The 54958-nt window shown below is 64.5% G+C and carries 59 protein-coding genes and 1 tRNA gene (2 of these 60 cut by a window edge); 31 read left to right on the forward strand and 29 right to left on the reverse strand.

Annotation, left to right across the window (positions count from 1 at the left end; genetic code table 11):
• The 6 genes from gyrA to J0909_RS13825 form a co-directional block, all read left to right on the forward strand.
• Positions 1–709, forward strand: partial view of a DNA gyrase subunit A gene (gene gyrA / locus J0909_RS13800; RefSeq protein WP_207263712.1) — the 3' end only. 1751 nt of this gene lie to the left of the window's left edge; 709 of the gene's 2460 nt are visible here — the last part of the coding sequence; the start codon falls outside the window, past its left edge; the stop codon is at positions 707–709.
• Between the two features lie 7 nt (positions 710–716).
• A complete protein-coding gene (locus tag J0909_RS13805; RefSeq protein WP_207263713.1) occupies positions 717–1541 on the forward strand; it encodes a tetratricopeptide repeat protein in 825 nt (274 codons plus the stop codon).
• A gap of 72 nt (positions 1542–1613) precedes the next feature.
• Positions 1614–2723 carry a glycosyltransferase family 4 protein gene (locus J0909_RS13810; RefSeq protein WP_207263714.1) on the forward strand — a complete coding sequence of 370 codons (1110 nt, stop codon included), beginning with the start codon at positions 1614–1616 and terminating at the stop codon, positions 2721–2723.
• A 2-nt stretch (positions 2724–2725) separates the two neighbouring features.
• Complete coding sequence (locus J0909_RS13815) at positions 2726–3319, forward strand: histidine phosphatase family protein (RefSeq protein ID WP_207263716.1); 594 nt, start codon at positions 2726–2728, stop codon at positions 3317–3319.
• On the forward strand, positions 3319–4479 hold the full coding sequence (locus tag J0909_RS13820) for a glycosyltransferase family protein (protein WP_207263718.1): 1161 nt from the start codon (positions 3319–3321) through the stop codon (positions 4477–4479). Before J0909_RS13815 ends, J0909_RS13820 begins: the two co-directional genes overlap by 1 nt.
• A 75-nt stretch (positions 4480–4554) precedes the next feature.
• Entirely contained in the window at positions 4555–5319 is a 765-nt protein-coding gene (locus tag J0909_RS13825) for an enoyl-ACP reductase FabI (protein WP_207263720.1), read from the forward strand.
• A 434-nt stretch (positions 5320–5753) separates the two neighbouring features.
• Here J0909_RS13825 and J0909_RS13830 read toward each other — a convergent pair whose 3' ends face one another.
• Positions 5754–5930, reverse strand: a complete 177-nt coding sequence (locus tag J0909_RS13830) for a hypothetical protein (protein WP_207263721.1) — start codon at positions 5928–5930, stop codon at positions 5754–5756.
• A 236-nt stretch (positions 5931–6166) separates the two neighbouring features.
• Between J0909_RS13830 and J0909_RS13835 the strand changes: the two genes are divergently transcribed.
• The 4 genes from J0909_RS13835 to J0909_RS13850 all read left to right on the forward strand — a co-directional run bounded on the left by J0909_RS13835 (position 6167) and on the right by J0909_RS13850 (position 11248).
• Complete coding sequence (locus J0909_RS13835) at positions 6167–7048, forward strand: LysR family transcriptional regulator (RefSeq protein WP_207263723.1); 882 nt, start codon at positions 6167–6169, stop codon at positions 7046–7048.
• Positions 7048–7938, forward strand: coding sequence for a LysR family transcriptional regulator (locus tag J0909_RS13840; RefSeq protein ID WP_207263725.1), 891 nt, complete (start codon positions 7048–7050; stop codon positions 7936–7938). Before J0909_RS13835 ends, J0909_RS13840 begins: the two co-directional genes overlap by 1 nt.
• Before the next feature lie 122 nt (positions 7939–8060).
• Complete coding sequence (locus J0909_RS13845; protein ID WP_286182030.1) at positions 8061–10031, forward strand: methyl-accepting chemotaxis protein; 1971 nt, start codon at positions 8061–8063, stop codon at positions 10029–10031.
• 104 nt (positions 10032–10135) lie between these two features.
• On the forward strand, positions 10136–11248 hold the full coding sequence (locus J0909_RS13850; RefSeq protein ID WP_207263726.1) for a DUF362 domain-containing protein: 1113 nt from the start codon (positions 10136–10138) through the stop codon (positions 11246–11248).
• A gap of 78 nt (positions 11249–11326) precedes the next feature.
• Here the strand turns inward: J0909_RS13850 and J0909_RS13855 are convergent, their stop codons facing one another.
• The 4 genes from J0909_RS13855 to J0909_RS13870 all read right to left on the reverse strand — a co-directional run bounded on the left by J0909_RS13855 (position 11327) and on the right by J0909_RS13870 (position 16266).
• Positions 11327–12232, reverse strand: a complete 906-nt coding sequence (locus J0909_RS13855; protein WP_207263727.1) for a TIGR01777 family oxidoreductase — start codon at positions 12230–12232, stop codon at positions 11327–11329.
• 115 nt (positions 12233–12347) lie between these two features.
• Positions 12348–13355 (reverse strand): ABC transporter substrate-binding protein, encoded by a 1008-nt coding sequence (locus tag J0909_RS13860; RefSeq protein ID WP_207263728.1) that lies wholly within the window; start codon positions 13353–13355, stop codon positions 12348–12350.
• Between the two features lie 118 nt (positions 13356–13473).
• Positions 13474–15666 carry a sensor histidine kinase gene (locus J0909_RS13865; protein ID WP_207263729.1) on the reverse strand — a complete coding sequence of 731 codons (2193 nt, stop codon included), beginning with the start codon at positions 15664–15666 and terminating at the stop codon, positions 13474–13476.
• A gap of 12 nt (positions 15667–15678) precedes the next feature.
• A complete protein-coding gene (locus J0909_RS13870) occupies positions 15679–16266 on the reverse strand; it encodes a DUF4390 domain-containing protein (protein ID WP_207263730.1) in 588 nt (195 codons plus the stop codon).
• 116 nt (positions 16267–16382) lie between these two features.
• Here J0909_RS13870 and J0909_RS13875 point away from each other — a divergent pair, with 116 nt between their 5' ends.
• From J0909_RS13875 to J0909_RS13895, 5 genes are all read left to right on the forward strand, one after another.
• Positions 16383–17267, forward strand: coding sequence for a universal stress protein (locus J0909_RS13875; RefSeq protein WP_207263731.1), 885 nt, complete (start codon positions 16383–16385; stop codon positions 17265–17267).
• A gap of 333 nt (positions 17268–17600) precedes the next feature.
• Positions 17601–17894, forward strand: a complete 294-nt coding sequence (locus tag J0909_RS13880) for a hypothetical protein (protein ID WP_207263733.1) — start codon at positions 17601–17603, stop codon at positions 17892–17894.
• A 1-nt stretch (position 17895) separates the two neighbouring features.
• Entirely contained in the window at positions 17896–19632 is a 1737-nt protein-coding gene (locus J0909_RS13885) for a portal protein (RefSeq protein ID WP_207263735.1), read from the forward strand.
• Positions 19625–19855: a Bbp19 family protein gene (locus J0909_RS13890; RefSeq protein ID WP_207263737.1), complete on the forward strand. Its 231-nt coding sequence runs from the start codon at positions 19625–19627 to the stop codon at positions 19853–19855. Before J0909_RS13885 ends, J0909_RS13890 begins: the two co-directional genes overlap by 8 nt.
• On the forward strand, positions 19852–20688 hold the full coding sequence (locus J0909_RS13895) for a hypothetical protein (RefSeq protein WP_207263739.1): 837 nt from the start codon (positions 19852–19854) through the stop codon (positions 20686–20688). The genes J0909_RS13890 and J0909_RS13895 overlap by 4 nt, the downstream gene beginning before the upstream one ends.
• Positions 20689–20982: 294 nt before the next feature.
• Here J0909_RS13895 and J0909_RS13900 read toward each other — a convergent pair whose 3' ends face one another.
• From J0909_RS13900 to J0909_RS13930, 7 genes are all read right to left on the reverse strand, one after another.
• Positions 20983–21195 (reverse strand): hypothetical protein, encoded by a 213-nt coding sequence (locus tag J0909_RS13900; protein ID WP_353616778.1) that lies wholly within the window; start codon positions 21193–21195, stop codon positions 20983–20985.
• On the reverse strand, positions 21192–22055 hold the full coding sequence (locus J0909_RS13905) for an NAD(P)H-hydrate dehydratase (RefSeq protein WP_207263741.1): 864 nt from the start codon (positions 22053–22055) through the stop codon (positions 21192–21194). The genes J0909_RS13900 and J0909_RS13905 overlap by 4 nt, the downstream gene beginning before the upstream one ends.
• Positions 22043–22594, reverse strand: coding sequence for a putative Se/S carrier protein (locus tag J0909_RS13910; RefSeq protein ID WP_207263743.1), 552 nt, complete (start codon positions 22592–22594; stop codon positions 22043–22045). The genes J0909_RS13905 and J0909_RS13910 overlap by 13 nt, the downstream gene beginning before the upstream one ends.
• 1 nt (position 22595) lies before the next feature.
• The gene (locus J0909_RS13915; RefSeq protein ID WP_207263745.1) at positions 22596–22814 is read right to left on the reverse strand and encodes a sulfurtransferase TusA family protein; all 219 of its coding nucleotides are present in this window, start codon (positions 22812–22814) and stop codon (positions 22596–22598) included.
• A gap of 10 nt (positions 22815–22824) precedes the next feature.
• A complete protein-coding gene (gene yedE, locus J0909_RS13920; RefSeq protein ID WP_207263747.1) occupies positions 22825–23910 on the reverse strand; it encodes a YedE family putative selenium transporter in 1086 nt (361 codons plus the stop codon).
• 245 nt (positions 23911–24155) lie between these two features.
• The gene (locus J0909_RS13925) at positions 24156–25094 is read right to left on the reverse strand and encodes a PA2778 family cysteine peptidase (RefSeq protein ID WP_207263749.1); all 939 of its coding nucleotides are present in this window, start codon (positions 25092–25094) and stop codon (positions 24156–24158) included.
• Positions 25095–25104: 10 nt separating this feature from the next.
• The gene (locus J0909_RS13930; protein ID WP_207263751.1) at positions 25105–25506 is read right to left on the reverse strand and encodes a PA2779 family protein; all 402 of its coding nucleotides are present in this window, start codon (positions 25504–25506) and stop codon (positions 25105–25107) included.
• A 154-nt stretch (positions 25507–25660) separates the two neighbouring features.
• Here J0909_RS13930 and rlmN point away from each other — a divergent pair, with 154 nt between their 5' ends.
• On the forward strand, positions 25661–26719 hold the full coding sequence (gene rlmN, locus J0909_RS13935; protein WP_207263753.1) for a dual-specificity RNA methyltransferase RlmN: 1059 nt from the start codon (positions 25661–25663) through the stop codon (positions 26717–26719).
• A gap of 163 nt (positions 26720–26882) precedes the next feature.
• On the opposite strand, the gene J0909_RS13940 is transcribed toward rlmN, so the two are convergent.
• A complete protein-coding gene (locus tag J0909_RS13940) occupies positions 26883–27689 on the reverse strand; it encodes a substrate-binding periplasmic protein (protein WP_207263755.1) in 807 nt (268 codons plus the stop codon).
• Between the two features lie 194 nt (positions 27690–27883).
• Here J0909_RS13940 and J0909_RS13945 point away from each other — a divergent pair, with 194 nt between their 5' ends.
• From J0909_RS13945 to J0909_RS13955, 3 genes are read left to right on the forward strand one after another with little or no spacing between them, the layout of a single operon-like run.
• Positions 27884–28165, forward strand: coding sequence for a hypothetical protein (locus J0909_RS13945; protein WP_207263757.1), 282 nt, complete (start codon positions 27884–27886; stop codon positions 28163–28165).
• A 16-nt stretch (positions 28166–28181) separates the two neighbouring features.
• Positions 28182–29027: a deoxyribonuclease IV gene (locus J0909_RS13950; protein ID WP_207263760.1), complete on the forward strand. Its 846-nt coding sequence runs from the start codon at positions 28182–28184 to the stop codon at positions 29025–29027.
• A 52-nt stretch (positions 29028–29079) separates the two neighbouring features.
• Positions 29080–29745 carry an HAD family hydrolase gene (locus J0909_RS13955; RefSeq protein ID WP_207263762.1) on the forward strand — a complete coding sequence of 222 codons (666 nt, stop codon included), beginning with the start codon at positions 29080–29082 and terminating at the stop codon, positions 29743–29745.
• Here J0909_RS13955 and J0909_RS13960 read toward each other — a convergent pair.
• The gene (locus J0909_RS13960) at positions 29742–30623 is read right to left on the reverse strand and encodes a LysR family transcriptional regulator (protein ID WP_207263764.1); all 882 of its coding nucleotides are present in this window, start codon (positions 30621–30623) and stop codon (positions 29742–29744) included. The two genes, J0909_RS13955 and J0909_RS13960, sit on opposite strands and share 4 nt — an antisense overlap.
• A gap of 175 nt (positions 30624–30798) precedes the next feature.
• Between J0909_RS13960 and J0909_RS13965 the strand changes: the two genes are divergently transcribed.
• Positions 30799–30960 (forward strand): hypothetical protein, encoded by a 162-nt coding sequence (locus J0909_RS13965; RefSeq protein ID WP_207263766.1) that lies wholly within the window; start codon positions 30799–30801, stop codon positions 30958–30960.
• Positions 30961–31134: 174 nt separating this feature from the next.
• Here J0909_RS13965 and J0909_RS13970 read toward each other — a convergent pair whose 3' ends face one another.
• Positions 31135–32019 (reverse strand): DMT family transporter, encoded by an 885-nt coding sequence (locus J0909_RS13970; protein ID WP_207263768.1) that lies wholly within the window; start codon positions 32017–32019, stop codon positions 31135–31137.
• Between the two features lie 108 nt (positions 32020–32127).
• Between J0909_RS13970 and J0909_RS13975 the strand changes: the two genes are divergently transcribed.
• Positions 32128–32715 carry a TetR/AcrR family transcriptional regulator gene (locus tag J0909_RS13975; RefSeq protein WP_207263770.1) on the forward strand — a complete coding sequence of 196 codons (588 nt, stop codon included), beginning with the start codon at positions 32128–32130 and terminating at the stop codon, positions 32713–32715.
• A gap of 32 nt (positions 32716–32747) precedes the next feature.
• On the opposite strand, the gene J0909_RS13980 is transcribed toward J0909_RS13975, so the two are convergent.
• From J0909_RS13980 to J0909_RS14005, 6 genes are all read right to left on the reverse strand, one after another.
• The gene (locus tag J0909_RS13980) at positions 32748–33623 is read right to left on the reverse strand and encodes a cell division protein FtsX (protein ID WP_207263772.1); all 876 of its coding nucleotides are present in this window, start codon (positions 33621–33623) and stop codon (positions 32748–32750) included.
• Positions 33620–34354 carry a cell division ATP-binding protein FtsE gene (ftsE, locus tag J0909_RS13985; protein WP_207263846.1) on the reverse strand — a complete coding sequence of 245 codons (735 nt, stop codon included), beginning with the start codon at positions 34352–34354 and terminating at the stop codon, positions 33620–33622. The genes J0909_RS13980 and ftsE overlap by 4 nt, the downstream gene beginning before the upstream one ends.
• A gap of 281 nt (positions 34355–34635) precedes the next feature.
• The gene (locus J0909_RS13990; RefSeq protein ID WP_207263773.1) at positions 34636–35133 is read right to left on the reverse strand and encodes a rubrerythrin family protein; all 498 of its coding nucleotides are present in this window, start codon (positions 35131–35133) and stop codon (positions 34636–34638) included.
• 170 nt (positions 35134–35303) lie between these two features.
• Positions 35304–36074: an aminotransferase class IV gene (locus tag J0909_RS13995; RefSeq protein WP_207263774.1), complete on the reverse strand. Its 771-nt coding sequence runs from the start codon at positions 36072–36074 to the stop codon at positions 35304–35306.
• Between the two features lie 35 nt (positions 36075–36109).
• On the reverse strand, positions 36110–37105 hold the full coding sequence (locus J0909_RS14000; protein ID WP_207263775.1) for a MerR family transcriptional regulator: 996 nt from the start codon (positions 37103–37105) through the stop codon (positions 36110–36112).
• A gap of 363 nt (positions 37106–37468) precedes the next feature.
• A complete protein-coding gene (locus J0909_RS14005; RefSeq protein ID WP_207263776.1) occupies positions 37469–38014 on the reverse strand; it encodes a hypothetical protein in 546 nt (181 codons plus the stop codon).
• Positions 38015–38146: 132 nt separating this feature from the next.
• Here J0909_RS14005 and J0909_RS14010 point away from each other — a divergent pair, with 132 nt between their 5' ends.
• Positions 38147–39112 (forward strand): sensor histidine kinase, encoded by a 966-nt coding sequence (locus tag J0909_RS14010; protein ID WP_207263777.1) that lies wholly within the window; start codon positions 38147–38149, stop codon positions 39110–39112.
• Positions 39113–39194: 82 nt separating this feature from the next.
• On the opposite strand, the gene J0909_RS14015 is transcribed toward J0909_RS14010, so the two are convergent.
• Together J0909_RS14015 and J0909_RS14020 are read right to left on the reverse strand one after the other, a co-directional pair.
• Positions 39195–41117: a methyl-accepting chemotaxis protein gene (locus J0909_RS14015; RefSeq protein WP_207263778.1), complete on the reverse strand. Its 1923-nt coding sequence runs from the start codon at positions 41115–41117 to the stop codon at positions 39195–39197.
• Between the two features lie 145 nt (positions 41118–41262).
• On the reverse strand, positions 41263–42771 hold the full coding sequence (locus J0909_RS14020; RefSeq protein WP_207263779.1) for a GNAT family N-acetyltransferase: 1509 nt from the start codon (positions 42769–42771) through the stop codon (positions 41263–41265).
• 162 nt (positions 42772–42933) lie between these two features.
• Between J0909_RS14020 and J0909_RS14025 the strand changes: the two genes are divergently transcribed.
• A complete protein-coding gene (locus J0909_RS14025; RefSeq protein ID WP_207263780.1) occupies positions 42934–44469 on the forward strand; it encodes a YifB family Mg chelatase-like AAA ATPase in 1536 nt (511 codons plus the stop codon).
• 396 nt (positions 44470–44865) lie between these two features.
• Here the strand turns inward: J0909_RS14025 and J0909_RS14030 are convergent, their stop codons facing one another.
• Both J0909_RS14030 and J0909_RS14035 read right to left on the reverse strand, forming a co-directional pair.
• Positions 44866–45504, reverse strand: coding sequence for a LysE family translocator (locus J0909_RS14030; protein ID WP_207263781.1), 639 nt, complete (start codon positions 45502–45504; stop codon positions 44866–44868).
• A 2-nt stretch (positions 45505–45506) separates the two neighbouring features.
• A complete protein-coding gene (locus tag J0909_RS14035) occupies positions 45507–45938 on the reverse strand; it encodes a PACE efflux transporter (RefSeq protein WP_286182033.1) in 432 nt (143 codons plus the stop codon).
• 199 nt (positions 45939–46137) lie between these two features.
• On the opposite strand from J0909_RS14035, the gene J0909_RS18430 reads away from it, so the two are divergent.
• From J0909_RS18430 to J0909_RS14065, 5 genes are read left to right on the forward strand one after another with little or no spacing between them, the layout of a single operon-like run.
• Positions 46138–47067, forward strand: a complete 930-nt coding sequence (locus J0909_RS18430; RefSeq protein ID WP_286182034.1) for a DUF134 domain-containing protein — start codon at positions 46138–46140, stop codon at positions 47065–47067.
• On the forward strand, positions 47064–47930 hold the full coding sequence (locus tag J0909_RS14050; RefSeq protein ID WP_207263784.1) for an ATP-binding protein: 867 nt from the start codon (positions 47064–47066) through the stop codon (positions 47928–47930). Before J0909_RS18430 ends, J0909_RS14050 begins: the two co-directional genes overlap by 4 nt.
• The gene (locus J0909_RS14055) at positions 47918–48796 is read left to right on the forward strand and encodes an ATP-binding protein (protein ID WP_207263785.1); all 879 of its coding nucleotides are present in this window, start codon (positions 47918–47920) and stop codon (positions 48794–48796) included. The genes J0909_RS14050 and J0909_RS14055 overlap by 13 nt, the downstream gene beginning before the upstream one ends.
• A 23-nt stretch (positions 48797–48819) precedes the next feature.
• Entirely contained in the window at positions 48820–49194 is a 375-nt protein-coding gene (locus J0909_RS14060) for a NifB/NifX family molybdenum-iron cluster-binding protein (protein WP_207263786.1), read from the forward strand.
• Between the two features lies 1 nt (position 49195).
• Positions 49196–49555: a hypothetical protein gene (locus J0909_RS14065; RefSeq protein WP_207263787.1), complete on the forward strand. Its 360-nt coding sequence runs from the start codon at positions 49196–49198 to the stop codon at positions 49553–49555.
• A gap of 216 nt (positions 49556–49771) precedes the next feature.
• Here the strand turns inward: J0909_RS14065 and J0909_RS14070 are convergent, their stop codons facing one another.
• Entirely contained in the window at positions 49772–49942 is a 171-nt protein-coding gene (locus J0909_RS14070; RefSeq protein ID WP_207263788.1) for a helix-turn-helix domain-containing protein, read from the reverse strand.
• Positions 49932–50105, reverse strand: coding sequence for a hypothetical protein (locus tag J0909_RS14075; RefSeq protein WP_207263789.1), 174 nt, complete (start codon positions 50103–50105; stop codon positions 49932–49934). The genes J0909_RS14070 and J0909_RS14075 overlap by 11 nt, the downstream gene beginning before the upstream one ends.
• Between J0909_RS14075 and J0909_RS14080 the strand changes: the two genes are divergently transcribed.
• Positions 50104–51735: a SpoIIE family protein phosphatase gene (locus J0909_RS14080; protein ID WP_207263791.1), complete on the forward strand. Its 1632-nt coding sequence runs from the start codon at positions 50104–50106 to the stop codon at positions 51733–51735. The genes J0909_RS14075 and J0909_RS14080 overlap by 2 nt on opposite strands.
• The gene (locus tag J0909_RS14085; protein ID WP_207263792.1) at positions 51732–53141 is read left to right on the forward strand and encodes an MltF family protein; all 1410 of its coding nucleotides are present in this window, start codon (positions 51732–51734) and stop codon (positions 53139–53141) included. Before J0909_RS14080 ends, J0909_RS14085 begins: the two co-directional genes overlap by 4 nt.
• Positions 53142–53206: 65 nt before the next feature.
• Here the strand turns inward: J0909_RS14085 and rbp are convergent, their stop codons facing one another.
• Together rbp and J0909_RS14095 are read right to left on the reverse strand one after the other, a co-directional pair.
• On the reverse strand, positions 53207–53470 hold the full coding sequence (gene rbp / locus J0909_RS14090) for an RNA-binding regulator (RefSeq protein WP_207263793.1): 264 nt from the start codon (positions 53468–53470) through the stop codon (positions 53207–53209).
• Between the two features lie 29 nt (positions 53471–53499).
• Positions 53500–53576 (reverse strand) — tRNA-Met (locus tag J0909_RS14095).
• Positions 53577–53834: 258 nt separating this feature from the next.
• Here J0909_RS14095 and purD point away from each other — a divergent pair.
• Positions 53835–54958, forward strand: partial view of a phosphoribosylamine--glycine ligase gene (gene purD / locus J0909_RS14100; RefSeq protein ID WP_207263794.1) — the 5' portion only. Its footprint extends 154 nt past the window's final position; the window shows 1124 of its 1278 coding nt (coding positions 1–1124); its start codon is at positions 53835–53837; the stop codon falls past the right edge of the window.

Raw genomic sequence — 54958 nt, forward strand, 5'->3', positions numbered from 1 at the left:
GCCGCTGGACAAGGACGAACATATCGCCACCTGTCTGTCGCTCCGGGAGTTCACGGACGACCGCTTCTTCCTGTTCGTGACCAAGAAGGGCATGATCAAGCGTTCGTCCATCGGCCTGTACGGCAATTGCCGGACCACCGGCATCCGCGCCGTGAATCTGCGCGATCATGACGAACTCATGGATGTGCGCGAGATCGAGCCGGATGTGGATTGCATCCTGGTCAGCCGCGACGGCTCGGCCATCCGCTTCAACATCAATGATGCCCGACCCATGGGGCGCGCCACGGCGGGCGTCAAGGGCATGGCCCTGCGGCCCAATGACGAAGTCGTGTCCTGCGTGGTCACCGGTGATGCCGAGCGCGACCAGTTGCTGACCGTCAGCGAGGGCGGCTACGGCAAGCGCACGACCATCGACCAGTACCGGGTCCAGACGCGCGGCGGCAAGGGCATCCTGAACATGCGCCTGACCAACAAGACCGGCAAGGTCATCGGGGCGTGCATGGTCAACGAGTCCGACGACGTGATTCTGTTGACTTCCCAGAACAAGATCATCCGCATGTCCGTGTCCGAGGTCAGCCAGACGCGCGGCCGGGCCACTCAGGGCGTGCGGCTGGTGCGTATGGACGACGACAACAAGGTCATCGGCTTCGATCTCGTCATGGACGAGGACGAGGACCTGAACGAGGCCCTGATTGAGGCCCGGCCTTAAGGACACGATGCGACGCATACTCGTGCTGATATTGCTGGCCGCGACGGTATTGACCGTCGCGGCCTGCTCTTCACCCACTTCGCCCGGTCAGGAAGACATCGAGCGGGCGCGTGATTCCTATTCCAAGGGGTTCTACCTCGAAGCGGAAAAGGATTTCGAGCGCTATCTTCAGGTGGAGCCCCAGGGGAAATTCCGCAAAGAGGCCTGGGACCGGCTGGCCGAAATAGCGGTCTCCATCAAGGGAGACTATGACCGGGCCGTGGTCCTGCTCGAAGCCATGTATCTCGAATTGGGCGGCGATCAGGACACAGCCTGGAAGATCATGTTTCAACTGGGCGAGGTTTATTCAGATTTGGATAACAATTCAAAGGCTATAGAGGCATTTGAAAAATGTCTGGCCCATGCCCAGGGCAACCCGGAACACACCTATAAGACCCAATTGCGCATGGCCCGGCTCTACCGGAGCATGGGCAGTTACGACCTGGTTGCCGCCACCCTGGAAAATTGCGCCGATTCGGCCACGGACGACGAGGCGAAAGCACGTTGCCTGTACGAACTGGCCCAGAGTTACACCTTCATTTCCAGTTGGTCACAGGCGTCCAAGACACTGAATTCACTGCTCAAGCTCAAGCATATTTCGGATGAGACCCGCGCATTGGCCATCTTTCTGGAGGCGGACATAGCCGAGAATGATCGGGATTATATCCAGGCCCGTAAATTGCTTGAATCCATTTTGCGCACCTATCCGAATCCCAAGGTGGTGGAGACCCGGCTGGCCAATCTGCCCGAGGTTGTTCCCGAGCCGCTGCCCCTGGTGCCTCCCAAGCTGTGAGCCGGATTCGGCGGGTTCGCTGAATTGGTGTATGACGGCGACCCCGTCCCGATGACAACCCGAGAGTGACCCGTGAAGATCGCCCTGTGCACCCCGTTCAAACCGCTGGACAATCCGTCCGTGTCCGGCGATGTGACCATTGTTCGTGACCTGCGTGACGCGCTGGCGGACTTGGGTCACGAGGTGCTCCCCATGCCTTTTTTCCCGGCCAAGGAAATCTGGAAACACCCCGGCCGCTGGTCCGGCGCATATCGGGCCATTTCGCGCATGACCGAGGCGGCGCGCGGCTGCGAGGCCTGGCTGACCTACAACTCCTACTACAAGGCGCCGGACGTCTTCGGTTCGGCCTGCGCGGCCCGGCTGGCCATTCCCTACGCCATATTCCAGGCGAGTTATGCGGTGAACCGGGGTAATAAGCTCGCGACCTGGCCGGGGTACCGGCTGAACCGTCGGGCCATGCTCCGGGCGGACCACATCTTCTGCAACCGGGCCAACGACCTGCGCGGCTGCGCAAAGCTTTTGCCGCCGGACCGTTACTCCCCCGTTCGTCCCGGGTTGCCTGTTGGCCTGCTGGCGCGCGACCAGGAGGCCGGAACTAGGCTGCGCAAGGAGTGGGGCGCCATGAACGCGCGCGTGGTTCTCAGCGCGGCCATGATGCGCGCGGGGGTCAAGGCCGAGGGGTTGCGCTGGGTATTTCGGGCCTGTGCGGAACTCGTCGAGCGGGGCCGCGACATCGTCCTGGGCGTGGCCGGAGACGGCCCGTGCCGGGCGGAACTGGAATCCGAGGCCCGCAAGCTGCTGGGTGGGCGGGTCCACTTTCTCGGTCTGGTGGAGCGGGAACTGCTGGGCGGTTTTTTCGCGGCGGGCGACCTGTTCGCCTTTCCCGGCCTGAAGGAAAGCGTGGGCATGGTCTACCTGGAAGCCCAGCTTTGCGGGCTACCTGTGGTGGCCACGGATGACGAGGGCGCGCCCCAGGTGGTGGCCCACAACCGCACCGGGTTGATCACTGGTGCGACCATCGAGAATTTCACCCGGGGCGTGGACGAACTGGTCCGCGACCCGGAGCGGTGCGCGGCCCTGGCGGCCAACGCGCCGCATTACGTCACCGAAGAACACGACGCGCGGCGCAACTACGGCTATGTGGCCGCGACCCTGCGCCGACTGGCCGAAGCGAGGGCCTGAACATGACGACATATTTCTGCATGCGCCACGGATTGACCGAATGGAACCGCGCTTGCCGCATCCAGGGGAACACCGATGTCCCCCTCTGTGAGGAAGGGCGCGACATGGCCCGTAAATGGGGCCGATCCCTGGCCGGGGAGGGGTTCGACTGCATCCTGACCAGCACGCTCGACCGGGCCCGGGAGACCGGCGCGCTGGTCAACGAGATTCTGGGCCTGCCCACGTTCGAGGACGAACGGCTGGGCGAGCAGGATTGGGGCGACTGGACCGGTCTGACCAAGGATGAACTCAAGGCCCTGCGCAAGGAGGTCCGCCGCGAGGAGCACAAGGGCTTCGGCTTCCGGCCGGAGGGCGGGGAGAGCCGCGATGAAGTGCTTTTCCGGGCCTGTGACGCGCTTATTGAATTTGCCGCCGAGCACCCCGGCGAATCCGTGCTGGTGGTCACCCACAATGGGGTCCTGCGCTGTCTGGCCCACGCGCTGTCCGGCTCGGACTTCCTGCCCGGCGATCCGGTGGCCTATCTTCCGTACCGCCTGCACCGCATCGAATGCATCGACAATGAACTCGCCCTGGGCGAGCTGAACATGGAGCTATAATGCGCATCGTCTTCTATTGCCAGCACGTGCTCGGCGTGGGCCATATGTTCCGGTCCCTGGAAATCGTCAAGGCCTTGAAAAATCATGAGGTCATTTTGGTCACTGGCGGGGCGGAGGTGGATTTCGATCCGCCCGCCAACATGACCCGCGTGCAGTTGCCCGGCCTGATGATGGACGCCAAATTCACCCGCTTCATCCCGCTTGAGGACGGGGCCGAGGTGGACGAAGTCCTGGTTCGCCGCCTGCGCCTGTTCAAGGAGATCATGGCGAAATACCGGCCCGACATCTTCATGGTTGAACTCTTTCCCTTTGGACGGAAGAAATTCCGCTTCGAACTCCTGCCCATCCTCAAGAAGGTCCGCAAGGGCGAATACGGTCCCTGCCGATCAGTCTGCTCCGTGCGCGATATCCTGGTGGAAAAAAAAGACATGCAGCGCCAGGTGGAGCGGGTCCACGGTTATCTGAATCCCAATTTCGACCACGTCCTGGTCCACTCGGACCCCAACCTGGTCCGTCTGGACGAGACCTTTCCCGGCGTGGAGGGCATCGTCCCCGAAGTCCATTACACCGGCTACGTGGCCCGTAAGCCCGATCCGGCCGAAACCGCGCGGCTGGCCGATGAACTGCGTCTCGACGAGACCCCGCTGGTGGTCGTGTCCGTGGGCGGCGGGCATATCGGCCGCGACCTGCTGCGCGGGGCCCTGGCCGCCTCGCCCATCCTGCACCGGACCCATCCGCACCGGCTGGCCGTGTTCACAGGCCCCTATGTCGAGGAAGACGAGTTCGCCCATCTGCAAACCCTGGCCGAAGCGCATCCGCACATCACGGTCCGGCGTTTCACCAAGCGCTTTTTGGCCTACCTGGACCTGGCCCGTCTGTCGGTCTCGTTGGGCGGCTACAACACCACCATGAACCTGCTGGCCACCAACACCTTCGGGCTCATGTATCCATTCCTCCAGAACCGCGAGCAGAACATGCGCGCCCGGCGTATTGAGCAAAAGGGCGGCCTCAAGGTTATCACCCAGGATGATCTCGGCCCGGAACGGCTGGCCGGGTTGATGCGCGACGGCCTGGACCGCAAGGCCGCGCCGCTCGGCCTCAACCTGGACGGGGCCGCCAATTCGGCGCGTCTCCTTGAGAAAATCCACGCCGCCATGTAGTTCTCCGCCCGGGCCACTTTCCTGTCGTCACCGGCCGCTCCGCAGGGTATACTGCCTGCAAGCAAAGGAGTGTACATGCTGCTCAAGGACAAGAAAGCCCTCATCTTCGGCGTGGTCAACGACCGCTCCATAGCCTACGGCATCGCCCGACAACTCCGGGAGCACGGCGCGCGTCTGGCCTTCAGTTACGCCGCCGACCCCATCGAGCGCCGCCTGGCCCCCATCTGCGAGGAACTCGGCGGCGAGTTCCTGTACAAATGCGACGTCGCCAACGATGACGAAATAGCCGCGGGCGCCGACCTCGTGCGCGAAAAATGGGGCGATGTGGACATACTCGTCCACTCCATCGCCTACGCCAACCGCGAAGACCTCAAGGGACGGTTCATCGACACCAGCCGGGAAGGCTACAAGGTCGCCCTGGACGTGTCCTCCTACTCCCTGGTCGCCCTGTGTCGCGCCTTCGAGCCCCTGCTCAACCCCGGTGCGTCCGTGTTGACCATGAGCTATTACGGCTCGGGCAAGGTCGTGGCCAACTATAACGCCATGGGCGTGGCCAAGGCCGCCCTCGAAGCCTGCGTGCGGTATCTGGCCGTGGACCTGGGCGAAAAGGGCGTGCGCATCAACGCCATCTCCGCCGGGCCCGTCAAGACCATGGCCGCCTCCGGCATTTCCGGTTTCAAGACCATCCTCGGCCGTATTGAGGAAAAGGCGCCTCTGCGCCGGAACATCACCATCGACGATGTGGGCAAATGCGCCTTGTATCTCGCTTCGGATCTGTCCTCCGGCACGACCGGCGACGTGGTCTTCGTTGACTCGGGATACAACATCATGGGCGTGTAGGCGCAGTCGGCCTGAATGGGCGGGGGCCGTCGTTTTCGGCGAGTTCTTGAGTCTCTTCCGGAGGTTTATGAGGGCTTCGGCAGAGGCGAGATATGGGGGATGTCATCCACGGAGCGAAAGTGCGTGCCGTACGGCGGAAAGCCCGCTCTTCTTCATGCGGGAAATTTTCTCGGAACTCCCTGGCCCCGGCATCGCACGAAGCGACTCGAAAAATCCGGGACAGTTGGGATCACCTTGTTTTCAAAGGGCTTTTGATGATGCCAGAAACAATGATCCGGCCTTGCGCCGGGCTTTCATTCCTCTATCCGCAAAAAAAACCAAAGCCGGGCAGCAGTTTTTCCGTGGCTGACTGCCCGACCTTGGCCGGAGAGGACCTTGTGAGGTCTGGATGAAACGGACCCAAACCCGATTCGGGTCCGCTGAAAATCGTATGGTTAGACGAGTTGGCTGATGCCGACGCTCAGGACCATGGACACGCAGGTCCAGAAAAGCAGCTTGACCAGGCCGAGGGGGCCGTTGGCGGCACGGCACATTTCGTTGCTCCACGGTTCACCCGTGGAATCCTCGGGCTGGAACAGGTACGCGAGCACGTTCACGTTGGACTTCTTCATTTCCCCGACCTCCTTGCATGAACCGTTGAATTAGGGTCAATCTTGATCCTCTGGTATGCGCATATGGGTGACGGGGTCCAATAACTATACGTGACGGCAGTCATCATGATTTCTTATGGATTGCGGAGTGCATGACCATTGCATGCACCCGAAGGGAGGCGGGCCGATCACGGAAGGTAAACCGGGCGATACGGAATAGCGATTGCCCCTTGGAGCGCGTCCGGGTATGTAGGCGCATGGAATTGTATCAATTGAGGACGTTTGTGGCTGTGGCCGAGGAGGGCAACTTCACCCGTGCGGGCAAGCGGGTGCATGCCACCCAACCCGCTGTTTCCGCGCATATCAAGGCGCTGGAGGAGGAGTTGGGGGTCCGTCTGTTCGACCGGGTGCCGCGCGGCGTGGAATTGACCCAGGCCGGGGCCGAGCTGGTGCATGACGCCATCGAGGTGCTGGCTGCGGCCCAGACGCTGCAGGCCCGGGCCGTGACGCTCGGCGGCGAGGTGGCGGGCCAGGTGGCGCTCGGCCTGTGCACGGACCCGGGATTTCTCAAGGCAACCAGTCTCATCGACCTGATGAGCGAACAGTTCCCCAAGCTCAATCTCAAGCTGATCCAGTCGCCGTCCGGGGTTATCCTGAGCGAGATCCGGGCGCGCAATCTGGACGCGGGGTTCATTTTTTCGGGCAATCCGTACCGGGATCTGGAGGCCGTCAAGCTGGCCGAGCCCGAGTATTCGATCATGGGGGCGGCGAGCATCCGCGACGAGTTGGCCGCGGCCGACGCCGAAGGGCTGTCGGCCTTTGCCTGGGTCATGCCCGCCAGCCACAGCCCGTTCCGGGAATTGCAGTTGGACATATTCAACAAGTTCGGCATCGTTCCGGCGCGGACTATCGGCGCGGATTCCGAGGAGGTCATCCGGGCCCTGGTGCTGGAAGGCAAGGCGCTCGCCCTGGTGCGCGAGGACGAAGGGGCGGCCATGCTCGACAGCGGGCTGGCGGCCGAGTGTGCGCTGGTGGGGCGGCATTCGGTGGAAGTAAATTTCGTGTATCGCAAGGGTGAGGACGACCTGCCGTCCCTGGCGGCGATCATCGAGCTGGTGCGGCGTACCTGGGAGGTGTGATGGAACTGTATCAGCTCAGGACCTTTGTGGCCGTGGCCGAGGAGGGCAACCTGACCAAGGCCGCCGAGCGCATCTACGCCAGCCAGCCTGCGGTGAGCGGGCATATCAAAGCGCTGGAGGAGGAACTGGGGCTGCCGCTGTTCGTGCGCACCCCGCGCGGCATGCGTCTGACCGAAGCCGGGCAGGGTCTGAAGCTCAAGGCGGATTCCGTGCTCCTGGCTGCCGAGGACATGGCCAACCTGGCGGCCGGGTATCTGGAGGAGCTGACCGGCTCCGTGACCATCGCCCTGAATACGGACACCGGCTTCCTGCGTGTGGCCGAGCTGTCCGAGGCCATGGCCGAGGCTCATCCCAAGATCCGGCTCAAATTTCTGCAGGGTAATTCCGGGTCCATTCTCAAGGATGTGCGCGACCGCCGCCTGGACGCGGGCTTCTCCTTTTTCGACAACCGTTACGCCGAGGTCGCCCACATGCCCCTTCGGAAGATTCCGGTGCGAGTGGTGGCCCCGGCGGCCTGGGCGACCCGGGTGAAGGAATTGCCTCTGGACGAACTGGCGACCCTGCCTTGGGTGCGGCCCAACGACGAATGCCCGTTCATGAAGGTCCTGGAAGGGGTGTTCGAGGGCTCGGGGATCAGCCTCACCGACTATATCGAGGCGGACTCCGAGGATGTCATCCGTGAGCTGGTGGCCGCCGGAAAGGGCGTTTCTCTGCTCAAGGAGAGCGACGCGGACGCCATGGTCCGGGACGGTACGGCCGTGATCTGCGAGACCGGCCCGGTTTTGTCCCTGAACATCAACTTCGTCTATTCCAAGGGCCGGGCCAACGACCCGATCATTCGCGCCCTGACCGAGGCTGTCGGGACATTGTGGCCTGACGCTCTCCGTTGAGCCGAGGGTCGCTTCTTCGACCTAGCCCTGAGATTTACTAGAATATAATTCCTTCCCACAGTGGGTGCCAGTAGGCTGAGTTTCGGCAATTGAGCTTCTTCATCTTCATAGAGGGGTAAACCATGCGATTTAAGGATTGGGGCCTGCGCTTCAAAATACTCGTACCGACTTTTGCCATCGTATTCATTCTGATAGCTACCAGCACGGTTATCATGACCCTGAAAGCCAACGATATGGCTGTGAACCAAGCCGAGGATCTGTCCCGCGACCGGGCCCGGGGCTACGCCTTCGAGGTCAAGCAGACCATGGACATGGCCCTGACCGTGACCCGGGCCCTGGCAAACATGTTTGAGCAAGGCGCGGTCTATCCCCGCGTGCCGGATCGCGAATTCCTGGACTCCGTGCTGATCAGCACGCTCAAGCGCAATTCCGGCCTGGCCGGAGCGTGGTGCGCCTTTCCGCCCAACGCCTTCGACGGCCGCGAAGACTACTACAAGGACAAATACAAGGGCGCCTACCGCAACTGGTATTACCGTGACGGCGACAACATCGCCACCGTCCTCTCCGGGGACGGATTCGAATCCGAGGTCTGGTTTTCCGACGCCATGGCGGCCAGTACCGATACCTTGACCGAACCGTACAAGTGGGAAACCGACGGCAAGACTTTCTGGCTGGCCTCCACCGGGCATCCGGTGAAGAAGGACGGCCGGAATATCGGCGTGGTCGGCGTGGACTTCTATCTCAACGACCTGGAAAAGATCGTCCTGGCCATCAAGCCCTTCGGTGTGGGGTATGCCTTCCTGGTCACCGGGCAGGGGGCTATCGTCTCCCACCCCGAGAAGGAATGGGTGGGCAAGAACCTCAAGGAGGTCCTGGGTGAGCGCAGCGACGCCATCCTCCACTCCATTCAGTCCGGCAAGCCCCTGTCGTATGAAGTGACTTCACCCGTGGACGGCGCCATGTCTTTTGTGGCCTATTCGCCCATCAAGATAGGCTGGGCCGACAAGTACTGGGCCCTGGCCGTGGTCACGCCCATGGAAGTCGTGCGCGCTCAGGCCGACTCCTTCGCCAAAGTCAGCTCGGCCATCGGCGTGGTCACCATCCTCATACTGCTGGCCGTCCTGTGGTTCATCGCGCGGATCATTACCGCCCCGGTGGCCAAGAGCATATCCCTGGCCCGCTCCCTGGCCGACGGCGATCTGACCCGCGACATCGACGTTCACCAGAAGGACGAGGTCGGCAAGTTGGCCGACGCCTTGCGACATATGGCCGAACGGCTCAAGGGAGTCATCGGCAACGTCTCGGGAGCCACGGCCAATGTGGCTTCGGGCAGCGAGGAACTGTCCGCCTCGTCCCAAAATCTGGCCTCCGGGGCGAATATGCAGGCGGCCAGCGTGGAAGAGGTTTCCGCCTCCATGGAGGAGATGGCTTCCAACATCCGGGCCAATGCGGAAAACGCGGTGGAGACCGAACGGATCGCCACCGATGCCGCCCGTCGGGCTGAAGAGAGCGGTCAGTCCGTTGAACGGGCCATGACCGCCATGAGCGACATCGCCGAACGCATCTCCATCATTGAGGAGATAGCCCGCCAGACCAACCTGCTGGCCCTGAACGCGGCCATCGAGGCGGCCCGCGCCGGGGAGCATGGCAAGGGCTTCGCCGTGGTCGCAGCCGAAGTGCGCAGACTGGCCGAGCGCAGCGGCGTCGCCGCCGCCGAGATCAGTGATCTGTCCGGTTCCACGGTCAGCCTGGCCAAGGAGGCCAGCGGTCAGCTCGACCAGCTGGTCCCGGATATTCAGCGAACCGCCCACCTGGTCCAGAAGATCGCGGCGGCCACCGCCGAACAGGAGGCGGGAGTGGGCCAGATCAACGACGCCGTCCAGCAGCTCGACCAGGTCATCCAGCATAACGCCACGGCCTCGGAAGAAGTGGCCTCCACCTCCGAAACCCTGGCCGGAGAGAGCGCTCAGCTGCAGGAGGCCATCGGGTTCTTCCGCTTGGGGACAACCCAGGCCGCGCTTCCGCAGCCGTCGAAGGGGACTGGCACAAGACGGAAGGGGCCGGATAAGAAAGACGACTTCGAACGATTCTAGCGCATGGGCGCAATCGGGGGGACGCCTGGCGTCCCCCCGCCTTTTCATCTTCCGGGCCGGGTGCTAGGCTGGGCGCACCAAAACCGCAACAAGGATGTCTCTGCATGGCTTCAAAGGTCTATTTTTGGAATTTGCGGGCTTCGTCCAAGGCCCCGTTTGGCAAGAGGATGCGCAGTCTGCTCAAGGCCGCCCAGGCGGACAGGAAGATCAGTGAAGGCGATCTGGCCGCCGTCAAGGTTCACTTCGGCGAAGAGGGCGTGACCGGCTTCCTCCGCCCCCTGTGGGTCAAGCCGATTCTGGATTTCATCGCCGAGTCCGGGGGCAAGCCCTTTTTGACCGACGCCTCCACGTTGTACGTGGGCCAGCGCGGCGAGGCCGTGTCCCACTCCCTGTGCGCGGCCCGGCACGGATGGGATCCGCTCGTGCTCGGCGCCCCCGTGGTCATCGCCGACGGTCTACGCGGCGAGTTCGAGACCGCCGTGCCTGTCCAGGGCCGCCACCTCGACGAGGTCTACATCGCCGGAGCCGTGGCCGAGGCCGACTTCCTGGTTTCGGTCAATCATTTCAAGGGGCACGAACTGGCTGGCTACGGCGGCGCGCTCAAGAATCTCGGCATGGGCGCGGCCTCCAAGAAAGGGAAGATGCAGCAGCATTTCTCCACCGGCCCGATTCTCAATCCGGACAACTGCGAGGCCTGTGAGGCCTGCCTGCGCGCCTGCAAGACCGGTGCGCTGTTCATCGACGACACCACCGGCAAGATCGCCCTCAACCCGGAAAAATGTGTGGGCTGTGGCGGCTGTTTCGTGGCCTGCCGGCACGGCGGGCTTCAGGTCAACTGGAAGGTCGGCGTCCAGGACTTTCTTGAACGCATGATGGAATACGTCAAGGGCGTGCTGGCCACCAAGCGCACCCCCTGCCTGCACGTCAACTTCGTCATGGACGTGGTTCCGGACTGTGACTGTGTGGGCTTCACCGACGCCCCCATCTGCCCGGACATCGGCGTGCTCGTCAGCTTCGATCCGGTGGCCGTGGACCAGGCTTCCATGGACCTTGTCTCCGCTGCCCAGCCCCTCTATCCGAGCCAGCTTCCCTTCGGCGTGGTCCCGGGGCAAAACAAGTTCCTCGCCATCCACCAGCATGTCCCGCCGGACTTCGGCCTCGGTTATGCCGAGGAGCTTGGCCTGGGCACGCGGGAATACGAACTGGTCAACATGTAGAAACGATCGACGGGCCGACGCGGAAACGCGTCGGCCCGGTTTTTTTGGAAAGGAGAGGGGGCTGCTGGAGCCCCTTTTCTATGCCAGCACGTCGCGCAGGGCGTCGGCCAGGTCCGGGAACTGGAAGGAGAAGCCCGCATTGGTGAGCCGTTCGGGCAGGGCGAGTTGGCCGGAGAGGAGGACCTCGTCGGCCATTTCGCCGAAGAGGAGCCGCAGGGCCTGGGGCGGGACAGGAGCCTTGTAGGGCCGCTTTAGGACGGTTCCGAGGGTGTGGGCGAATTTTTGGAAGTTGACCGGATGCGGCGAACAGAGGTTGTAGGGGCCGCTGGTCTCGGGGTTCTCCATGAGAAAACGGATGGCCCGGACCTCGTCCTTGAGGTGTATCCAGGAGACGCCTTGGAGTCCGGTGCCGGGATGGCCGCCGAGGTAGTACCTGAAGGGCGTGAGCATGCGCGCCAGGGCGCCCCCGTTGCCGAGGACCATGCCGGTGCGGATGATGCAGCGCCGGGTGCCCATCTTTTCGAGGGGCGCGGTGGAAGCTTCCCATTTCCGGGCGACCTCGGCCAGAAAGCCGGTGCCGGACTCGGCGTATTCGTTGATAGGGTTGGTCCCGCACGGGCCGTAGAAACCCACGGCCGAACCTTGGATGAGTATGCCCGGGGGGGTGCCGACCTGCTTCACGGCCTCCAGGATGCGTTCCCCGGCCCGGATCCTGCTTTCCAGGATGCGCCGCTTGCGTTTGCGGGTCCAGCGTCCGCCCGCGATGTTTTCCCCGGCCAGGTTGACGATGGCGGTATCCGGACCGAGCACGTCGGGCCAGTCGCCATTGTTCCAGGGCATGCCGATGACGCCCCCGTTCTCGAACACGGTGGCGACCTTGCCGGGATTGCGCGAGAGGATGAGGATTTCCCACCCGTGTTCCCGCAGTTCCCTGACCAATTCCCTGCCGATGAAGCCGGTTCCTCCGGCGATTACAGCACGCACGTCGAACTCACTTTGTCTGCGTTCCAAACTCGGTACGCGCACAGGATAGCACGTGTCTGAGGTTATTGCCAGACGCTAAAATATTTTAGGTGGTTGGACGCGCGGAAAGAACCGGTCAGTCCACGTAACGGACGGGCTCGGCGGCCCGGGTGACGCTGTCCGGGAGATGGATGTTCCAGCGTCGCAGGCCGGAGCGGCTGAAGAGGAACTGGCCGTCCTTGGGCGTGACGGGGTAGAGGCTGCCCGCGGGCTCGCCGTCGAGAATTTTGAGAACCAGTTCGGCGGCGGCCTCGCCCTGTGGCCGGCCGGAGTTGACCAGCCCGCCCACGGCCCGGTCCGGGCCCACGGAGAAGTCCCAGTAGCCGAAGACCGGCACCGAGGCGTTGGCCGAGGTCCAGGTGATGACCGTGTCGTAAGGCACGTGCATTCCCTGGTCGTCGGTCAGGCTGTGGTAGAGTCCGGCAAAGATGGCGTTGTAGCCCCGGTCTCCGGCCGAAAGCACGGCCTGTTGCCATTCGGCGAAGGTTCCGACCTGCCGGACGTCGGCGCTCGTCCCACCGAGCTTCAGGGAGGTCTTGTCTTTGAAGGCGGTGTTCATGATCACCTGGGAGGTCGCCCCGGAGTCAAAGAGGATGAGGCTTCGCTTGAGCTTGGGACCCATGATCTCGCGGAGGAATATGAGCGAGCGTTTGTACAGGGGGCGTTCCAGCACGCCGGTGGCCCCCTCCATCCCGCCGAGGTAGGTTCTCGGGTTCTGATTCACGCCCAGGAAGACCAGGGGAATGCCTTTGCGCATGACCCTCGGTCCCAACAGTCTGACCGCGTTGTCGTCGGTCAGCACGACCACGTCCGGTTTGGCTGCCTCGATGGCCTGCCAGGCCCGTTCGGCGGCGTCCCGGTACGCCTCGGGCGGGATGCGTTTGGTATCCATGTCGAAGCCGTCAATGCGGGCCCGGGACGCGAGCCGTTCGCGCAGGGCGTCGTTGTGCGCCCGGACCCAACTGTGGTTGATGTCGTAGCTGTTGACCACCATCACGAGGGCGGTTTCGGCCGAGGACGGCCGAGGAAACGCGAAGAGCCCCGAGAGGGCGGCTATGGTGATGACGGTTATGGCATAACGCACGGCGATTCCTTTCGATGTTTCGAAGGGCGCGGCATGCGGCCTTTCAAGAAGGCGGTTATCATATTTTTGAGGTTGGAAACAACCGTCCTTATCTTGGGCCGCCGGGGGGAGGCGACGGTCAGGCGTCGTGCAGCTCGACGATGAAGACCGTGCCTCGGGGATGGTTGGAGGCGGCGCGGACCATGCCGCCGTGATCCGAGACGATGGACCGGACGATGGTCAGGCCCAGCCCGGTGCCGCCTTTTTTCTCGGTGTAGTAGGGCTCGAACATGCGCGAGGAGTCCTTGGGCAGGCCCGGGCCGTTGTCGGCCACGGAGATGGTCACGGTGCCCGCGTCCCGGTCGTGGGTGGCGGAGATCTGGACCTCGCCGTCCCGGGCGTCCTTGAGCGCCTCGGCCGCGTTGGTGAACAGGTTGATGAGCACCTTGCGGATGCCTTCGCGGTCGAAGGGGAACTCGCCGATCTCGGTGGAGAGGGAGAGATCCCACTTGATCCGGCGATGGGTGTTGGCGAACATGGCCGTGACCTCTTCGAGCAGCGGAGCGAGCTGGTCGGGCCTGGGCTGGACCTCGGGCAGCTTGGCGTAGGCCGAGAACTCGGTGACCATGTTCTGGAGCCGCTCCACCTGGTTGACGATCAGGCCGGTGCATTCGTCGAAGGTGTTCTCGCCGATGCGCCCCCCGTATTTGCGTTGCAACCGTTGGGCGGACAGCTTGATGGGCGTGAGCGGGTTCTTGATTTCGTGGGCGATGCGCCGCGCCACCTCGCGCCAGGCCGCCAGCCGCTGGATCTTCTCCAGTTCGGTGATGTCTTCGAACACGGCCACGTGACCCGCGTCCCGGCCGCCCACGTTCTTGAGCGAAACCACGTTGACCAGCACCTTGATGAGCTTGCCGCGCACGGGCAGGTCGAGCTGCCGTTGCCAGACCCCGCCGGGCTTGGTGGACAGTTGGGTCAGCGCTTCTTCGACCATGGACGCGAAGTCGCCGGACAGGAAGCGGTAGGGGACCTTGCCGATGAGAAATTCGCCGGGAATGCCCAGGATGCTCTCGGCGGCGGTGTTGACCGTGCCGATGCGTCCCTCGGCGTCCATGGAGATGACGCCCGAGGTGATGTTGTTGAGCACGGCCTCGATGTACTGCCCGCGCCGCTCCAGCTCCTGGTTCTGCTGGGCCAGGCGCTCGTTGGCTTGCTGCACGGAATGCTGGCTCTGCTCCAGATCTTCGGCCATGCGGTTGAAGGACTGGACCAGGAAGCCGAGTTCGTCGTCCGAGCGATCCTCCAGGCGCACGGACAGGTCGCCGCGTCCGATGCGCTCCGTGCCCGCGGCCAGAGCCTGGACCGGAGCGGACAACTCCTTGGCCAGCCGGAACCCGAACCAGATGGCCCCCAGGATGATGAGCAGGGCCATGACCCCCAGGGTCAGGTACAGGTTCATCTTCCACGGGTATTTGCGCGTCTTGAGTTTTTTGTACTCGTCGAGGCCGCGCACGATCTGGTCGAGGCGGTGCAGCAGCCCCTGGCCCACGGTCTCGCCGAGCACCAGGTAGCCGGTCTTGCCCTCATCGACCGGAGTCACGCCGAGCACGAGGTCCGAGCCGGGCTTGGGGATGATGGTCGTCCACGAGCGGGGGTCGGCGCGCAGGGACTGCCAGTCGATCTTTTCCTTGATCTCGGGCCAGGCTTGGCTCCATTGGCCCGTGGCGTGGGTGTTCTGCTCGTTGCCCTCGGGAGTGATCACGCCCACCAGGCTGAGGTCGTACTCGTCGAACTTCCTGTTCAGGTAGTTGTCCATTCCCTTGCCGCCCCAGGCGAACTTGGAATCGATGATATCCTTGATCATGACCGCGCCGCGCCGTTCCAGGCGGTCCTGGGCCGAACCGTAGAAGGCCCGTCCGAGCTCCAGGGCCTGCTCCATGGATTCCTCCACCTGGCCCTTGAACCAGTAGTCCACCGAGGTCTGCACGAACTTCACCGAGACCAGGTAGATGAGCACCGTGGGGATGAGCGACAGCGAGATGAAGGCCAGGACCAGCCGCGTGCGCAGCTTGGACCCGAGCACCCGGCGGCGGCGTTCCAGGACCAGGCGCACCGCGTTGCGGGCGACGTAGAAGAGCATGGCCAGCAGGAAGACCACGTTCAGGATGAGCAGGTTGAGGATGAGGTAGTAGTCGCCGCTGAGATATTTGAGCTCGGCCCAGGTCAGCCCGGCGATGAGCACGATGAATATCAGGGCGATGACGTACTCGCGCCGGTGTCTCCGTTCGTCACTGCGGCTGGTGGAGCTGATGCGGATCGGGTCGGGCGTCACGAGTTGGCCATCCTAAAAGGTGAAATCCAGTTGGAAGGAGTTGTCGGCACCGGGGTCCCAGGACCAGAAATAGAGAAAACGCATGACCCCTTCGGGCGCGTCTTCCTCGTTCATGGAGGTGTGCAGGCGCAGGGAGTATTTTTTGCCCTTGTCGAGCAGCGTCCACGAGCCGATCGTGGCTTCGATGGTTCCCCACCCCTGGTCCAGGATTTTACCCAGATCCTTGTCGCGCAGGGGATTTTCCCGGCCGGGCAGGGTCATGACGAATTCCTTGGTCAGCGAGTCGAAGCTCAGGCGGCTGCGGAAATGGACTTCGGTGATCTTCCGGTCCAGCCAGTAGTCGCGCGGCTCCAGCAGGCTGACCTCGCACTTGAGCACCAGCACGACCCCGTCCTCCAACTCGCCCTTTAAAATGGGCTTCTCCTCCACCGCGATGCCGAAGAGCGCGGTCAGCCTGCCGTGCTTGTTGGCCAGGGTCGGGGCCATCAGGCTCAGGCTCTGGGCCAGGGCCGCGCCCGCGCAGAGAAACACGGCCAGGAGCGCCGTCGGGATGAGGATGGCCGGACACGTTCCGGCCCGCTTGCTGTAAGGGATGCGCATTATTTCTGTGGATGTATCAGCACCCGTTTTAAAGGACAAGTCTGGACCCTTGTCTTTTCCCCGTCCAGCAGGGTATGGCTGGATGCAGGATTCCACCCCGCAACAGGAGTTCCCCCGTGCAGAAAGAACTGCTTCTCGCCATCGGCGACGACCGCGCCGCCTCCTACAATCTCCGCTTTCTCAAGGATGTCTTCGACTCGTTCTGCGACCTTAAGCTGACCTTGTTCTACGCCGCCCCCCGTTCCGCCCTGTGGGACAAGCAGGACGCAGGACTGCCGCCCGGGGACGACGCAGTGAGCGAGTTTCTGGCCCACAAGAAGGGCAAGGGCAGGAAGGCCCTGGAGGACGCCAAGCGCTGGATCACCGACATCGCCGGGTGCGACGGCCGCAACGTTCGCACCAAGATCGTCCACTCCCGCCTGGGCACCGCGCGCGAACTTATCTGCGAGGCGCGCGAAGGCCTCTACGACGCCCTCATTCTCGGCCGCAAGGGCTTCTCCTGGTTCGAGGAGATTTTCGAAAATTCCGTGTGCCATGAGCTTCTCTGGCAGGATCTCGATTTTCCCATCTGGGTCTGCAAGCGCCCTTCCCAGGTCTCGCGTCGGAATGTGCTCCTCTGTCTCGACGGCTCGGACCCGTCCCTGCGCATGGCCGACCATGCGGGCTACATGCTCGCCGAGGAACCGCGCCATTCCTTCGTCCTCTTTCACGTGGCCCAGAAGGGCTACGCGGAAGCGCGGTCCGAGCACATCTTCGGCCAGGCCCTGACCCTCCTCGCCGACCACGGCGTGTCCGAGGACCGCATCGAAATCAAGATGGTCACGGGCGGCAACGCCTACAAAGCCATTCTCAAGGAGGCCCGGGCCGGACATTACGCCGCCGTGGCCGTGGGCCGACGCGGCGAGGGCGCGCAGACCCGCAAGGAAACCCTCTTTCCCAGCACTGTTTGCGTCAATCTCCTGCGCCAGTTGCAGGAAACCGCCCTGTGGATCAGTAAATAAACAAAGCGGCGTTCCGTCCGCCGCTGCGCCCCCTCAATCAGGACATTGAGAGGGGCGCTTCTCTTTGTAACGTCGTCCATCCCTTCCGCTCCCTGGATAAAAATCGTCCGCCGGGAGCCGGGTGCCCGCCCTTCGGGCGCGTCCGTGCGCGCATTCTCCCGCCGCCTTGCGCCGTATCGGGCTTTGGCCTCTGCGCTTTTGAATCTCCATCCCTGTCAAGTTGATTTTTTATACCTCTCAAGCGCTTTTCCCATACATTCGCCGACATTTCGGGGTGGGTGGAAAAACCGGGCCTATACTCCTGCCAAACACTTTAACAGGAGGATTTCACCCATGGGAGGATCTGGATCTTTGATAGGCAGCGTGTTCGACGGATTGACCCAGCTGCTCAGTCCGGACCGGGGCGACGATTCGAGCGAAGCCTTGAAGGAGGAGCGGGAGGCCCGGGAGCGCGAGCAGGCGCGCGAGGAGGCCGAGGAGCGCAGCCAGAAACGGGAAAAGGTCCTGGAGGCGCGCCAGATCGAAAGCAGGCGCAAATCCGAGAGCCTGCTCACCCAGGGCGCAGCGTCGCTGACGGGTGCCCCGGAGGTTTACGGCAAGGCCCTTAAGACCAAGTTGGGGGAGTAGCATGGACAGAACCGAACTGGCCCGCTCCCTGCTGACGCGTTTCGCCGGCCTGGAAGAGGCCCGCCGCCCGTGGGTGGCTTCATGGCAGGAGCTGACGGAATACATGTTGCCCCGCAAGAACAGCTTTGCCGGGTCCGGGGGCCGCGCGCTCGGGCGCGGCCGGGTCGGGGACGAGCGCATCTTCGACTCCACGCCGCTGCATGCGTTGGAATTGCTGGCCTCCTCGCTGGGCGGGCTGCTGACCAATCCCTCGTTGCCGTGGTTCGACATCTCGGTGAGGGACCGGAGCAAGGCCGACGGGGACGAGGTCCGCGCCTTCATGCAGGAGGCCCGCGAACGCATGGTCTCGGTCTTCAACAGCGAGGACACCGGGTTTCAGGCACACGTGCACGAGTTGTATCTGGACGTGGCCCTGTTGGGCACGGCGATCATGTACGTGGAGGCGGACCCGGGAACCGTGGTCCGTTTTTCGGCCCGGCCGCTGGGCGAGGTGTTCGTGGCCGAGTCCGCGCGCGGCCAAGTGGACACGGTGTACCGCAAATACGAGGTCACGGCCCGCCAGGCCATCCAGGAGTGGGGCGCGGGCTGCTCGGACGAGACCCGGCGCAAGGGCGAGGAGAAGCCCGAGGAACCGGTGGAAATCCTGCACGCGGTCTTTCCGCGCATGGACCGGAATCCGGGGGGCTTCGGCTCGGCCCACTTTCCGTTTGCCAGCGTGTACCTGGAAGTCGGGAACAACCATGTGCTGGAGGAGAGCGGCTACCTGGAGATGCCGTACATGGTCCCGCGCTGGGCCAAGGCCGCGGGCGAGATCTACGGCCGGGGGCCGGGACAGACCGCGCTGTCCGATACCCGGGTGCTCAACGCCATGGCCCGGACCGCGCTCATGGCCGCCGAGAAGATGTCCGACCCGCCGCTGATGGTCCCGGACGACGGCTTTCTCGGGCCGGTTCGTTCCGGGCCGGGCGGGCTGTCCTATTACCGGGCCGGGACCACGGACCGCATCGAGGCGTTGCCCGTGAACGTGGACCTGCGCGCGGCCGAGGATATGATGAACGGTCGCCGGGAGTCCATCCGGCGGATATTCCTGTCCGATCAACTGACCCCGGAAGGCCCTGCGGTCACGGCCACCGAGGCGGTTATCCGCCAGGCCGAAAAGATGCGCGTGCTCGGCCCTGTGCTGGGCCGGTTGCAAACCGAGTTCCTTGGACCGCTTATCAAGCGGGTCTTCCGCATCATGCTGCGAGGCGGGGCGCTGCCGCCGTTTCCGGAGGGGATTTCCCCGGACGACGTGGAGGTGCGCTACACCTCGCCCGTGACCCGCGCCCAGAAACAGTACGAGGCCCAGGGCCTGGCCCAGGTCATGGAATACCTGTCTCCCCTGGTGGGCGGCCAGGACGCCTTCGGGATCATGGACAATTTCGACACCGACCGGGTGGCCCGGCATGTGGCCGAACTGTTCAACACCCCGGCCGACTACCTCAAGTCCGAGGAACGCGTGGCCGAGGGGCGGGCGCGAAAGCGGCAGGCCGAGAGTTCGCAGCGGACCGCGTCCACCGTGGCCGATGCGGCGGCCATCGCCAAGACCCTGTCTGAGGCCTACACGGACCGTCCCAGCGCCCTGACCGAACTGTGGTCCATGCTGACCGGGACCGTGGCGGCCCAGGCCGCCGCCTCATCCGGCGACGCTTCCGGCGCGGGCGGGCCGGCCGCGAGCGGGGAGGTCCCCCATGCCTGAGACCAGTCCTCTTGAACTGCACCGGGCCTACCGGCGGCTTTTCGAGTCCGCCGACGGGCAGGTGGTCATGGCCGACCTGGAGCGGCGCGGCTGCTTCATGCGGCCGACCTATTCCACGGACCGGGGCCGGACCGAATTCAACGAAGGCCGCAGGTCTCTGGTCCTGCACGTGAAGCACATGCTTGAACCCGAAAACTTCATCGAAAAGGAGAACGAACGATGACCGACAAGAATGTGGAAAAGTGGCAGATGACCCTGCCCGAGGAATGGACCGTCCGCCAGGTGGGCGAGGACGGGACCGTGACGGAGGTCCCCCTGCGCGATCATCCGGCGCTGGCCAAGTACGCCACCAAGGACGAGGCCGTGAAGGCCCTGGTCCATGCCCAGCGCATGCTGGGCAAGGCCCCGGAGGGATATGTGCGCCTGCCCGGCGACCAGGATTCGCCCGAGGACGCGGCCGCCTTCTACGCGGCCCTGGGCAGGCCGGAAAAGCCGGACGGTTACGGGTTGCCGGACATGGCCCTGCCCGACGGCTTCAAACTGCGCGAGGATCTGGTCGGCGGCCTGCGCGAAAAGGCCTTCGAGCTGGGATTGACCCCGGCGCAGGTAACCGGCCTGTATCAATGGTTCCTGCCCCAGGTCCTGAACACCCATCATGCCATGGAGGCCGAGGCGGCCAAACTGCGCGATGCCGAGCTGGATTCCCTGCGGAGCGTGCATCGGGGCGACACCCCGTCCCTGCTGGACTCGGCCCTGCGCGCGGCCGAGGCCGTGGGCGGGCGGGAGTTGCTCGCCGCCCTGGACGAAACGGGCGCGGGCAACCGGGCGGCGGTCATCAGCGCGTTCGCCAAGATTGCGCCCCTGGTTCTGGAGAGCGGCTTGCGCGGTTCGGCCCGGGGCTGGGGCGAGGACCTGACCATCGAGCGGCTGCGCGAAATGATGCAGGACCCGCGCTACAAGGACCCGACCAAGCGCGAGGATTCGTTCGTGAAAAAGGTCAACCAGGGCTTCGAGACGCTCTATCCCGGCGAGTATGTGCCGGGCAGCCGGATTTAGGCGGGCTGTTGAAGGGGGGCGCATTGCCGTTTTGGGGAATCCGCCGCCCGGCCCACGCGAAGGACGTGCGGCGGGGCGGATCTCCCGATCTTCCCGCGTCCGGCATCAAACCGCTCTTGAAGGGCTCGCAAGACGATGCGGAGGCCCCACCACACCCTATCCTGAAAACGGGCCGGGGGCGAAAGCCTCCGGCCCGCAATCCGGGAAAAGAACGATGAACGGCCCGGGCAATGGCGGCGCATTTGGCCCCATCGGCACGGAGAGGGACGCCTGCCGCCCCCGGTGCCCAGGTGGCTATTCCGCTTCGGCGGCGGCTTCGAGGTCGGCCATGAGCGCGTCGAGGTCCAGGCCGTAGCGGGCGGCGACGTCGGCCACGGTTTCGAACAGGGCCTTGCAGAGCAGGCACTCGCCGGCCTGTTCGTCGCGGGCGCGGAAGACCGGTTCGGTGGCGCGGTATCGGTGGACGATGTCCAGAAGGGTCATGTCCGGGGTGACGTGTCGGCTCACGGGAGTTCCCTCATGGCCCGTTCCAGCGCCTGCGGGATGTGCGGGACCAGTTCGCCGATCTGCGAGGCCGGGGTTGGAGCGGCGGCCTCGCCTGCGTAGCGGTTGGCCTGGGCCGCCAGATGCGCGGCCCGGGGCGCGGGCAGTCCGGAGGCCATCAGGGCGCAGGCCATGCCCGTGACCGTGTCGCCCGTGCCGCCCATGGCCTCCATGGCCTCCACGGACGGGGCGGCGACCTCGGCCAGGACCCCGGTGCGGTCGGCGATGCGGTCGATGCGTCCCTTGACCAGCAGGCAGCGGGCCGCATTCTCGTTGCGGTAGGCGCGCTCGATGAGCTCGGGCACGCGGTTTTCGTCCTGGAGAATGAACCCGCGCGTGTAGAAGGGGTGTGGTGCGGCTTCGTCCGCCAGGAAGGCCAGTTCTCCCGCGTCGGGCGTGAACAGGGCGTATTCCCCGGCGAATCCGCTCATCTTGGCCGCGTACATGAACCCGGCGTCCGCGATGAGCTCGGGCGGTCCGGCCATGGCCTGGGCGGCCATGAGCACGCGGTTGTGCCAGTCCACGTCGGGCTGGAGATAGTGGAAGGCCAGGACCGAGCAGGCGCGTCCGGGCAGGACTTCGGTCAGATGGCGGTACAGTTCGCGGCTGCCGTGGCCGAGTCCCTCGTCCCCGACCAGCAGGGCGTGGGGCGCGGGCAGGCCGAGAAAAGCGCAGGTCGCGGCCGCCGCGGCCAGCAGGGCCGGGGTGCCCCGGTCCGGGGGCAGGGCGCGGCCGTCTACCACAAGGTCGCCCCGGGTTGTTTCCACGGGCGCGTCGAGGACCGGAACGGCCGGGTCGGGGACGGTTCCGACTACGACGAGCATAACCGCAGCATCTCCTCATAGGCCAGTTCCAGGGCGTAGCCGCACAGGGTGTGGCCGATCTCCCTGGGGGCGGGGGCCTCGTCCAGGGTGCGGCCGATGAGCCGGGCCGCGATGTAGGGCACGTCCGGGCAGCCGCCGCCGGACACGTTGACGATGGTCCGGGTCTTCTTTTCCACGGTCAGCTTCATGTTGGCCGCGCGGACCATGAGGTGGTCACCGAAATCTTTGACCTGAAAGAGGTTCACCGGATCGAGCAGAGGCCCGGTTACCGGCACGCTCTCCATGGGCGGAATCCCGGCCTCGTCCAGGGTGCGCAGGATGTCGAGCTTTTCCATGAGTGGAAACTCGACCACAAGGTCGCATCCTTTCTGGATCTCCGGGGGCGGTCCCATGACCCGGATCTCCCGGCCGGATGCCTTGAGCACCTTTTCGGCCCGGATGACCTCGCTGGTGTGCTCGAAAACGAGCAGGCCCCGGTCCGCGCGCGGTTTGGCGCGCGGGCCGGAAGCCTTTCTTTTGAACAGATTGCCCAGGGCCAAGCTAGTCCCCGAGCAGTTTCAGGCGGAACTCGCCGCCCTCTTCGGTGATGGACTCCACTTTCCAGCCCTTGCCTTGAGCGGCCCGGGCCACGTTTTCCTTGGACGCCTCGGTGTCCACCAGGACCTCGAGTTCGCCCGAGCCCATGGCCGTGATCTTGGCCAGGGTATCCAGTACCGGTTGGGGGCAGGACAAGCCCCGCGCATCGACTACTTCACTCATGATGTCCCTCCTAGGCCGCTTTCTTGCGCATGGTGAAACCGATGAACAGGCAGATGGCCAGGCCGATGAACACGGCCGCGATGCCGTGCGGGCCCACGCCCTTGGGCGAGCTGGCCAGGCCGAAGTTGTGGGAGAAACCCGCTCCCACGATCATGCCGAGGACGAATACGGCGGCGTCGCCGTCGCCTTCACCGGCCATGAACAGTTGCCTGCCGGGGCAGCCGCCGGCCAGAGCGAAGCACAACCCGGCCAGGACCATGCCCATGAAGTTCCACAGGCTTTGGGTGTGGGCCACGGGCTGACCTTCAAAGCCCATGTGGAACTGACCGAAGATCAGGTTCACGGCAAAGGCGGCCGCCAGCAGGGCGATGACGCCCGAGAGCAGGTGCACCTGCTTGAACAGGATCAGGTCGCGGAAGGCGCCCATGGTGCAGAACCGGCTGCGCTGGGCGATGATGCCCACGAGCAGGCCCACGCCGAGCGAGATGAACAGGGGCGCGTGCATGGCCCCGGGGCCCTTGAGGCTGTAAAAGAGCACCCCGGACTTGGCCGCGTCGGCCACCTGGGGATAGATGAACAGCAGGGCCAGGAATCCGGCCATGATCAAGGGCATGATCAGGCCCACGGACGAATAGGTCTTCTGGGCGCGGCCCAGGTTGTACCCTTGGCGGAAGAACAGGGTGCCGATGCCGATGCCGACGATCAGCCCGGCGATGCCGTACAGGGCGTTCAGGTCGCCGCCCGCCAGCCGCAGGATGGCCCGCCACGGGCAGCCCAGGAAGACCAGGGCCCCGATCATGGCGAACACGCCGAGCACGAAGCGGACGATAGGCGCGGACCCGGCCCTGGGCCGGAAGTCCCTGCCCATGAGGGCGGCCGCCAGCGAACCGAGCACGAAACCGATGATTTCCGGTCGCATGTATTGGACCACGCCCGCCCGGTGCAGCCCGACGGCCCCGGCGATGTCGCGTTCGAAGCAAGCTACGCAAATGCCCATGTTTCCCGGGTTGCCCAGGTACTGCAGCAGAGCGGCCAGGCCGCCGATGACAAGCCCGACGGAAACGATGCCTTTCCGCGAGGCAAAAAAGTTGGTCATACCTCCTCCTTGTGTAAAAAACAAAATTCCCCCAATTCCGCCACAAAACATAGAGGAATTCATTGCCTTGAACCAATCTTTTTCTATCTTTGCTATAGGACTATTCTATAGATTTTTTCGATAGAAACACTTGCTGGCCATTGCGGCAACAAGGGGAAGGCGGTCTGGTGTGTGCGGGGCGCGGCGGAGAGGGGGAGCGCATCGGGCCGGACGGGGGGTGCCCGTCCGGCCCGACGAACGGGCGGCTAATCCTGAATGTCGGACAGGGTCTGCCTGAAGGTCTCGATCTGCGGGCCGCCCAGGGACACGGCCTTGCGCGCGGCGGCGAGCGCCTCGTCGTGGCGGCCGAGTTCGTCCAGGACGTAGGCCAGGTTGTTGAATGCGATGCCGCTGTCCGGCTTGACCTCGGTGGCCCGGAGGAAGGCTGTGGCCGCGCCGTCGGCGTTGCCCAGGGAGTAGCGGGTGTTGCCCAGGCCGATCCAGGCGTCGTGGCTTTGCGGCCAGCGGGCCGTTGCCGCCGCATAGGCCTGTTCGGCGGCCGCCCATTGCCTGGTCCGCTCCAATCCCACGGCTCCGTCGAGCCATTCGGTCTCCCGCACTGTGGCGGGCAGGCGCGAGGGCGGCAGGACCATGAGGCCCCAGAACTCCGGGCCCCAGGTGTTTTCAAAGACCCGCCAGGGGGTGCGCCGGTTGCGGGTGAGGCCGGAGTTGAGCAGGACATCGCCGGTGTCGCGGTCCAGGCCGACGACCACGGCGTAGTGCCAGACCGGATACCAGGACAGGCCGAGATTCTGGAGGACGATGACCGGGTTGCCCGCGTCAATCTCGGCGGACAGTTGGTCCGCGCCGTGGATGACATAGGCCATGCGCCCGTGGCGGCGGGCGGCGGTGATCATGTCGGGCTGGATGCTTCCCCGGCTTGCCGGGGTGTAGACCTCGGGGGCCAGGGCGTCCGGTTGCGCGGGCAGCCCGCTCCAGGTCATGGCCATGGCCAGGGCGGCCGGGCCGCACTGGTACTCTTCCTGCGGGAAGAAGGGCACGTCGTGGACGCGGGTCAGGGGCGCGCCGGTGGGCGAAGGCGGCATGACGCCGCCGTACAGGCTGCATCCCGACCCCAGGGCCAGGAGCAGCAACAGGAGACAGGCGGCAGCCGCACGGCCGCCGCCTGAAAGGGTGTGAAGCATGATGCGTCCGTTAATTGGCCTTCTTCACGAACGGGAAGACGTCCGTGGCACCGGCCATGTCGGTAATGAGCAGGATGATGAAGACCAGGAGCGCGGCTCCGACCAGGACGCCGAAGAAGCCGCCGCCCGCGGGCAGGTCGTTCACATGCTCCGCAATGCGGTTGATCTCGGCGTCGGACAGGGCGCTGACGCGCTGTTCCACCTCGGACACGGACAGGCCCTTGCTTTCCAGGACCTGACGCACATCGTCGCGCTGGAGCTGGGCCAGGACCATGGCGCGGTTTTCCGCGTTGCGGTTGGCCGCCATGGCGGCCTCGGTGGACACAAGCCCGGCTCTGGCCGCCGACACATTCAGGGTGAGCAGGGCCAGGACCACAAACAGGCAGACGGATTTGCTGAACTTATTGCACATTTTGCGGGATCCTCCGGGTTGTCGTTTTTCTCGGACTTGCGTGTTATAGCCTACGGCGGGCCGTACCGCAAATGGCGGTTGGGCCTTTCGGGCTGGAATTTCGGGCCGCATCCGGCCCTTGACACCGCCCTCCACTGTCCTGCAAGGAACGCCCATGCATAATCTTATCGAGCTGAACAAGAACGACCTCGAGGCCTTTGTGGCCGAAGACCTCAAGGAACCCCGCTACCGGGCCGAACAGATCTGGCAATGGCTGTGGCAAAAGCGCGTGCGCGGCGTGGAGGCCATGACCAACCTGTCCAAGTCGCTGCGCGAGAAGCTGGCCTCCATGGCGACCATCGCCTGGCCGGAGATCGCCCAGGTGGCCGAGAGCCGGGACGGGACCATCAAATTCTTGCTGAGGCTTTCCGACGGCAAGCTCATCGAGACGGTGCTCATCCCCATGCAGGACCGCTATTCCCAATGCCTGTCCACCCAGGTGGGCTGCGCCATGGCCTGCACGTTCTGCAACACCGGCAAGCTCGGCTTCGAGCGCAATCTGACCTACGGCGAGATCATGGGCCAGATTCTGGTGGGCCGCCAATATCTGGCCGACCGGGGGATGAATGAGCTCAAGAACCTCGTGTTCATGGGCATGGGCGAACCGCTGCTGAATCTCGACACGCTCGTCCGGGTCCTGACGGACCTGCCGTGCGAACGCGGCCTGTCCCTGTCCTGGCGGCGGTCCATGGTCTCCACCGTGGGCTTTCCGGACAAGCTCAAGATTCTGGGGGACCTGGAAATCGCCTTGCCCGCCATCTCCCTGCACGCGCCCACCCAGGAGCTGCGCGCGCGGATCATGCCCAAGGCGGCCAAGGTCCACCTGGACGACCTCATGGCCGCGCTTGCGGCCTATCCCATGCGTCCGCGCGAGCGGATCACCTTCGAATACCTGCTGCTCAAGGACGTCAATGACTCCATGGAGCACGCGGACCAACTGGCGAAACTCATCGACCGCAAAAAGGGCAAGATCAACCTCATCGCCTACAACGCCACCGAGGGGATGCCCTACGGCGCGCCGGACCGCGACCGGGTCGAGGCCTTTGAAAAGCGGCTGTGGGACCACGGCCTGACCGCTTTCATCCGCCGCTCCATGGGGGCCGACATCAAGGCGGCCTGCGGCCAGCTCAAGGCCGACAGCCTCGAAAAAGGAACGGTCCCTCCGGTCTCCTGAAAAGGAAAAGCATGTTGAAATCCGCCTTGCGGCGGAAACGGGATGACTCCGCCCGGACTCCTCGCGTCCCGGAGCGCGCCCTTTGGTGCGGGCTTTCCGGCTGCGCCGATGTGCGGCTGCGAAAAGGGAGCCGACGGGATAGGTCCCATCGAAAAAGGGCGGCTTAACGGTCCAGGCCGTGCTTGCGGCGCAGGCTGTTCACCAACTGGGAACGGGTGTTCATGAATTCGTCGAACTGCCGCATGACCCGGGGGCGTCTGATGGAGGACAGCCGGTAGACGCCGTCCACGTGCGGCAGCGAGGGGTCGTAGACCAGCTTGTCCCGAATGCCCATGGTCGTCAGCAGGTGGCGGGCCGCCTGCACGCAGGCGTAGACGCCGTCCACCCTGCCTCGGATTCCCTTGCTCAGCAGCCCGGAGATGGTCAGGTTTTCCGATATCCGGATGGTCCTGGAGTCGATGGGCGGATCGAGCAGCCACGGCTCGAATCCGGCGAGGATGCCCAGGGTCTTGATCACCTGCATGCCCTTGCCCACGTTCTCGGGCTTGACCAGGATGCCGTCGGTGAATGAGCAGATCGGGACGGAATACGCGATTTGCAGCCCCTTGCGCCGGGACGGATGCCAGGTTGGGGAATCCGGAAATTTCAAGTCCAGGGAGCGACCCTCCAGGTATTCCTGGTAGAGCCGTTTTACCGGCAGGGGCACGTAGGCCATGGTGTAGCCGTATTCGATGGCGAAGGAATCCAGAAGATCGCGGGCGAAGCCCTCGTAGTCGCCGTTTCGGAAGGAGCCGTAGGGCGGGTAGTCGATGCTTTCCACCCCCACGGTCAGCCGGATGGGTTCGGCCCGGGCCGGGCCGGGCGACAGCGCCGGGGCGCAGAGTGCGCAGAGGACGCAGAGCGCGGCGAGCAGAGCCCGTTGGCGGTGCGCGGCCGGGACGGCGGGGCGATGTGCGGATCGGAGAGGCATGTTCGTCTAGGGTTCCTCGGATCAGGTCTCGGGGCCTTGCCGGAGATAACGCGTATTCGTTCGGCTGGCAATGTCCGTCTTCGGTCCGGCCGCCGGAAAGGCCCGAGATCCGGGGGTTGCCATCCCTCTGCTACATATGTATGGGTAGCGCCAGCCGCAGAAGCGCTGCGGACATCATATATCAGGAGTGCAGCATGGCAGCCACCGTGGACGAAATCACCATCAACTATTCCGAAGACAACCAGCTCATCGTCAAGGAGCTGGATAAGGTCGTGCTTTCCAAGGGCGCCTGGACCACCATCGTGTTCCGCTACCAGGAACTCAATCGCGCCAAAGGCGAGTACGGCCCGGACAAATACACCATCCGCCGCTATCAGAAGGTGGACGGCACCTATCGCCCCAAGTCCAAGTTCAACATCTCCTCCCAGGCGCAGGCCCGGAAGATCGTGGACGCCCTGGGCGCCTGGATCGACTAGGCGGACGGATCCTTTCATGTTTTTGGGCGCGCACATGTCCATCGCCGGGGGCCTGCACATGGCCTTTGAACGGATCATGCGGGTGGACGGCACGGCCCTGCAGATATTCACCCGCAACCAGCGGCAGTGGAAGGTCCCCGCACTGAGCGAGTACGACGCGGAACTGTTCGCGGCGGCCTGGGACCAATGGGGCGACTACCCGGTCGCGGCCCACGACTCCTATCTGATCAATCTCGCCTCGGACAAACCGGACCTGCTCAAGCGCTCGACCCTGGCCTTTGCCGAGGAACTCCGGCGCATCGAGACCCTGTCCATCCCGTACCTGGTCACCCATCCGGGCTCCCACCTGGGCGCGGGCGTGGAGGCGGGCATCGAACGCTATGCGGCCAACCTGGACCGGGCCATCGAAGCGTCCGGCACGGAAAGCGGGTTGGTCCTGCTGGAGACCACGGCCGGGCAGGGCACCAATCTGGGGGCCTCCTTCGAGGAGCTGGCCGCCATTATCGAGGCCTCGGCCCACCCGGGCCGCCTCGGGGTCTGCTACGACACCTGCCACACCTTCGCCGCCGGGTACGACATCCGCACCCCGGCAGCCTATGCGGCCACCTTCGAGGCCTTCGACCGGGTCATCGGCTTGGACCGCTTGAAGTTTTTCCACCTGAACGACTCCAAGAACGAACTCGGCTCCCGCAAGGACCGGCACGAACACATCGGCCGGGGCGCGATCGGCGAGGAGGGGTTCCGCAACCTCATGCGCGACCCGCGCTTCGCGGACGTTCCCAAGACCCTGGAGACCCCCAAGCAGGAAGACCTCCAGGACGACGTGCGCAATCTGACGCTCTTGCGCGAACTGGCGAAATAGGCTCTCATTCCACCGCAACCGCACTGTTTTTCCCGGATACCGGAGGCCCCGCTTGAAACTGGACGCCATCATCTTCGACTTCGACGGCACCCTGGCCGATGTACCTCTGGACTTCGATTTCATGAAGACCAAGATCGCGGCCCTGGGCGAGGTGTTCATGGACGAGCGCCCGGTGCCGGACGGCACGCCCGCCCTGGAGTGGCTGGACAAGCTCTCCCGGCAGGTCATGGAGCGCGATCGGGACGAGGGCATGGAGTTTTTGTCCCGGGGGCGGCTGGTCATTGCGGCCACGGAGCTGGATGCGGCCCGTGACGGCCGTCTGTACGAGTTCACCCGGCCGGTGCTCGACGACCTCAAGGCGCGCGGCGTGGCCCCGGGCGTGATTTCGCGGAATATCTCGGCGGCCATCAAGACGGTCTTCCCGGATATCGAGGAGCACCTCAAGGTCTTTCTGCCCCGGGAGGCCGCGCCCCGGCTCAAGCCGGACCCGGCGCACCTGCTCCAGGCCCTCGATCTGCTGGGCATTGCTCCCGAACGGGCGCTCATGGTCGGCGATCACCCCATGGATGTGGAGACCGGCAAGCGGGCCGGAGCACTGGCCGCGGGCGTGACCTCCGGGAACATCGACGCCGCCGGTTTCGCTCATCTGGCCCCGGATTTCGTGGCCGCCGACGTGGCCGCGCTCATGCGGGAACTCGAACGGTCCGGGCTGATTTAGTCCAATTCCCAGCAGCGCTTGACGTGGTCGATGACCGCGCGCATGACCGGGTCCTCGTCGTGCCGCTTCAGGTAGACGAAGTTCGCCTGGATGGACAACTCGTCGTAGGACAGGGCATGCACGGGACGGCCGATGCGGTTGGCCGCCTGGACCTCGTTGCGTCGCAGGAAGGAAACACCTTTGCCCGCCGCCACGAGTACGCGGATGACCTCGTCGCCGTCCACTTCCAGCTGGACCGAGGGCTTGATCCCGTGGGACTTGAAGAACGGGTCGATGAGCTGTTGCAACGGGTTGTCGGACGGGTCCATGATCCAGGGCAAGCCGGACAGCCCGGCCAGCCCCTGGTCCACGCGGTCCTTCCAGATGTCCGGAACGGCCACGAAGAAGCGCGTCTTTTCGAGCGGCAGGGCGCATATCTCCGGGTAGCGCGGTTCGCCGAAGATGAATCCGCAGTCCAGCCGTCCGTCGCGGATGGCCCCCTGGACCGAAGTGGAGGCGCGCTGTTGGATCTGGAGCACGATCCGGGGGTGGTCCTCGCCCAGGGACGTCAGCAGGGGCACGATGCGCAGGTACTCGGCGTCCGTATTCAGCCCGAGCGACAGGTCGCCAACCAGTTCGTTGCCCATACTTCGCGCTTCCAGCGTCAGTTCGCGGGCCGTCTTGAGCACGTTTTCGGCCCGGACCTTGATGCGCTCTCCGGCCTCGGTCAGGCGCATGCCCTTGGGCGTGCGGATAAACAGCTTGGTTTCCAGCTCCTCCTCCAGGGCCTTGATGTGGGCGCTGACCGATGGCTGGCTGGTGTGCAGCCGCACCGAGGCGCGGGTCAGGTGTCCTTCCTCGGCCACCACCACGAACGTCTTGAGTTGGTATAATTCCATTCCCGATCAGCCTCCTTGATGTTCTCCATAATCATATCCGATTGAGATCGGGAATGTCATCAGAAATTCCGAACAACTGTATCAAACAAAACAATTGGATTGATTTCGACAAGATCCGTAGATCTGCAGATATGGAAAACCGTCCGTATCGGGCGGCAACACAAGGAGCAACACTATGAGCATGGACAACGATACCCGACTGGCCATGATGCATATGCGCAATGAGGCGCACCGTCACGACAGCGTTCGTCCCCGCCGCAACAACAGCAGGCACATCCGCCCGGCCACCACGGCCCTGGCCGCCTTCGCTCTGCTCCTGTTCACTCGGGTCTTCTAAATTTACGGGAGCGACGCGCTCCCGCTTATACAGCGGGTTGGAGGCGCTCTTGTCCGGGGGATTTGCATCCTTTCCTCCTCACGGACAAGAGCGGCTCTTTTTTTTGGCGCGCGGAGCGCCGGTGGAACGCGGCCCCACGGGCATCCCTTCCGGGGGCCCGTGGGGCCGCGTGCGTCAGGACCGTTTTCTCGTGGCGGCGATGTAGGCGGCGATGGCGCCCATGATGATGGTGCCGCCTAGGGCCGTGGCGGCCGGGGGCTGTTCGCGGAACAGGGCGAAGACCCAGAGAGGCGCGAGAACCGGGCTGATCAGGGCATAGGTGGCCATTTCGGCGGCCGGAATGTAGCGCGAGGAGACGGCGTTCAGGACCCGGCCGAGCGGGGCGGAAAGCAGTCCCATGCAGGCCATGACCAGCCATGTGCGGGCCGGGATGGCCGAGAGGTTGGCCGGGCCGGCCATGACCACGGCCATGAAGAGGCCGCCCAGGCCCACGACCAGCAGTCGGCTCATGGCCTTGAAGTGCCGCCACAGGGCGCCGTTCAGGGCCAGGCAGGTCACGCCCAGCAGGGCCAGGAGATCGCCGTGGATGTTGCCCGATCGCAGGGATCCGGACACGACCACGGCCATGCCGCAGATGACCCCGCCGATGGCCAGCCAGAGTTTGCCGGTGGTGCGCTCCTTCAGAAATATCCAGGCCGCCGCGGCCGTGAGCACGGGCCTGCCGCTCAGGATCATCATGGTGTTGGCCACGGTGGTGTGCTTGATGCTGAGCACGAACATGGAGGCGCTGCCCAGGATGATCAGGCCGGAGAGCACGGCGGGCCAGCCGCTTTCCTTCATGGTTTTGACCAGCCCGCGCTCGTCCGTAACCTGGATGAGCGAGAACATGGACAGCGCGGAGAACAAGCCGAACAGGAACGCGGTTTCATAGCCGCCCACGCTCGACAGGCGGACGAAGATCGGGTCGAAGCTGAGCAGGATGCCGCCCGTGAGGGCCGCCATGCGCCCTTTGGCCTGGGCGTTTTCCGGGATGAGGGTCTTGATTTGCGCTATGGTCATGTGGACTCCTTTTTAATCATACTGATGAGTATGATTTAAGAGAGGAGGGTTCGCCTTGTCAACAAGAATCATACTGTGTAGTATGTTTTTAGTACGGGAGGTTTGGTCATGAAGAAGATGGAAGTGAAGCGGGAGAAGAATCGGGCGGCCATTCTGACGGCGGCCCGGGAGGTCTTTCGTTCCGAGGGATACGTCGGGGCGGGCATGGACCGGATCGCGCAGTTGGCCGGGGTGACCAAGCAGACGGTGTATCGCTATTTCGCGTCCAAGGAGGTGTTGTACCAGGCCTCGCTGGCGGCTCGGCATCAGGACCGCAAGGACGGTTTCCTGGACGCCCTGGACCTGCCCGACGCGCGGGAGGGACTGGCGCGCTTCGCCGAGGGATTTTTGCGGGTGCACATGGCCGAGGACCATCTGGCGTCGGTCCGGCTGCTGCTGTCCGAGGGGCCGACCGCTCCGGAAATGACCCGCGCCTATTATGCGGTGGGACCGAAGTTGACCGAGGCCCGGCTGATCGGATTTCTGCGGGAGCGGCTCGGGTTCGAAGACCCCGAGTACGGGGTCAGGCTTCTTCTGGGCGGCCTATTGTCCCTGCGCATGCATGTTCTGGTGGGGCTGGTCCCGCTGCCGGGCCCGGAGCAACAGCGTGAGCATGCCCGTCGCATCGTGGACGTGTTCCTGGCCGGACGCTCCTGATTTCGAGAGATCCGTCCGCCCGGAGACTGGTCCTATTTCACGGCAACCCAACTGGAGAGGGTGGAGACCAGGGCAACGGCCCCGGCCAGGGCGAGCAGTTGGCTCGCGGGCAGGAATTGCAGGTGGATGAGGAAGGGCGGAAAGTTCAGGGCGTCGGCCAAGGCCGAGTGGGTGGCGGCGAGTAGGCCGATGCCCAGTGCCGCGCCGAGAAGCCCCTGGGCCAGGCCGCCGATGAGCAGAGGCCAGCGGATGTAGGCCGGGCTTGCGCCTACCAGGGAGAGGATTTCGACCTCGTCCATGCGCGTGAGCAGAGAGAGTTTGATGGTGTTGTGGACCACCAGCGAGACGATCAGGGCCAGGAAGCCGAGAACCGGCCAGACCACCAGGCGGGTCAGGGTTCGCCAACCCTGGGCCAGGTCCGCCTGGAACGGGGTGTAGTTGACCTTGTCCACGCCGGGCAGGGATTTGAGCCGGGTCAGCAGATCGGCGGCCCACCCCGCCCGTTGCGCCTCGGGCGGCACGGCGAACGCGGCCAGGCCGGAATAGGGCAGGGGGTTCTTCTCGGCCAGCCAGGAAAAATCGCCGGTCTCGCCCAGGGCGGTGGCCAGTTCGGTCAGGGCGGTCCGGGGCGTGAATGTCTTGAAGCCGGTCAGATGGTCCATGGCCCGGACGGTCTCCCAGTCTTTCTCCACTTGGTCCTGGGGCGCGCCGACCTTCCAATAGATCTGGAACTCGACCTTGCCCCGGGAGCGGAGCAACTCCTGGTTGACGTTGTGCATGCCGATCAGGATCAGCCCGGTAAGCAGGGTGATCATGCCCACGGCCAACAGGGTCAGCACCTGGGCGAAGGGGTGCAGGCGCAGGTCGGCCATGCCGCGCAGGGTCAGGCGAAGGAACGGTCCGATCACAGTCCCTCCTTATCCGCGAAGGGATCGTCGAACGGTTCGTCCGGGAATTGATCCGGCTCGTCGCCGTTGTCGCCGCCGGGACCCGCGATGCGCCCGTCCTGCAAATGGAGGATGCGCGCGCCCGGCACGCACTCCAGGACTTCGGTGGAGTGGGTGGCCATGATCACGGACGTGCCGTAGGTGTGGAACTGCTTGAATATCTCCATGAGATGCAGGGTCAGGTCAACATCCAGGTTGCCGGTGGGCTCGTCGGCCAGGATAAGCTCGGGGTTGGCGACCATGGACCGGGCGATGGCCACGCGCTGCTGTTCGCCGCCGGAGAGGCGTTCGCACAGGGAATAGCTGCGCGTCTCCAGGCCCAGCGCCCGGATGATGGCGCGCACGCGGCGTTCCAGGTGCGTGCGGGGCATGCCCCGCACCTCCAGCGCCATGGCCACGTTGTCGAAGACCGTGCGCTCGGGCAGGATCTTGAAATCCTGGAAGACCACGCCGACCTTGCGGCGGAGCTTGGGGATATCGCGTTTTTTCAGAGTGTTGAGCTGAAAGCCGGCCACAGCGGCGCGGCCCCGGGTAACGGGCAGTGCGCCGTAGAGCAGACGCAGGAGCGTGGTCTTGCCCGCGCCCGAGTGGCCCGTGAGAAAAAGGAACTCGCCTTTTTCCAGGGTGAAGGAGATGTCCTTGAGGGCCCAGTAGGACCCGAAGTTGTAGGACAGTCGTTCCACATTGACCATCATGTCGGGTTATGTACCCGTCTCGCCTTCATTTGTACAGGACCCCTCAGGGAAAGGGGAACGCTCTTCCCTTTCCGCAAGCGGGAAAGGCGGTGCCGAAGGTGCGTAAAAGAGATGCGGGGGCGGGATTCCCTGTCCGTGGGACCGCCCGGCTCCTCCGCAAAGCGGCTTGGGCATCGACTTTTCCCTTTCACGGGACCAGCGGGAAGGGGGCAAGAAAAAACCGCCCCGTTCCGGGCGGGAACGGGGCGGCGCAAAGCGGGATCGCGCAGGAAGGAGGGCTAGGCCTCGACCTTCTTGTAGGCCTTGGGGGCCGCGCCGCAGATGGGACATTTGTCGGTGGGCTCGCCGACCATGGTGTGTCCGCAGACGGAGCAGACGTAGAATTCGGCGTCGGCGAACTTGTCCGAGTCTTCCAGGGCCGCGGCGTACAGCTCGGCGTGGACTTTTTCCGCCTCGTTGGCGAATCCGAAATAGCGCAGGATGGCGTTCTCGCCTTCAGCCTTGGCGTCCTCCATCATGTCGGGATACATGGATTTGAATTCGTAGGTCTCGCCTTCGATGGCGTCCTTGAGATTCTCCTCGGTGGTGCCGACGCCCTTCATCAGGCGCAGGTGCGCATGGGCGTGGATGGTTTCGGCGGCAGCGGCGGCGCGGAACACCTTGGCGGCTCCGGGCTTGCCCTCGGCGTCGGCCTTTTCGGCGTAGGCGAGGTACTTGCGGTTGGCCTGGGACTCACCGGCAAAAGCGGCTTTCAGATTTTCCATGGTCTTGCTCATCGGTCTTCTCCTGTATGGTTTCGGTTTTCGGCTCGCGGGCCGATCGTGTTCGTGGACAAACTAGTAATGATTCCTATTTTAAAAAGCAAGCAAAAAATGCACGCAAGGAATCGTCGCCGTTTAACGGTCCGTAAACAGTAATAGCCAATGTACGCGAAAAGGCAAGAAGGCTAGTCCGAATCGCCCAGGATCAGGGCCGAGACCTTGTCGCAGGTCGGGCCGTCGGGCACGAAGGCGGTCTCGCCCACGGCTACCACCGGGCGCATGCCGATGAGGGAATTGAGCAGGTAGGCGTGCTGGAAGGATTCAAGTTCGGCCAGGGGCAGGCGCACGGGCAGGATGTCCAGCACGGTGGCGGCCAGTTCCAGGGCGATGGACGGCAGCCGGTAGGGGGAGTCCGCGCAGACGAAATGTCCGTGCTTTTCGAAGACCAAGGCCCCGGTGGACGCCTCCAGGACGTCGTCGTTCAGGTCGAGCAGGGTCGCGTCGTCGAAACCGCGCGCCAGGGCCTGGCGCAGGGCCAGGTGGAAGAACATGCGGCTGGCGCTCCGCAGGGCGTTGAGGGTGGATACATGGCGGTCGTCGCAGAGGCATAGCCGGTAGGCCTTGTACGGCTTGGGCTCGTGGGGGGCGGCCGTGATCACGGGCGAGGATTCTCCCGGCTCCAGGGGGTAGAATATGTCCACCCGGGCGGGCCGGTCCCCCAGCCCGTTGCGGTTGACCACCTGGCCGACGACCTCATCGAAGTCCACGGCGGCATAGGGTATCCCGCAGGCGCGCAGGGAGGAGAGGAGGCGGTCCAGGTGGCGGTGGAGGTGGAGGACGTCCCGGCCGTTGTAATAGACGGTCTCGTAGAGTCCCGCGCCGTGGCGGAACGCCGGGGACGCCGGGTCCATGAGGACGCCTTCCGAGGTGTAGCGGTTGTTGCGGTAGTGGATCATGGCTGCCGTGGTTGCGGGCCGTTCCCGGTCCCGATCTAGATCTTGTCTTTCACCTGGCGGAAGAACTCCTGGAGGAATTGGGGGGAGGTCCTGGTGTCGTTGACGTCCAGCCGTTCCAAAAGGACCACGAGATTGCCGCGCGGAGTGGTGGTGGAGATGAAGTGCAGATCATGGGTGTCGCCGCCCGGGGCGGTCATGGTGAAGATCCAGGTGTCGTCCTGCCGGGTCCACCTGGAGGCGGTCTCATCGGCCTCGCGGGCGAGGGCCTTGATGAATCCGGCCAGGGGCAACCTGCCGGGCACGCCGAGGAATTCGCCCTGGTCGTTGTGGATGACGATGGGCGTGTTCAGGAAGGCCTCGGAGGGATGTTCCCCGGCGGGCGGGGTCTCCCGCTCCAGGGCGTAGGAGGCCACATCCCCTTCCGGACCGCGCACGTTGACGATCTTGCGCGCCCGCAGGCGGGGCTCGGGGCTCGGTTCGGGGCGAGGCTCGGGTCGGGACTCGGGCTCAGACTCGGGCTCGGGCGCGGCGGCCGGTTGCGGAGCGGCCTGATCCAGGAGACGGGCGAAGAGGGCCTTGTTTTCGGCCTCGATCTCCAGGAGTTTCTCCAGGGCGGATTCGACCTTGCGCAACCGTTGTTCGGACTTAGCCTGGGCCGTGGCCAGACCGGCCATGCCCTGCATCATCTGTCCGGCGGTGGTGAAGAACTTCTCCATGTATTCCGATGAAATGCCAGGTGCACTCTCCACGGGGGCGACGGGCGCCGCGGAATGGGGGCGGCGCGTCCGCGCGGACGGCTCTTCCTTGAAGTGTTCCTTTAAGACTTTGTGGGTCTCGTTGACCGACATGCCTTTGGCGAAGCAGTCGCGGATCTTGAGGCAGACCTCGCCGGCCTCGGCCTTGAAGCGGATGGGTTTGCCCCGGGTCAGGACCGGGATGAAGCCGGGAAATTTGCGGCGGTAGCTTTTTATGGTGGTTTCGGAAACGCCGCAGAGTCCGGCCAGGTCCTTATGCGTATAGGTATCTGCCATGATAACTGTTCATCCTCGGGGTTGTGAGGGCGGTGTCGCGGGTGGTCAGGGTGAGGTGCCGGGGGCTGTTCCGGAACCGGGCATCCCAGATGCAGGACACCGCCTTCGGGCGTGTGTTTTCGATAGGGGTGAGCGTATCCGTTTTACCAAGCCTGACAACCACTTTTCGGGGCATTGAGCCAAACGCGAGTCGGATCATCTGTCCTCCCTGTGTGGGAATCGTCACCAATCGTCACCCTTGTAAAACAAGGAAAATCAAGGAACGAAGCTTATCGGTCTATTATCTAGAAAACATCTAGACGTCAAGAAGGGGAACCGATTTTCCGGCCTGATCGCGGGGGCTGGGAATCCCGGGCGGGCGGCCTACTTGGTGCCGAAGGCGATGTTGACCACCGCGTCCTTGGGGACCTCGGTCAGGACCGGGGTGTAGCGGTCGTCCAGAACATGGAAGGCATAGATGCCCGCCTTGTCGCTGCCCAGGTAGAAGTTGGCCTCTTCGAAGGCCCACTCCTTGCCGTGCCGGGTGGTGATGGTGAAGGTGTGCGGATCGTTGAAGACGACGGACTTCCAGCCCATCAGGTCGCGGAAGCGGGTCAGGCTGACGACCGTGGAGGAGCGGCCGTTGAGCTTGCCGGAGACATAGACCCAATAATCGCCGCCCAGTTTCTCCAGGGAGTCGATGATCAGGGTGGTGCCGTTCTTGAGCTGCACCTGGCCCACCGGACCGGCCGGGATGTCTTCCTTGATGGTGCGGCTGGACGCGGCCGGCGTGCCCGGGGCGGCGGGGTCGGCCTGTGCGGCGGGCTGGTCCGGAACCGGCTGTTGCGCGGCCTCGTCTTTGGCCGAACAGGCGGCCAGGGATGCCGCAAGCATCAGGGCGAGCGTCAGGGAGAGCAATAGGGTGCGCATGTATCCTCCATGAATGTCGTTGCTGTTTGGTTTTAACAGGGAACAGCCCGGGAATCCAGGCTTGTTTACACCACGGCATGGGTGATTCTACATGGCTGTCGCTTTCTTTTTCCTTATGTTAATGACTATGTCATGCTCAGCAGAAGACACATTCGTGAAATAGCGGTTTATGCGCTGGTGCTCATAGTGGGCATCTGGGCGTCGATGCGTCTGGACCTCTATGAGGCCTTTCATGACTGGAGTCGGGAGCAGGAGTATTGGGAGCTGGATGAATTGGTTCTGTCCTTGTTGGTGGTTCTGATTTGCCTGGTGTTCTTTTCCTTCAATCGGGTGCGGGAACTGCACAACCGGGCCCGGCTGTTGGAGGCGTCCCGCCGGGACCTGGCCAAGGCCCATGAGCGTCTGCGCACCCTGAACCGTTCCAGGGAAACCTTCCTGACCACGGCCTGCCATGAGTTGAAAAGCCCGCTCATCGGCATCGTCAACGCCTTCGAGCTGTTACGGATGTCCGCGGACGAGGCCGAACGCGAGGAACTCATCGGGTTGGCCGGGGAGGCGGCCCGCAATCTGGGTCTCGTGGTGGACAGCGTGCTTGAATTTTCCCGGCAGGAATCCCTGGCTCCGGTCCCGACCGTCTTCTCCCCGGCCGAGTTGCTCGCCTCGGTTCGGGACATGTCCCGGCTCCAGGTGCGCAGCAAGGGGCTCACGCTCACGGTCCAACCGGCCGAGGATGCGCCCGCCCTGGTCCGCGGCAGCGAGAGCGTCCTGCGGCTGGTGGCCTTGAACCTGGTGGGCAACGCCATGCGCTATACGGATCGGGGCGGTATCCATGTGGATCTCGCCTACCAGTCCGACCCCCACGGGGAGTTGGTCCTGACCGTGTCCGACACCGGCCGGGGCATCCGTCCCGAGGATCTGGAAGTCATTTTCGAGCCGTATTCCATGGCCGACGGCAAGGGGCCCGGCCTGGGGCTCGGCCTGTCCATCGTCCGGCGTTCGGTGGAGCGCTGCCGGGGGAGCGTCACCGTGGACAGCGTTCTGGGCGAAGGGTCGCGCTTTACGGTCCGTCTTCCGGCCGAGGCCGTGGACGCGCCGTAGCCGTCGTTCGCCGACGGGCAACGAAACGGCCCCTTGCGCGAAGGATATCGCGCAAGGGGCCGTCTGCGTCGCAAGAGAAGGCTCAATACCGTTTCAGCGCGTTCCCGTCCTCGTCGCCCAGCTTGAAGTGGCCGATGGCCTCATGCAGGTTTTTGGAACTGTCGGACAGGGTGACGGCGGTAGCCGCGACCTCCTCGGCCGTGGAAGCGTTCTGCTGGACCACGGACTCGGAGTCCTGGATGGCCCGGGACACCTGTTCAATGCCTTGGCTCTGCTCGGCGGCGGCTGCCGCGATTTCCTGAATCAGCCCGGCTGTATTCTGGATGTCGGGGACCATGCGCTTGAGCAGGTCCCCGGCCTCCTCGGCCACGGCCACGCTGGTCGAGGACAGTTCGCCGATGCCCGCGGCGGCCGTGCCCGAGCGCTCGGCCAGCGTGCGCACCTCGGCCGCGACCACGGCGAAACCCTTGCCCGCCTCGCCCGCGCGGGCCGCCTCGATGGCCGCGTTGAGCGCCAGGAGGTTGGTTTGGCGGGCGATATCCTCGATGATGCCGATCTCGTTCGCGATTTTTTTCATGGCTTCCACGGTGCGGGCCACAGCCTGGCCGCCGGTTTCCGCATCGTGCGAAACCCGGGTCGCGGTGGTCTCGGTCTTGGCGGCGATGTCCGCGGTCTGCCGGATGGAGCCGGACATTTCCTCAAGGCTGGCGGCGATCTCCTCTATTCCGGCGGCCTGCCGGTTGGCCCCTTGGGACAGGTTGTCGCTGGCCAGGGAAAGTTCGTTGCACCCATCGGCCACCTCGCCGGAGATGTCCCGGATGTGGCCGATGGTGTCGGCCAGATGGGCGTTCATATCGCACATGCCGTCCAGGATGACGCCCATCTCGTCCTTGCGCATCTTGCAACTCCGGCTCTCCAGGTTGCCCTGGGCGATGTCCGAGGCCAGCTCGGCGCACTGCTGGATGGGCCGCTTCACGGAGTATTCCACCACCCAGAAAATGATCACGATGGGCACGATGACGACGATGAGCAAACCGATCCCGGCCATCCAGGCCACGGCGGACATCATGGCTTGTTGGCCGGAGATATCCATGGACAGGAAAATGGCGCCGATGGTGTCGCCCCGGTAGTCCTTGACCGGGAACACGGCCACGCCGTCGTGGCCCTCCACCGTCACCTGGGCCGAGCGCATGCCGTTTTCCAGAATGGCGGGTGTAGCCAGTGCCCGCGCGGTCGCGTTCTTCTGGCCGTAGATGAGGACGAACCGGTCGTCCTTGACCGGGTTTTTGGCCGGGTCCTGCAAGCGGGTGGTCACGGGCAGCAGCTTGGCGTCCATATAGAGCAAAGCCTTGACCGAGCCCGAGGCCTCCAGGGTCTTGAGGATGTTGTCGAACCCGAGCAGCACCTCCACGGACCCGAGGTGCGCGCCGTCGGGCGCGGTCACCGGCGCCAGGCCCCGGATGGTGAAACCGCCTCGGCCGGGCTCAATGCCCAGGACCGGCTTGTGGGTCCGGTTCACGTCGATGACCGTATTGCGGAATCCGGACAGGTCGTCGGAGATATCCACCCACTTCCCCTCTTTCTTGGCTTGCTTTTCGCGCCAGGTGCGCAGCAGGCTGCGGGCCGTGGGCAGGTGGAAGTGGAGCTGGAAGTCCTGGCCCACATTTGCCTTGTAGCCCGCAAGGGTCGGGGCCAGGGTTTTGCGCAGCCGCTCCCTGGCCGCCTGCAGCACAGGATCGGCCTCGTCGTTCATGTTTCCCCGGTTGGCCTGGGCATAGGTCTCGACCACCACGGGCATGCGGCTGAACAGGGCGGCCTGTTGCAGGGCGCTTTCGGATAGTTGGGTAATGGACTGCCGGACGTCGTCCATCTTGCTTCGCATGGTCAGGGAGACGAAGGAGTCCTCCAGTTCGGTGAATTGGGATTGCAACACGAGATAACCGCCGACCAGCATGGCCAGGGCCACGCCCAGCAGGGGCAGAAAAAGCTTGGAACGGATACCCATAGGGTTCTCCTTTGTGTGCAGCGTTACTGATAGAATCAGTGTATCATTGGACGCCTCTTTCTGTAGGGCAATGATTTTCGAGTACCCGTCAAGACGGGGACGCGGCGCCTGGGAGCGGGTCGGACAACGCCATCGGTGGTCCCGTCTAGGAGGACGCGACCCGGCGCTGTTCCTCCAGGATATACGCGAAGAGCTTTCGGCTCATGTCGCCGTATACCCGGATGGCTTCCGGATCGAGGGGTATGTCGATGTACTGCAGCAGGATACGGTCCTGGCCGTCATGGACATGGGGCATGACCCCGGCGAAGAAGAAGCCCATGCGTTCGCAGGCGTCCACCACGCCCGGCGCGGTCGGCACCCCGGCGGGGAGAAAGGCGTAGATCGCGTCCATGCGGTTTTCGCGGCATCGGCGCAGTCCCTCGGCGATCTCCCGGACCGTGTCCGCGCCAATGGCCCGGACGACGATGAAGGCCGCGTTGAGTTCGTCGGGCAGGGGGAAAACATCCACCGAGGACGCGTCCGGGAGCGGGGCGTCCCCAGGCTCGCCGAAGGTGCGGGGCAGGTCCATCCAGCGATAGATGTCCCCGGCCATGCCCTGGTGGTGTTCGGGCAGGTAGACCGTGGCCGCGGAACGGTCGAAGGGGAAGTAGTGGTTGACCACCGACCCCTTCGCTTGCCGGGAGGTCGCCAATTCCTTGACCTGCATGCCCGCGGCGGCGATGCCGAGCATCAGGCAGCACGGACGGCAGCCCATTTCCTTCTGTAATCCTTTTTGCGAAAAGGTGTGGGTGGTCACCGAGCAGTCGAAGACGCCCCGGTCCCCCTCGGCCCGGGCCTTGTCGAACAACAACCGGACCATTTTCGGGGCCAATGTGGGCGCGCGGTAGGCCGGATCGACAAAAACCAGTCCCAGTTCCGGCACCCGGACCGTCGGGTCGTGGTATTTCAGCCCGGCGTGGCCGATCAGGGCCCCGCTCGCCGGGTCCACGCCCACGACCGATTTGAATTCTCCGCCGCGCACTTTTGCGGTCAGGGCGTCGAGGTCGTAGAGAAAGGCCTCCTGGGTGAAGCCGTAGCAGCGCCAGGCCAGGCGGCAGACTTCGGCCAACTCGTCCTCGCGGGCCAGCCGGACCTCGGGCTCCCGGACCGTGGTCCGTGGTCGGCCGCGCCGGGTGTCGCGGGTGTCCAGCAGCTCCTGGGGCAGGTTGCCGTAGCGGAGCTTCCGGGTCAGGCGGACCTCCTTGCCTTCCCGCCCATGGATGAACAGTTCCACCGAGTCCATGGCCTGATGCATGAGCAGGGAGCCCAGCCCCGGCTTGTCCACGCTGTCCGGGTCGCCGGGCGAGAAACGCTCGGCCCGGCTGTGATCGAAGGGAATGCCGCGTTCGCGGATCGAAATGACCAGTGCGTCTCCCCGCACGGAAAATTCGAGATGGACCCGCTCTTCGTCGGCCGAGCCGGAAAAATGGTCCACGGCGTTGCAGAAGGCCTCGTCCACGGCCAGCTTGACCCGATAGGTCTCCTTCTTGTCCAGGGAGAGGACCCCGGCCACGTTTCCGGCGCATTCCACCGCCGTCTTCGACATGCACTTGCGCACCGGCAGGGAAAGTTTGGCCAAAAAGAGTTCATTCGGCGCTTTTTCACTATGGGGCATCGATTCCTCGCTGCAATAGTTCCGGAAAATGAGACGATAGCCTGATGCTCCGTCCCAGTAAACCGGGCGGGCGGAATGCGCAGGTATTTACAGGTGGATGGATATCCGTGTACACGTTTCTAAAACAAGCCGCTTCAACTTATTGTTCATACGGATAAAATCGTGATCGCCACCATCTCCTGCGCCGCCCTCATGGGCATTGACGCCTTCAAAGTTCAGCTCGAAGTTGATTTTTCCCGATCCGGCATGCCCGCCTTCACCATGGTCGGGCTGGCCGAGGGCGCGGTGCGCGAGTCCAAGGAGCGCGTTTTCTCCGCCCTCAAGAACTGCGGGTTCAAGGTGCCGCCCGCCCGGATCACCGTGAACCTGGCTCCGGCCGATGTGCGCAAGGAAGGCAGCGGCTACGACCTGCCGTTGGCCATCGGCATCCTCACCGCCATGGGCGTCATCGAACAGCGGGCCGTGGATGGCTGGTTCATGGCCGGGGAGTTGTCCCTGGGCGGCGACCTCAAGTCCGTGCCCGGCATCCTGCCTCTGGCCTTGGCCGCGCGTCAGGAAGGCGGCCAGGGCATCATCGTGCCCGAGGTCAACGGCCGCGAAGGCGCGGTGGCCGGTGATCTGGCCGTCATCGGAGCCGCGAACCTGGGCCAGGTGGTGCGCATGCTCCTCGGCGAGGAGGCCATCGAGCCCGCCCGGGTGGACATCGAGACCCTCTGGAACGAACGCACCTCCCACCGCAACGACTTCGGCGAGGTCAAAGGCCAGGAGCACGCCAAGCGGGCCATCGAGATCGCCGCCGCCGGAGGCCACAATCTCCTTTTTATCGGCCCTCCCGGTTCGGGCAAGACCATGCTCGCCAAGCGTATCCCCACGGTTTTGCCGCCGCTGTCCTTCGACGAGGCCCTGGAGGTGACCAAGATTTATTCCGTGGCCGGGCTGCTTCCCTCGGACCAGGCCTTGATGGTCACCCGGCCGTTCCGCACCCCGCACCATACCATCTCCGACGTGGGGCTGGTCGGCGGCGGCCGCTACCCTCAGCCCGGCGAGACCTCCCTGGCCCACCGGGGCGTGCTCTTTCTCGACGAGATGCCCGAATTCAAGAAATCCGTGCTCGAAGTCCTGCGCCAGCCCCTCGAAGACGGCGAGGTTTCCATTTCCCGTTCGCTGATGACCCTCAAATACCCGGCAGACGTCATGCTCGTGGCCGCCATGAATCCTTGCCCTTGCGGTTACCTGTCCGATGCGACCCACCCTTGTTCCTGTTCGCCGCTGGCCGTGCAACGCTATCGCGGCCGCATCTCCGGCCCGCTCCTCGACCGCATCGATCTGCATGTGGATGTGCCTGCCGTGCCCTATGAAAAACTTCGCCAGACCCGCTCCGAGATGGACTCAGCAACCATGCGCGCCCATATCCTCGCCGCCCGCAGCATCCAGGCCGAGCGCTACCGGGACGGTCATTTCTCTCTCAACGCCGAACTCGACGGGGCCGCGCTCGAAGCGTTTTGTGCCCTTGGTGAAGTCGAGCACGGCTTCCTGCGCCGGGCCGTCGAAACCCTGGGCCTGTCCGCCCGCGCCTACACCCGTATTCTGCGCATCTCGCGCACCATCGCCGACCTTGCCGGGGCCGACGCCATCGGGCCCGATCACCTGGCCGAGGCCATCAACTACCGCAGCATGGACCGCGAAGGCGCAAGTTAGGAAAGCCGGAATGCCTCCGGCGGCCGGGGCGCCGCCCCGGACCCCGCCAGGGGGAACCCTTTGAAAAGGGTTGCCTCCTGGACCCCCTCCCAAACTTTTTGGGTGCCTGCGGCAGGGGCGTGCGGACGCGGGGGGCTTGGAAAAAATAAGACCCTCGATTTCGTACAGAAAACGGCGTGCTTCCTTGGACAAAGGCGCACGCCGTTTCTTCTGTCCGAATTTTCTCACAGGCAGGACGGATGGTGCTCCTAAGCGAGCCTCCCGCCACCACACACATCCCGCGAAGCGGCGACAAAAAGTTTTGGAGAGTCCAGAGAACCTTTTTCAAAAGGTTCTCTGGCGGGGTCTGGGGCGGAGCCCCAGGGGGGGGCGGGGCAGCGCCCCGGCTCACCTCGGCTAACTGACGGGGTCGGACATGGCCAGGCGGACGCCGAGGCCGACGAAGAGGGTGCCCGCGGCACGCTTGGCCCAGGTGCCGATGGCGGAGTTTTTGCCGAGCCGGGCGGATACGCGGGCGGCGGACCAGGCATAGGCAAGATTGACCAGGGTGCCGTTGAGGGTGAAGACCACGCCGAGGAGGAGGAAGGCGAGCGGCTTGTTGGGGGCGTCGGCGGCCACGAATTGGGGCAGGAAGGCCATGAAGAAAAGGGCGACCTTGGGGTTGAGGGCGTTGGTCCAGAATCCTTGGGCGTAGACTTTGCGCGCCTTGGTCTTGAAGAACTCGTCCTGTTCGCGGTCGTGCCCGTTGCCGTTTTTCCGCCACATGGTCAGGCCGACCCAGACGAGGTAGGCCGCGCCCGCGAACTTGACCACGGTGAAGGCCATGGCCGAGGTGGCGAGGATGGCGGACAGGCCGAGGGCGGCGGCGAAGATGTGGACGAAGCAGCCGGTGCCCACGCCCAGGGCGGCGATGGAGCCCATTTTCCAGCCGTGGGACGCGCCTCGGCTGACGATGTAGAAGACGTCCTGTCCCGGGGTGATGTTCAGGAGCAGGCCGGACAGGACGAAGAGGAAGAAGTCGTGGACGCCGAACATGGTCAGTCTCCGGCCGGTTGGGTTGCGGGTTCGACGGGCATGGGGAAGACCGCGTCGTAGGCCCAGTTGTAGAGGTAGGTATAGCCCAGGAAGAAGGCTGAGAAGCCGAGGTCCGTGAGCAGGGCGGCTCCCAGGGGAAGGTCGAGCCACAAAATGATGAGCGGCACGGTGGCCGCGGCCAGGAAGATTTCGAAGCTCAGGGCGTGCAGGGCGCGCAGCAGGGGCGGGCGGACGTTCAGGGGGCGGTCGAGGCGGACCAGGAGGTGGTCGAAGGCCAGGTTGAAGATGTAGTTGCAGACCATGGCGGCGGCGGACATGGAGATGGACATCAGGCCCACGCGCATCAGTTCGCGGTCGAGCGCCCAGGCCGCCAGGGGCGTGCAGAGGATGAGTCCGAAGAATTCGTAGAGCAGGGTGTGGCGGAGTCGGTCCATATGGGTACGCATGACGGAAGGGAATACACCGGCGCGGCGTCCTTGTCCACGGGGCGGGTGGGGGCGCCGCCGGGTTGTTTTTCGGGTCGGCGCGGTTCGTTTCGAGATATTTTTTTGGGCATATGCTCATTTTTATCCTTGACTCCGGGATTTCCGGGCGTATCTTCATGTGTGTAACTGTTCATATTTGCGAGGACCAATGGGAAGGCGAAAGATCAGGCGGACCGTGCAACAGGAACCCGGCGCGACATATTACAAGCCGCAGGGCATTCCTATGCACAAATTGCGGAACGCCACCCTGACTCTGGAGGAGCTCGAAGCGCTTCGGCTGGCCGACGCGCAGGGGCTGACCCAGGAGGAGGGCGCGCAGGTCATGGGTGTTTCCCGGGCCACGTTCGGCAGGGTGCTCGGCGCGGCGCGGCACATCGTGGCCACGGCGCTGGCCGAGGGACAGGCCATCCGTATCGAGGGCGGCCACTACACCCTGGCCGATGAAGGCTGGGAGTGCCCCAAACTGTTACCGGACGAGATGTTCGAAACCATTGGAGATGACAGTATGCCAGGAATGGACGGAACCGGACCGCGCGGCATGGGCGGCGGCGGACGGTGCATGGGCGGTCGCGGCATGGGCCGTGGCCAGGGCCAGGGAATGGGCCAGGGCCGCGGCATGGGCGGCCGGAATATGGGTCAGGGCGCGGGCCGGGGCCAGGGAGCCGCACAGGGCTCCGGAGAACAACAAATCAAGGATACGACCATGAGCAAGATAGCAGTGACCACCGAGGGCCCGACCCTCGACGACCGCGTTGACCCCCGGTTCGGCCGGGCGGCCGGTTTCGCCATCGTGGACCCGAAAACCATGACCGTGGTGCAGTACGTGGATAACGGCGGTTCCCAGGCCATGGCCCAGGGGGCGGGCATTCAGGCCGCCGAGAACGTGGCCAATGCGGGCGCCAAGGTCCTGCTGACCGGCTATGTCGGGCCCAAGGCCTTTGCGGCCCTCCAGGCCGCGGGCATCGCCATCGGCCAGGACGTGGACAACATGACCGTGCGCCAGGCGGTCGAAAAATACGTGGCGGGCCAAGTCAACATGGCCGATACCGCCAACGCGCCGGCCGGAGGCAACAAGTGATCTACGCCGTTGCCAGCGGCAAGGGCGGCACGGGCAAGACCACGGTGTCTTCGTCCCTGGCCGTCCTTTGGGATGGGTCTGCCACCCTGGTGGACCTGGACGTGGAGGAGCCGAACCTGCACCTCTTTCTGAAGCCGGAGCTGACCGACGTGCGCAAGGCGTACATCGAGGTTCCCGAGGCCGACGAGTCCAAGTGCACCCGCTGCCGGGCCTGCGCCGACATCTGCCAGTTCAAGGCGATCACGGTCATGGCCGACACCCTGCTGGTCTTCCCGGAAATGTGCCACGGATGCGGCGGCTGCCTGGCCGTCTGCCCGGAAGGCGCGCTCTCCCCGGGCCGCCGTGAGTTGGGCGAGATCTGCCGGGGCACGGCCGGGCGGCACGGCTTCGTCATGGGCCGCCTGCGCGTGGGCGAGGCCATGAGCCCGCCGCTCATGCGCCAGGTCCGCCGCCTCTTCCCGGAACTCTCCCGGGACGGGGACATCCTCATCGACGCCCCTCCGGGCGTGAGCTGCCCGGCCATCGCGGCCGTGACCGACGCGGACTGCATCGTCCTGGTCACCGAGCCGACGCCCTTCGGATTCCATGACTTCAAGCTCGCCTGGGAGGCCTTCACGCCGCTGGGCAAGCCCATGGGCGCGGTCATCAACCGCGCGGACCTGGGCGACACGGCGGTGCGCGAGTTCTGCCGGGAAAACCGGATTCCGGTCTGGGCCGAGATCCCCTATTCGCGGGATATCGCCGAGGCCTATTCGCGCGGCGAGATCGTGGCCGGGGCGTTCAAGGAACTGGAACGGACCTTCACCGACCTGCGCAATCACATGCGCGAGGCGGCCTCGGGAGGTGGCGCATGCGCGAAATAGTGGTCATCAGCGGCAAGGGCGGCGCGGGCAAGACCTCCATGGCCGGGGCCTTCGCCCATCTGGCGGACAAGGCCATTCTCTGCGACCTGGACGTGGACGCCCCGGACCTGCATCTGCTCCTGGACCCGCGCGTCAAGTCCGAGGAGTCCTTTTATTCCGGCCACGAGGCGGTCATCGACCCGGACCGGTGCATCGGCTGCGGCCAGTGCGCCGAACTGTGTCGGTTCGACGCCGTGCGCGGGGACGGCGACGTCTATCGCGTGGACTCGCTGGCCTGTGAGGGATGCAAGGTCTGCGTGGCCCTGTGCCCGGAACAGGCCATCGACTTCCCGGAGAAGCACTGCGGACAATGGTATGTGTCCGACACCCGGTTCGGGCCCATGGTCCATGCCCAGCTTTTCCCCGGCGAGGAGAATTCCGGCCGCCTGGTCACCCTGCTCAAGCAGAAGGCCCGGGCCATGGCCGAGGAGCAGGGGCTGGACCTGGTGCTTTGCGACGGCACGCCCGGCATCGGCTGCCCGGTGATCAGTTCCATGGCCGGAACCGACGTGGCCGTGATCGTCACCGAGCCCACCCCGTCGGGCCTACACGATCTCAAACGCGTGGCCGAACTGTGCGAGCGGTTCCGTACCAAGGTGGCCGTACTGGTCAACAAGTGGGATATCAATCCGGCCATGACCGGGGAAATCGAAGCGTGGTGCGTGGGCAGGGGCTATACCTTGGTCGGGCGCTTTCCCCATGACCGGGCCGTGGTGGACGCCATGCTCGAACGCAAGGTTTTGACCGAGACGGACAACGCGGAACTTTCGCGCATCATCAACACATCCTGGGCCGGTGTTCTGGCCCTTTTGGATACATGCAACTAACCGCTTTACAAGGAGTTTTTACGATGAATACACGTATTGCCATCCCGTCCGCCGCCCCCGGCGGCATGGATGCCCCCATTGACGCCCACTTCGGGCATTGCGCCATGTACACCCTGGTGGACGTGGAGGACGGCTCCGTGAAGGAAGTCTCCGTGGTCCCGAGCTGCCCGCATGTGCAGGGCGGCTGCATGGCCCCGGTGAACTATCTGGCCGACAACAAGGTTCAGGCGCTGATCTCCGGCGGCATGGGCATGCGTCCCCTCATGGGCTTCAACCAGGTGGGCATCCAGGTTTACCACGGCCAGAATGCGCCCACCGTGCATGCGGCCGTGGAGGCGTTCCTGCATGACTCCCTGCCGATCTTCACCGTGGACCAGACCTGCGGCGGCGGCCACTAACATGTCCATCGTATTGGCAACCGCCCGCCCGGATGCGCTGGCCGGGTTCTCCAAGGCGCTGGCCGAGGGAACCGGGCAGGCCGTGGAGACGGTCCCTTCCGGGGGTGCGACCCTGGAACGGGTGGCCGCCAACCCTCCGGCCCTGGTGGTCATCGACGAGGGATTGCCCGATCACAAGCCGCTCGATCTGGTCCGCGAGGTCATGATGGTCTCGGCCATGACCCTGACCGCCGTGGTCACGGCCATGAGCGAAGAGGAGTTCCATGAGGAGGCCGAGGGCTATGGCGTGCTCATGCCCTTGCCCATGGACCCCGTCGCCGCGGACGGCCTTGAGTTGGCCAAAAGGATGTCCGGCATTTGACCGGCGGATGAATGAATGGAAAAGGCCCTCCCGATTTGTGTCGGGAGGGCCTTTTTCATGTACGTCGGGAAATGCCGCGTCGCCGGGGCGGAGCGGATGCGGGAGGGCTGGCGCCGTCTTTTTCCGGCATGATCCCGCAAAGTGAAGCCCCGGTCTCGGGGGCGGAGACCGGGGACTTCAGAGGAGGAGGTAAGGTAGGGTGTGATTGTCGGTAATCTAGGCGGGTTCGTAGTAGCACCGCTTGGGCGAAACCACGCTCCCTTCTTCCTTGAGAATCTTGATGGCCTTGGAAACATCCTTGCCGTCCACGCCGAGCGCCTTGGCCACATCGCCCGGCCGCACCGGCTTGCCCGCGTCGCGCATGGCCTGGAGAACTTTATCTTTCATCGAAATACTCCACTTGATTTGTATTGTTAATAGGAACTATTCCTAAATAATCGGATGTTGTCAACACAAAATTTGCATGGTTGCCATATGTTGGGTGAAAAGGTAAAAAATACATGGTTCCGGCTGCCGCCAGAGCCGTGATCCCCTTGCCCAGGAGTCCCATGGCCGATCCATCCTCCATGTCCCCGCAGGAAATGTCCGCCGAGATCGGGCGGCTGCGTGCGTTGTTGACGCAATGCCGTGCGGGCGTGGCCGACTGCGGGATGGCCGTGGAACTGAAGGACGAGCTGCTGCGCGAGACCCGCGAGACCGTGGGCCTGGTCAACGTTATCGTCGAGAACTCCCCGGCCGTGGTCTTCCGGCGGCGGTCCGATTCTCCACATCAATTGGTCTACATCTCCGAAAATCTGAGCCGGTGGGGCTATTCGGCGGCGGAGTTCCTGTCCGGCGGCCGGATATTCGAGGAGATCGTCCACCCGGACGACAGGGCGCGTGTGAGGGACGAAATCGAGGAATGCCGGAAACGCAACGCGGAGGAGTACGCCCAGGAGTACCGCATCGTCACGGCGGACGGCGAGATCCGCTGGGTCTCGGACAAGACCTCGGTGGTCCGCGACGAGGCCGGGCGGCGGATCTATAACCAGGGCGTGCTGGTGGACTTCACCGAGAGCAAGCGGGCCCAGGAGGCCCTCGCCGCCAGCGAATTCAAGTTTCGCCGGACCATCGAGGGCGCGGCCGAGGGGTACCTGCTCATGGACCGGGACCTGGTGGTCCGCGAGGTCAACGACGCCTATTGCCGCATGCTCGGCTTTGACTGCGAGGATTTGGTGGGGCGGCGGCTCCGGGATTTCGCCACCCTGGAATATCAGCGCTTCCTGGAGTCCAATTCCGAAGCCCCTCGGGACGGGGCCCAGCGGCGGTTCGAAGGGGCCATGGGCCACCGCGACGGGCACATGGTGCCGGTCCTGGTCAACGCCAACGTCTTGCTCGACGCGGACGGCGGCTTTTTGGGGCATGTGGCCTTCGTGGCCGATTTGACCGAACAGAAAAAGGCCTTGAATCTGGCCGCCGAGGTGCAGAAGGGGCTGCTGCCGCGCAACGCTCCGCGTATTTCCGGCCTGGACGTGGCCGGGCGGTCCGTGCCGAGCGAACTCACGGGCGGCGATTATTTCGACTATTTCGAAGAGCCGGACCCGGATCGGCCGATACTGTCCGTGACTGTGGGCGACATTTCGGGCCACGGCGTGGATGCGGCCCTGCTCATGACCACGGCCCGGGGATTTTTGCGTATGCGCGCGGGCCAGCCGGGCAATCCCGGCCAGATTGTCACCGAGATGAACCGTCATCTGGCCGAGGACCTGTACGGCTCGGGCCGGTTCATGACCCTGTTCTTCCTCCGTCTGGACCCGGCCGGGGCCAAGGCCCAGTGGGTCCGGGCGGGCCACGACCCGGCGTTGATCTACTGCCCGGTCCATGACGTCTTCACCGTGTTGGGAACCGACGCCGGGTTGCCCCTGGGAGTCCTGCGCGACACGCGCTACCGCGAGGAATCGGGCGACCTGCTGCCCGGCCAGATCATCGCCATCGGCACGGATGGCATCTGGGAGGCGCGCAACGCGGACGGCGAGATGTTCGGCAAGGCGCGGTTCAAGGCGATCCTGCGCCAACAGGCCGGGAACGACGCCCAGGCTATCCTGGACGCGGTCTTCGAGGCGGTGCGTTGCTTCGTCGGGGAGGCCGGGGTCGCGGACGACGTCACGCTGGTCGTCATTAAATACGGAGGCACGTCATGAGATGGCTTTCCCGCGTCTGTGTCTCGGTCTGCCTGGCCGTGATCCTGTCTTTCTCCTCGGCCGGTGCGGCCGAACTGGGCTTGGTGGGGGAGTCCTGGAAGGGCGACCTGCCCCAGATTATCGAGAGTCACCGGGCCATTCGCGTGCTGGTGGTCTACAATCGGACCAATTTCTTCATGAAGGAAGGGGTCATGCGTGGCCTTGAGGCGGATATGATGCGGGCCTACGAGGAGCATCTGGCCAAGGTCTACAAGAAGGAGTTGGTCCGGCTGGTTTTCCTGCCCGTGCCCATGGAGGAGCTTTTCCCGGCCCTGCTGGACGGGCGGGGTGACATCGCGGCGGCGGCCCTGACCGTGACCGATACGCGCAGCCGGGAGGCGGCCTTTGCCGAGCCCTATCGCACCGGGGTCCGCGAGATCGTGGTCGGCGGCGTCCGGAGTCGGGCCGTGAACGAGCCCGGGGACCTGTCGGGCCGCAAGGTCTCCGTCCTGGGGGGATCGAGCTACGCCGAACACCTGGCCGAATTGAACGTGCGTCTCGGGGAACAGGGGCACGCGCCTGTGCGCATCAAGACAGCCGACCCGTACCTGGCCACCGAGGACCTCCTGGAAATGGCCGCCCGGGGCATGACCCCCTACACCGTGGCCGATCATTTCCTGGCCGAACTGTGGCAAAAGGTGTTCCCCAGGTTGCGGCTCTATTCCGACGCGACCCTCTCCCAGGGCGGCAAGCTGGCCTGGGCCGTGCGCAAGGACTGTCCCGAGCTGCGCCGGAGCCTGTCCGGGTTCGCGGCCACCGTGCGCGAAGGCACTCTGCTCGGGAACATGTTCTTCAAGCGGTATTACGAGAATGACGACTTCATCTCCGACCCGACCACCGAAGTGGAGATAGGCAAGCTCATGCCCATGGCCAAGCTCTTCCAGGAGTACGCCAAGCAGTATGATTTCGACTGGCTCAAGATCGCGGCCATGGCCTACCAGGAGTCGCGTTTCGACATGAACCGCAAGAGCTTGGCCGGGGCGGTGGGGGTCATGCAGATCAAGCCGTCCACGGCGGCGGGGCCCCCGGTGGGCATCGAGGACGTCCTCACCCTGGAGAACAATATCCACGCCGGGGTCAAGTACCTGCGGTTCCTGGTGGACAACTATTTTGCGGACGTGGCCCCGACGGCCCGGATGAACTTTGCCCTGGCCGCCTACAACGCAGGCCCCAACCGGATCATCCAGGTGCGCAAGCGGGCCGTGGAAATGGGGCTCGACCCCAAGCGCTGGTTCGGCAATTGCGAATGGGCCGCATTCGACCTCATCGGCCGGGAGACCACGGGCTACGTGGCCCACGTGCAGATGTACTACGCGGCCTACAAGGGGTCGGAGGAAATTCTGCTCAAGCGGCGCGGGGCCAGATAGCAGGGCGCATGACCAGAGCCCGGGCGGACCGGCCGTCCGGGAGCGGGAAACGGTGCCCGACCGAATCAGTACCTGCCGGGGCGGGGAGCGCGCGGCTTGGCTTCGTTGATCTTTAAGGGCCGTCCGGACATCGGGTGGCCGTCCAGGGCCTCGATGGCCGCGGCGGCGTCCGCGTCCTCCATCTCCACGAATCCGAAACCGCGGAAACGGCCGGTCTCATGGTCTTGAATGAGTTTCACGGAAGAGACGTTGCCATACGCGCCGAACAGGTCGCGGATGTCGTCCTCGGTGGCGCTGAAGGGGATGTTGCCGACGTAGATGCTTTTCATGAGATGAGGCTCCGACAGTAATGATCCTCTGGTGGCGGGAGAAGGATTCGAACCTTCGGGCTTCGGGCCATGCGCCCGACGAGCTGCCTGGCTGCTCTACCCCGCGACATTTCCGACTCCCGTTTGCCCGGTCCGCCGACACCACGAAGGCGGTCCTGAGGGTATGGGATTACTCAAGCCATTACGACGAGTTGCACTTTTCGTCAACCGGGGTGTGAAATTTATTGCGCCGGGAACGGGCCGGTCGGCGGGAAGCCAGTCCGGGCGCGGTTCTCCGGGCGCGGGCCGACCGTCCATTGTCCTTGAAAAAAGGCGTGAATTTCCTTACACCGTGTACATCCCGAAAACAGATTGGAGGGGAACAATGAAGATACTTGTTGTCGGTTCCGGAGGCCGGGAGCACGCCCTGTGCTGGAAACTCGCCCAGAACCCGAAGGTGGAAACCATCCTGTGCGCGCCGGGCAACGGCGGCACGGCCCGGGTGGGCAAGAATATTCCGGTCAAGGACGACGACATTCCGAGCCTGGTCGCCCTGGCCAGGGACCGCGAGGTGGATTTGGTGGTCGCCGGCCCCGAGCTGCCGCTGGTACTCGGCCTGGAGAACGCGCTCCGGCAGGAAGGCATTCCCTGCTTCGGGCCCAACGCGTTTGCCGCCAATCTTGAAGGCTCCAAGGCCTTTTCCAAGAACGTCATGGCCGAGGCGGGCGTTCCCACGGCTCCCTTCCGCGTGTTCGACGAGTACGCGGACGCCGTGGCCTTCATCAAGGAGCGGGGCGCGCCCCTCGTGGTCAAGGCCGACGGCCTGGCCGCAGGCAAGGGGGTGGTCGTGGCCGCCACTGAAGAAGAGGCCCTTGATGCCGTGGAGCAGATGATGGTCAAAAAGGTCTTCGGCTCGGCCGGGGACCGTGTCGTCGTGGAGGAAACCCTGAGCGGCGAAGAGGCCTCGTTCCTGTGCTTCTGCGACGGCGTCAACTACGCCATGCTTCCGTCCAGCCAGGACCACAAGGCGGCCTTCGAAGGCGACACCGGTCCCAATACCGGCGGCATGGGCGCCTATTCCCCGGCCCCGATCCTGCCCAAGGAAAAATACGCCGAGACCGCCGAGCTGTGCATCAAACCCATTTTGCGCCACCTGGCCGCCAAGGGCGAGCCGTTCAAGGGCGTGCTCTATGCCGGGCTCATGTACACCGAAAACGGCCCCAGCGTGCTCGAATACAACGTCCGCTTCGGCGACCCCGAATGCCAGCCCCTGCTCATGCGTCTGGAAACCGATCTCCTGGAGATCATGTTCGCCTGCATCGACGGCAAGCTGGACCAGATCGAGGTCAAGTCCTCCCCGCAGACCGCTTGCGGCGTGGTCATGGCCGCCGGGGGCTATCCCGGTCCCTATCCCAAAGGCATGGAGATCACCGGCATCGACGAGGCCGACGCCATGGAAGGGGTCAAGGTCTTCCAGGCGGGCACCAAGCTCGAAGACGGCAAGATACT

The organism is Desulfovibrio sp. Huiquan2017, assembly GCF_017351175.1.
In the GTDB taxonomy this organism is placed as follows: Bacteria; Desulfobacterota; Desulfovibrionia; order Desulfovibrionales; family Desulfovibrionaceae; genus Pseudodesulfovibrio.

Coding starts and splice junctions, on each gene's coding strand:
- J0909_RS13805 (WP_207263713.1), top strand. CDS start 717: ATGCGACGCATACTCGTGCTGATATTGCTGGCCGCGACGGTATTGACC.
- J0909_RS13815 (WP_207263716.1), top strand. CDS start 2,726: ATGACGACATATTTCTGCATGCGCCACGGATTGACCGAATGGAACCGC.
- J0909_RS13820 (WP_207263718.1), top strand. CDS start 3,319: ATGCGCATCGTCTTCTATTGCCAGCACGTGCTCGGCGTGGGCCATATG.
- J0909_RS13825 (WP_207263720.1), top strand. CDS start 4,555: ATGCTGCTCAAGGACAAGAAAGCCCTCATCTTCGGCGTGGTCAACGAC.
- J0909_RS13830 (WP_207263721.1), bottom strand. CDS start 5,930: ATGAAGAAGTCCAACGTGAACGTGCTCGCGTACCTGTTCCAGCCCGAG.
- J0909_RS13835 (WP_207263723.1), top strand. CDS start 6,167: ATGGAATTGTATCAATTGAGGACGTTTGTGGCTGTGGCCGAGGAGGGC.
- J0909_RS13840 (WP_207263725.1), top strand. CDS start 7,048: ATGGAACTGTATCAGCTCAGGACCTTTGTGGCCGTGGCCGAGGAGGGC.
- J0909_RS13845 (WP_286182030.1), top strand. CDS start 8,061: ATGCGATTTAAGGATTGGGGCCTGCGCTTCAAAATACTCGTACCGACT.
- J0909_RS13850 (WP_207263726.1), top strand. CDS start 10,136: ATGGCTTCAAAGGTCTATTTTTGGAATTTGCGGGCTTCGTCCAAGGCC.
- J0909_RS13870 (WP_207263730.1), bottom strand. CDS start 16,266: ATGCGCATCCCTTACAGCAAGCGGGCCGGAACGTGTCCGGCCATCCTC.
- J0909_RS13880 (WP_207263733.1), top strand. CDS start 17,601: ATGGGAGGATCTGGATCTTTGATAGGCAGCGTGTTCGACGGATTGACC.
- J0909_RS13885 (WP_207263735.1), top strand. CDS start 17,896: ATGGACAGAACCGAACTGGCCCGCTCCCTGCTGACGCGTTTCGCCGGC.
- J0909_RS13890 (WP_207263737.1), top strand. CDS start 19,625: ATGCCTGAGACCAGTCCTCTTGAACTGCACCGGGCCTACCGGCGGCTT.
- J0909_RS13895 (WP_207263739.1), top strand. CDS start 19,852: ATGACCGACAAGAATGTGGAAAAGTGGCAGATGACCCTGCCCGAGGAA.
- J0909_RS13905 (WP_207263741.1), bottom strand. CDS start 22,055: ATGCTCGTCGTAGTCGGAACCGTCCCCGACCCGGCCGTTCCGGTCCTC.
- J0909_RS13915 (WP_207263745.1), bottom strand. CDS start 22,814: ATGAGTGAAGTAGTCGATGCGCGGGGCTTGTCCTGCCCCCAACCGGTA.
- yedE (WP_207263747.1), bottom strand. CDS start 23,910: ATGACCAACTTTTTTGCCTCGCGGAAAGGCATCGTTTCCGTCGGGCTT.
- J0909_RS13925 (WP_207263749.1), bottom strand. CDS start 25,094: ATGCTTCACACCCTTTCAGGCGGCGGCCGTGCGGCTGCCGCCTGTCTC.
- J0909_RS13930 (WP_207263751.1), bottom strand. CDS start 25,506: ATGTGCAATAAGTTCAGCAAATCCGTCTGCCTGTTTGTGGTCCTGGCC.
- rlmN (WP_207263753.1), top strand. CDS start 25,661: ATGCATAATCTTATCGAGCTGAACAAGAACGACCTCGAGGCCTTTGTG.
- J0909_RS13940 (WP_207263755.1), bottom strand. CDS start 27,689: ATGCCTCTCCGATCCGCACATCGCCCCGCCGTCCCGGCCGCGCACCGC.
- J0909_RS13945 (WP_207263757.1), top strand. CDS start 27,884: ATGGCAGCCACCGTGGACGAAATCACCATCAACTATTCCGAAGACAAC.
- J0909_RS13950 (WP_207263760.1), top strand. CDS start 28,182: ATGTTTTTGGGCGCGCACATGTCCATCGCCGGGGGCCTGCACATGGCC.
- J0909_RS13960 (WP_207263764.1), bottom strand. CDS start 30,623: ATGGAATTATACCAACTCAAGACGTTCGTGGTGGTGGCCGAGGAAGGA.
- J0909_RS13965 (WP_207263766.1), top strand. CDS start 30,799: ATGAGCATGGACAACGATACCCGACTGGCCATGATGCATATGCGCAAT.
- J0909_RS13970 (WP_207263768.1), bottom strand. CDS start 32,019: ATGACCATAGCGCAAATCAAGACCCTCATCCCGGAAAACGCCCAGGCC.
- J0909_RS13975 (WP_207263770.1), top strand. CDS start 32,128: ATGAAGAAGATGGAAGTGAAGCGGGAGAAGAATCGGGCGGCCATTCTG.
- ftsE (WP_207263846.1), bottom strand. CDS start 34,354: ATGGTCAATGTGGAACGACTGTCCTACAACTTCGGGTCCTACTGGGCC.
- J0909_RS13990 (WP_207263773.1), bottom strand. CDS start 35,133: ATGAGCAAGACCATGGAAAATCTGAAAGCCGCTTTTGCCGGTGAGTCC.
- J0909_RS13995 (WP_207263774.1), bottom strand. CDS start 36,074: ATGATCCACTACCGCAACAACCGCTACACCTCGGAAGGCGTCCTCATG.
- J0909_RS14000 (WP_207263775.1), bottom strand. CDS start 37,105: ATGGCAGATACCTATACGCATAAGGACCTGGCCGGACTCTGCGGCGTT.
- J0909_RS14005 (WP_207263776.1), bottom strand. CDS start 38,014: ATGCGCACCCTATTGCTCTCCCTGACGCTCGCCCTGATGCTTGCGGCA.
- J0909_RS14010 (WP_207263777.1), top strand. CDS start 38,147: ATGCTCAGCAGAAGACACATTCGTGAAATAGCGGTTTATGCGCTGGTG.
- J0909_RS14015 (WP_207263778.1), bottom strand. CDS start 41,117: ATGGGTATCCGTTCCAAGCTTTTTCTGCCCCTGCTGGGCGTGGCCCTG.
- J0909_RS14020 (WP_207263779.1), bottom strand. CDS start 42,771: ATGCCCCATAGTGAAAAAGCGCCGAATGAACTCTTTTTGGCCAAACTT.
- J0909_RS14030 (WP_207263781.1), bottom strand. CDS start 45,504: ATGTTCGGCGTCCACGACTTCTTCCTCTTCGTCCTGTCCGGCCTGCTC.
- J0909_RS14035 (WP_286182033.1), bottom strand. CDS start 45,938: ATGGACCGACTCCGCCACACCCTGCTCTACGAATTCTTCGGACTCATC.
- J0909_RS18430 (WP_286182034.1), top strand. CDS start 46,138: ATGGGAAGGCGAAAGATCAGGCGGACCGTGCAACAGGAACCCGGCGCG.
- J0909_RS14055 (WP_207263785.1), top strand. CDS start 47,918: ATGCGCGAAATAGTGGTCATCAGCGGCAAGGGCGGCGCGGGCAAGACC.
- J0909_RS14060 (WP_207263786.1), top strand. CDS start 48,820: ATGAATACACGTATTGCCATCCCGTCCGCCGCCCCCGGCGGCATGGAT.
- J0909_RS14065 (WP_207263787.1), top strand. CDS start 49,196: ATGTCCATCGTATTGGCAACCGCCCGCCCGGATGCGCTGGCCGGGTTC.
- J0909_RS14070 (WP_207263788.1), bottom strand. CDS start 49,942: ATGAAAGATAAAGTTCTCCAGGCCATGCGCGACGCGGGCAAGCCGGTG.
- J0909_RS14080 (WP_207263791.1), top strand. CDS start 50,104: ATGGCCGATCCATCCTCCATGTCCCCGCAGGAAATGTCCGCCGAGATC.
- J0909_RS14075 (WP_207263789.1), bottom strand. CDS start 50,105: ATGGGACTCCTGGGCAAGGGGATCACGGCTCTGGCGGCAGCCGGAACC.
- J0909_RS14085 (WP_207263792.1), top strand. CDS start 51,732: ATGAGATGGCTTTCCCGCGTCTGTGTCTCGGTCTGCCTGGCCGTGATC.
- rbp (WP_207263793.1), bottom strand. CDS start 53,470: ATGAAAAGCATCTACGTCGGCAACATCCCCTTCAGCGCCACCGAGGAC.